This window comes from Aestuariibaculum sp. M13, from assembly GCF_024723255.1.
Taxonomy (GTDB): Bacteria; Bacteroidota; Bacteroidia; order Flavobacteriales; family Flavobacteriaceae; genus Aestuariibaculum; species Aestuariibaculum lutulentum.
Genome location: NZ_JANIAC010000001.1, coordinates 1 through 57,671, shown reverse-complemented (window position 1 = coordinate 57,671; position 57,671 = coordinate 1). Strand labels below are relative to the sequence as shown.

Here is a 57,671-nt window from a genome sequence, read left to right as displayed (position 1 = left end):
AGAAACGGTAATGGTTACAGTATTGTTTTCTGAGGCTTGTTTAATATCAATATTTTCAATAGTCGCTATATTTGAAGGTACGACTTCAATAGCATTGCTTTCTGAACAAGTATTGTTGAAAGTTACAGTAACAGTATAAGTTCCGGTTTCATTAATATTAATAGAAGAGGTGTTTTCAGGAATAAGAGTATTATTTAGATACCAAGTATAAGTTGGTGAATGGTTTACTAGATTGACAATTCCGGAATCGATAGTTATAGTTTCAGGGTAATTGTTCAGGCAATACCCGATATTTTCTGAAGGCAGAAATTGTGGGGATTCTAAAACGACAAGATCTACAGTAGAAACGGCGTAACAATCACTGCCGTTTTCTATTTTCACCCAAATGGTTTCCGAATAGGCGGTGGTGTTTTTATATAGATCTGGTAGTGAGTTGGTTTCGGAAAATAAATCGTCTGTGGACTTGTAAAACCTGATTGTAGAATTGGCAGGAACATTAGGTTTGATGTTAGTTCTTAAGTTATCAAGATTAAAGGTTGTGAATCCGTTAGGGGTGTTATCGTCACAGGTCTCAAAAGGAGCAATAATAATGTTGTTAGTTGAAATATCTAAAGTTATTTCTGCTATTGAAAAACATTGATTTTGATTTTCTACACGAGCATAAATAGTTTGTTGAGGTATCGTATTTTTAAATGTAGTAGGGTTTTGTATTTCGTTTTGTTGATTTTCGGCATCGGAAGAGGTTGTGAAGAAATTAGATATTTGTAATGTATTGTCGTTGTTGGTTATCATCTGTTCAGCATCAAACAGATTATAGGTTGTTAATTGATCTAAATCTTCGTCACAGGCAATTAATGTCGTATTTGCAACTATAGGGTTGTCTATGTATTCAATAATGATTTCTCCGTAGGATGTGCAATTATTACCTAAATCTATTTCAATATTGTAAGTTCCTGCTTCAGTTACGGTATAAGAGCTGTTGGTTTCATTATTTAGTTCAATGTTATCTTTAAACCATTTATAGGCAATGCCATTCGATGAACTGGCATCTAAAACTATTGTCTCATTTTCGCAAAGTGGATTACTAGTTGCAATCAACTGGTCTTCTCCTAAATCGGTATTGAGTATAAAACTACCAGCTTCAAGAAATACAGCTGAATCGTAGCGGTAATTTTGTTCGTCTGCAATAACGAGCTTAACATGATAGGTTTCATTAGGTATTGTATTTGCAGTAGCTGTTAATACTGTTGTTTGACCGTTAAAATTAATAGGTGCAGAGGTGTTATTCCAATTGCCAAAATATTCTTCATTCTGAGCAGCACATCCATTTGGAATTTCGGGATGGACTGTAGTCACTTTTACGGGAGTCTGTGTGTTGGGAATAAGTGCAATATTCGTGTATTGTGAGTCGTTCACATTCCGAATTAAAAAGCCAAATAAATCTGAATACTGACATGTGTTTGCATTGTTTTCCTGATATTCTTCGGAGGCAAACAAATAACGGAAACTTATTTGTGAAGCAATAGAGGTGAATTCAAATTCTATGATAGTGGCATTGATAGTGTTACTTTCATTTAAAATGTTTTCCAGATCGTTATCGCCATTCCAGTTATTGGCATTATCATCACTTAAAGAGGTGTTTGGTCCCGGAACATTGGAAAGTTTTCCTGTACTTAAAACAATACCACTTTGAAAAGGAAAGGAGGTTCCTGAAGCGTTAAAATACCCGTAGCTTTGGTCTGTATTATTAAAGTTGCCTCCGCTAACATTGGTCACCGTCACGTTAGTAATACAGTTGCTGCCAATTAAAATATCTTCAATAAGTTGTTGCGCCGTATAGGTCTGGCTGTCTACCTGTACATTTTGACTAAAACAGAGATTGCAAATTATAAGAAAGCTTAGAAAAATCAGGTATTTCATTATAAATGAACTATACCTGTAAATATAAAAACTTCATTATTAATCTATAAGGCTTTTAACGTTTTAGTGCAAAATGTCCTTTCACTTCAAAAGGATTCCCGTTTTGAACAATTTTAGCAACAAACCAATAATCGTTTGAAGGCATATTTTGTCCATTAAAAGTACCATCCCACCCAATTGAATTATGTGTAAGGGTTTTTAATAGTTTTCCGTAGCGATCATAGATGTAAACTAAGGTTCCCGGAAGTTGATCGATACCTATAATATGCCAGGTGTCGAAAGTACCATCATTATTTGGTGTGAAGAATTTAGGAATATCGAATACAAATACTTCGGTAATGACATCTTCACAACCGTTTAAATCGCGTATAGTAACTTGATGAAGTCCGAAGGTGACATTGTTAAATACGTTTGAGGTTTGAGGCTCACCGTTATCTAAAATATACACATAATTACCAATACCGCTTACATCAACGGTAATACTGTTTGGGTCGGCGAAATCGACTTTAGTCGTGAAGTTAATTTCTGCTTCTTCAGATTCAATAAGGCTGAAATCTTTTCTAAAAGAACATCCGTTAAGAGTGGTAACTTCTACCCAATGTGCTCCAATGTCGGCAATGTCTAATTCAATTTCAGGAGTAGTTTCCCCAGTATCCCAAAGGTAAGTGTCTCCTGCGATTCCTGTTTCGGCAATTACGGTTTGCGGTAAATCGTTAAGACAAAGTGGCTCTACATCTTCAACAGGAATAATAGGTAACGGATTGACAAAAATGTTAAACTGAGTAATATCGTAACAAGCTGTTAAATTATTTTCAATGCGAGCAAATACAATCTCTCCGTTAACGGCAGCGTGTAAATCTCCTAAAGGGTTTTCTTTAGCTATAGCATCGTTAATATCGTTATAATAGGTGATAGCAAATTCTGAAGCACTCTGGCTTCCTAAAATGTTTGCATTGTTATCTGTTAAATTGAATTCTAAAAAGCCATCAAAATCGTCGTCACAATCTTCAAAATCCTGTGGCGTATTGGCAACAGGATTCGGGTTAATTTGCAGTTCGAAGGCCTGTGTAACAAAACATCCTGTGCTGCTATTGGCTACTCTGGCATAAATAATAGGGTTGCTATTGGTATAAATGTAATTTGTACTCATAGGAGCAGTGCCATTATCAGCATCAGTTTGAGAATTATGATAGGTAATGGTAATATTATTTGTGTTGTTAACCAACATGCTATTTACCTGAGTTAAATCGTAACTGCTGGAGGCATTATCACAAAAAATAATAGGATCTATAATATTTACTTCAGGAGGAAGGTTTACTTGTAATTCCATAGAAATATAATCATAGCATCCAGTGTCTTCAATTTCAGCCTTTATATAAATGGTCTGACTAGTAGTTAGTGGGTAGTTTGTAATAATTGAACTAGGAATTTCGTTGGTTAACGTCATCGTTGTTTCATCAAAAGTTTCGTAATACGAAATTGAAACATCACTGAATCTGACATTCTCAATATTATAATTTGTAGTTGTTAAGTCTATGGTTGTACTGCCATCGTAATCAACATCACAAACAGGGGCGATAGTTGCTGAAATAATATGTGGTGTAGGGAAGGTAATGTATCTAACCACTTCGAGTAAAGCACAAGAGTTTCCTGTGTTTTCAATGCGTACATAAAACTGACCTTGTCTATTTTGTGCGTTGAAAGCATAGGTGAATTGGTCTGGAAGAGGTGTGCCTGTATTGTTTATGGCATCGTTTTCATCTAAGAAAAACTGAATATTTAAATTATCGGTACTGCCTTGCGCTATCTCCTGACGTTTTTCTTCAAAATTAAAAGTATAATCGTTGGCAGTACTTTGACATACAGGAGGGAAATCGCTAAAATCTGTATTATAGGTTGGGTAGTGTGACAATTCTAAAGTAAATGATGAGGTGGCATTACAACTCGGATCTGAGATGTTTTCGACACGTATGTAAATGGTTTGAGCACCATTACTTGGATACGGATTGTTCTTATTGATTAGGGTTGTATAGTTACTGTCTTCAAAATAATAGACTTCTTTGCCGGTTTGACCATTCAAAATCTCAGCATCTTTATTAGCGAAGATAAAATCGGCAGAAGTAACACTCTGGTCAACACATATCTGGTACGGAGAAATAGTTGGGATGACCGGAAGGGTGTTGATAATGATATTGAATGATTGAATTGAAGGACAAGTCGTGGTTGCTGAAGCATCGGTAACACGAACATATATTGTTTGAGAATTAGCATCGTAACTAGAAGAATTGGTTATGGGTGCTATGTTTGCTTCAGCATTGGCAAGCGATGTGTGAAAACTAATGGTTAAACCTGTTGGGTCTGTAACTAATTCGTTTATAGTTTGATCTAAATTCACTATGGAGAATCCATCTTGATCGTTATCACAAATAATGATATTTCCAGGTTGAGAGGTTGCTGGGGCAACAACCACGGCAATATCGAATGAATTTTCGGTATGACAGCCTGTGTTGGTATTGGTAATACGTGCCCACACTGTAGTTTGCTGGTCTACAAAATATGGATTAGGTAATTGGTTTGCAGCTAAATTTTGTATGGCATCATCTTCCGATGCGAAATAAGAAACTGTAAAATCTGTATTACCGTTTAGAATTTGAGCATCGAAATCATGAAGATATACATCTGCCATACCATCGTTATCATTATCACAATAAGGAACCGGAGCTGGTGGATTGAACAATAAAATAGGATTGACACGCAAAATAATATCTTCCTCTTCGTTGCAACCTGTATCTGTATTTACAATTCTAATTAATAGGGTTGAGGGTTGGGTAGCACTAACATCGTATAAAACATCTTTGTTTATAGCATTGTTGTTGTTTAAATCGTTTTGGGTTTCGAAAAATGAAACTTCAATAGGGAAATAAAGAGTTGGAATTTCTCCAATAATATAATTTTCTACCGCATATAAATCAAAACCAATAGTACCGTTACTTCCAGCTTCATCACATAATGCGAACTCATTGGTGTCTGTTCCGGTAAGAAGTAAATTGGTATGAATTTCTAAAAGAATAATGGCATAGCATCCTGTTGTACTGTCTTCCAAGCGAATAAAAATGGTTTGTTCGTTAGCAATCGTGTTCTGGAAGTTGGTTGGATCTAGAATTGGGTTCGTTCCCGATTCTGCATCTTCCTGAGAGGTATGGTATGTTGGATTATTGAATCCGTTTGCTCCATTTAAAATTCGGCTTATAACTTTAGTTAAATCAAAAGTGGCAAAGCCATCATGATCTGGATCGCAGGCATCAAGATACTGTCGGTCCCTCACAATTTGTGTATTTCCATTAGTAACATTTAGCGTTAGAGTTGCTGAGGTGTTTGTACATCCAGTTTGCGTATCTTCAACTCGAACATAAAGTGTTTCGTTTGGGTTAGTATTGGTATAAGGTGTAATAACAATATCATAGTCATTAATTGCTCCATCTAGTGAATAGTGATAGCTTACCGATAGGTTTGATGCACCACCTGTTATGGTAATATCTTGTTCTCTTAAATCTATTTCGGTACGACTGTCTGGCACGTTATCATTATCACAAATGTCCCAAACATCTGGTTGATTAACATTTGGTAGTGCATTAACAATTAAATCAAATGTTCCGAAGAACAAACAACCATTGTCAGTATCCTCTACGCGTACATAAATTGATGTCGAATTTGTAGTTATAGGAGTTGTAATGTTGTTGGAAGGATTGTTTCTCGAATCATCATCAGAATAATAATATGCAATAGTATAGTTTGTGGGAAGAGTTGATAGGGTATTCTCAACATCTGAATTTTTAGTCGTTAAATCAAAAGTTTCTTGTCCGTCACCATTAGCGTCACATAAAGTGTATGGAGATATTGGGTTCATTGTTAACTCATTGTCAATCGTTACATAAACTTCATCAGTAATAACACAACTTACGCCGCTTATGGTGATTTCAACTCTATATAATCCGGTTAAAGATGTAGTTAAAGTAGGATTAGTTTCTCCAGGTATAACGGCGTTATCCCTGTACCAGGCATAGGTAGCTAAGGGATTTTGTATTTCTCCATTAAGGGTAACACTGCTTGAACAGGTATTAATATCATCTCCAAGTTCCAAGTCGCTAAACGTGGTTGATTCGATAAATACAGCAGAATCGTAGCCAGGATCTCCAGCCTGATCGGCGACAATTAACTTTACATGATATTGCACGTTGGGAGTCACATTACTAGCGGCAGTTAAAACCGTTGTGCTTCCGTTAAAGTTTGTGTTCGCTAAATTGTATCCTGCGAAGTATTGTTCGTTAGCGGCATCACAAATCCCTAATATTTCACTATGGATATTGTTTACGGTTACAGGAGTGCTGGTTCCTGGAACAACAGCAATGTTTTCATATGGAGCTGTACTACCACTTTCACGTATTAAAAAAGCAAAACCATCTGATGAATTACAAGGATAATTGGCATAGTATTCTTCGGAAGCAAAAATGTAATTGAACTGAATCACATCAGAAAGGGCAATAAAGTCAAATTCGATAACCGTAGCATTCACTGTGTTACTTGTTCCTAAAGCAGTTTCAATATCCGGATCGGTGCCCCAGGTTAAATCACCTTCACTTAAATCGTCAGTAATAACCGTGTTTCCCGCAGAAGCCGCATTACCTGTTGATAAAATAATACCCTGGCTTAACGGAAAGTTGGTGTTATTACTTTGGAAACTACCAAAGCTAGGAAAGCCTGTGGCAATGCCATTAAGTGATGTGGTAACATTTGATATTTCAACACAATTACTGGCTAAATTATTTTCTATTAAATCCTGAACTGAAATAGAATTATTCACAGTTATTTGTTGTGAAAAAATAAGATTATATCCGAAAAATATCAGGAATAAGCTAAGGCAGGTATTAAGGCTTTTAGTCACTTGATTTCGTTTGGGTGTGGGTTTAATTAAAACTTGGTTTTAAACCTGTGAAAAGTAGCTAAAATTCAGATGAAACGCAAAGAAAATACGATGAAATGCGTTATTATTAGGTTAAATATTAGCGTTTTAAGGTGAAGTGATCTTTGAAAATCCTACCATCCTGAAGCGTTACAAAAAACCAGTAGTCATCGTTAGGAAGTTGTTTGCCATTAAAACTGCCATCCCAGCCACCATTTAAAGGCGTTAATTCTTTTAATAATTTTCCATAGCGATCAAAAATCTGAATTTTTGAATTAGGCTGAAACATGTCTGATGTCCCGTAAACCTGCCAGGTGTCATTAAATCCGTCGTTGTTGGGTGTAAATACTTTAGGGAAACTAATAACAGAAACACTTTGATAAACCATGCCACAATCATTTTTTACATCCTTGATATAAACTTTATAAATACCTGCTCTAATGTTTGTAAATACATTGCTTTCCTGATAGTCGGTTACAAGTATGTTATTGTCATCATATAAAGCAAATTCATAAAGTCCTTCTCCCGAAACAACAGTTGTTATTGTGTTATTCTCTGAAGCGTCTTTAACTAAAATATTGTCTATTGTTGCGATATTAGATGCTTCTACAGTCACAGTTCTTTCCTTGCTACAATCAGCAGCATTGCTAATAACAACCGTATAAATGCCAGGTTGATTAATAGCAATGTCATGAGTGGTTTCCCCTGTCGACCATACATATGTGTAATTATCGGAATTGTCGTTAACCATACCTGCATCAATTATTATGGTTTGCGGGTAACTATTTAAACAATACAGTCTGTAGTCTTCAGCTTCAACTTCCGGAATTTTATTGACTGAAAGGAAGATTTTATTAATACCGAAGCAACTGTTGTCGTTTTCTATTCTGGAGTAAATAGTTTGATTATATGGTGTTGTATTGTTATAAGTTGAATTTAAACGGTTTTGTTCCAATAGGGCATCCTCGTAAGTTTCGTAATAGGTTATACTCGAGGATAAAATATTATTTGTTGTTTGTAATTCAGTTGTGATATCATTTAGATAAAAAGTATTCAAACCGTCCTCCGAATTGAGTTCATCACATTGAGGTGTTGCCGTAAAGTCAGGAATTTGAGTTAAACTTACCTCTAGTGTTAGCGTTGAAATATCGAAACATTCTGTGTTTTTATTATAGACTTTGGCATATACAGGTTGTGGGGTGTCAGCATCAAAATTGAAGTCTTCAGGTGTTGCAACTGGGAGAGTAAGAGATGCATCCAGATAGAATTTAACCGCTAGATTTTCATTGTTTCCGGTAAGGTAAGAAGTGGCTTCGTTTAAATTAAATCTGGTAAAACCACCCTGAATACCGTCTTCATCGCACTGGGTTAGTTTATAATCGTAAGCAACGGGATTTTCATTATAAATAACGTTAGCAACACCCTCCAAAGTTTTGTCACATTCGCCTGTATTTGGATCAATAAACACATTATAAACGCCTCCTTCATTTACATCTAAAAAATAATCGGTATTTGAAATTTCTTGACCGTTAAACGACCAGATATAGGTGGCTCCAGGAATTTCGGGCGCTTTTAAAGTATATGTGTCATTTTCACATAGTTCAAGTTCAATAGAGAATGTATCTGAATAGCCAATAATATCAATCTTTTGAGAAAAGAACGAGGTGATGAAAGGTGGTAAGCCTTGGCGCCCATTTCGGCTGAGCTGCAGAGCACTATGCGTATAATTGCAGGCTGTGCCTTTATTGTTAGGAGTGTTAATTACAGAAAGATACGGAAGACCGATATTGTAACTTCTATTCATAGTTCTGTAAATTTTACCGTTCGGCCCCAACTGTAAGGCGCCTCTATAGGTTTGCCTGTGGTCTAAAACCACTTCTGAAGCACTAATGTTTGGAGCCGTTAAATCGTATTGCAATAAAGCACCATATTGGTATATAGGGTTGAAGCCTTCTTCTTCGGTAGTTTCGTAATACGAGGTAATATAAAGTAATTCACTACTCGGAGAAAACTCTGCACCGTACGACACTTGAGGCTTTTGACTGTTTAAAGAAAAATTAATGTTAATTGGAATTTCGTTACTAACGATTCCTGTTGTTTTATCAAAATCATATAAAAAAAGGCCGTATTGTCCATTGGCGCAAACTAGTTTTGTTCCTTCAGGCGATAATTTCAAATACCCTCTTTTATCTTGAATATCTGTTGCGAAAGCGGACTTAACGGGGGTTGTATTTAATCCCGTAGTACTCACTTCATAAGCATAAAAGGTGTCAATAAATTCTGTTCTGTCTGGGGCAAAAGTAATAACCCAAATGGATTGGCTTACACAATCTTTTACCACCGCTGTGACTTTTTCAGAACAGTTAGATAGTAATCTGGAATTTTTAATGGTAACGTTTCCTAGGCCAGAATCTAAAGTCATATCAACAATAGAATAGTTAAATCCGTAGTCGGGATCATTTCTGCCAACAGAGGTGTCTACTGTGAAAATATAATAAATGTCCGGGTTCTCTGGTTGAGGTACTACAATAGCCGATTGTGTACTCGATGAATCTCCATAAAGTCCAAAACCATTTGGCATTGCAGCGTGGTTTTTATTCCAAACGGTAACACCATCTGTATAGAATAGCAGGTTTCCGTTAGCATCAGAAATGGTTGCACAACCTTCCGTGGTGCTAAGACGTCCGTTAGTTAGTTCTGAGATTGTTCCGTCAGGGTTAAACCGAATACCTGCATTATCACCAAAAAACCAGTTCGAGGCTTCACTTTGACTAAAACTAAAACAGGTATTAAAAAATATTAATAGAGTTGCTATTTTCTTCATCATATCCTAACAAATCTATTAAAAGAATGTTATAAATCTCTCTTTTTTAACAGTCTGTACGATAAAAAGATGAAAAGTGCTGTCCAACCCAAAACTATAGCTATTTCATACCAATGCACAGCGTAATCATACATAAGTTCACCTTTATCAGGAAACTTAGTTATGGCAATGCGTTGGAACGGTTGGTCTATTAATTTGTACATCGATTTTAAAGGGAAAAAGTTCTGAATGCTTTCGGCAATGTCCATATTGAATTGCCAAGTTAATAAACCAAATCCTAACCATTCTAAAATAAAAAGTATAAATAGAAAGGCTAATGCAAATGCCGAACGTTTGGCTAACATGCCGAAGAATAAACATAAACTGAAGAAACCGATAAGTTTTACTAAATACGCTAGCAGAAAACTGGTTTCTCTAATGATGATATTAAATTCGTTATAGCTGGAATAATATAGACCAATACATATTGAAATTAATGCGATTAAAATTGTTGAAACCGCTGAAAAGAAAACAATGGCGTAAAATTTAGAAAGTATAAATTCCTTTTTACTAAGTCCGTCTATCAGGTTTTGCTTTATGGTTTTATTACTGTATTCGTTGCCAATCATACTTACTACTACAATAGCAAAGAAGAATTTAAATTGCGAGGCGAAAAATGTGGTTAAGTGCCAGATTATTGGAAAATTAAAAATTCCTAATTCACCTAGTTCTAATGTGAAAAATCCGAAAACATTAATTTTTAAAGAGGACAACAGGATAACAAAAAATGGTAGAATGAAGGATATAAATATTAAAACTTTGCTGGTGCGATTCAGTAATAGTTTTTGTAATTCTAAATTTAATAAACGAAGCATAATACAGGTTTTGGCGGTTAGTTTTTATCGGTTAATTGTAAAAATTGCTCTTCCAGGCTTTCTTTACGTTGTACTAAATGGGTAAGCACAATACCGTTATTAAAAAGGTATTGGTTAAACGTACCGCTATCCATAGGTTCATTTAAAAATGCTGTAACTAAATTATCTTTAATCTTGATGTTTGAAAAGGATTTATGATTCTCCAAAAGAGAAACTAAAGCCTCCTGATTGTCACATTTCAACTCAAAAAAGCCATGACTGGAAATCATTTCATCTACACGGCCAGAATATAATTTTACACCTTTTCTTAAAACCACCACATGAGAACATACTTTTTCTACTTCATCTAATAGATGAGATGCCAGAAGAATAGTAGTTCCTTTTTCTGCAATTTGCTTAATGATTTCGCGAATTTGATGAATGCCTTGAGGATCTAACCCGTTTGTTGGTTCGTCAAGAATTAAAATTTCCGGGTCGTTAAGCAGGGCAGAGGCAATGGCTAAGCGCTGTTTCATACCCAAAGAATAGGTACTGAATTTACTGTGTTTACGCTCTAAAAGCCCTACAATTTCCAGTTTTTCATCAATTTTATCAAAGTTGACTCCTTTAATTTTGCATACCAGACTCAGATTTTGAGTTGCTGTCATATAAGGGTAGAAGTTTGGGCGTTCTATAATAGCGCCAACTTTCTTCAAGGCGTCATGCGTTGAGGTGTTACCATCAAACCATTTAAAATCGCCACTGGTTTTATTTACCACATTTAAAACAATACCCAAAGTAGTAGATTTGCCACTTCCGTTTGGGCCTAAAATGCCATAAACATTGCCTTTATTTATGGTGAATGAGAGGTCTTTTACTGCTGTTAAATGACCAAAATTTTTGGTGAGATTATTAATGGTAAGTATTGGTTCCAAATGTTTTAGTTTTATGCCGCAGCATGGGTTAGTTTAAAAGTATGACGATACAGCCTATATTTTGTTACAGTTTTAAAATAAAATAAGTAAATTAATACCGTGATTTGACAGGAACGAAATGCATATGAACGATTTAATTATTTCAAAAAAGAAACCTTCTTACCCTATTACCGAAAAGCTTGATGCGTATTTAGCAGAATATAACCGAAACATAAAGTTACCTATATTTTATGACGATTTGTTACGTTTTCAAGGTTCTATTGTGGTATATGACAAAGATGATAATGATACCCTTTGGATTCGGGTTTATTACAATGATTATGAACGCGAGGAGATTGAAAATGCTTTGAAAAAAGTTTACACCATTTTGCATTCTGATGGTAATGAAAACACCTTTCCGTTTTTAAGTGTTGATGCGATTGACTACTGTACTTTTGGAAATTCAAAGCCTTTTAGAATTAAGGTTAGAAATATCCTGAATGATAATTTTACGTATTTCTATATTAAAAAGGCTGATGCCTCTCGTATTTATGGCTTGGAGTTAGAGCATATGTTATCGCCATATAATTTAAATTTTCTGGTGTACAAGGACACGTTGATTGAAGAGCATATAGCCGGAATTCCTGGTGATGAATTCATTAAAAACTTTTTACCCAAATGTGATAAATCTGAAAAGTCGCAGATAGCTAAGGAATTTGTTAAATTTAACGAGCGCTGTATGATTAGACTTTTAGGTGATATGCGTTCGTATAACTATGTTATTGTGCCAACGCACGATTTTGATCATGTTGTGTATAAGATTAGAGCGATAGATTTCGATCAGCAATCTTACGAAGGCAAGTTTAATATTTACCGTCCGCAGTTTTTTAAAGAGAATTTAAAAATGGTTGAGCTGGTTTCTGAGACGTTTCAGAAATTATCAATCGATCAATACAAGATTGAAGAGCGCTCTATATTGGTAAAACGATTAAAAAGTTATCATAATCGCATAGGTTCACTTTTGGAGTGTATGGAAGATGATGTTATTTCTAAAGAAGAAAATATAAAGTTGCTAAAGTCTAAAATATACGATTATACTTTAGATGTGGGCTTTAAAAAGTGTAAATCTATGGGGAATATTCTAAAGAAGTCTCTAGAATATTTAACCCATAATTATGAAAATGTAAATCCGTTAAAATTTAAATAATTTTAACGGATTATTATGTTAGTTCCAGTTTTCGTCGAAGTCTAAACCGTCGTAATCGTCGAAGTCAAATCCGTCCTCGAACTCGTCGTTAAAATCGTCGAAATCGTCATCGGCTTCAAAGCTTTTTTCCGGAGCTGTATCTGGAATTTGTCCGTGAACAAACATTAGGTTCGGGTAGTCTACACCTTCAGATTCTTCAACAATTTCGGCTAATTCCACGAAGAATGTCCACATACTTAAAAAGTCGTACACATAAATAAGTTTAGTACGAGATTGATCTACAGCATCATTAATAGAAGTTTCATTCATTAGGCGAGCCGAATTGTCGTCGCTTAAATCGAATAACGAAATTTCTTCACCTTGGTTCCATTCGTCATCACTTAAATAAAATGAAGCCATTTCATTGCCATCAAACCCGAAAGATTGTGTAATGGTATTGTGTAAATCTTCAAGTGTGTCGTCTTCACGAATTTCTAAATCGCGGAATACATCCTCTTCAAGATCGTTATCAAGTATAACTCTAAATCTGTAAATCATTGTAAAAAATTAAAGTGCAAAGGTATGTTTTTTTTCAATTATTTAGTGAACCTATGCAAGGTAAATGTCATCGCGCTTAGCAGGAAAAATGCACCAATTTGATGCGCAATTCCTAACCATAAAGGTACTTGTAAAAGTATAGTAAACACACCTAAGGCAAATTGCACGAGAACTAAAAGAATTAAACTGTTTATACCTTTTTGTTGTAATGCTGTTAAATTGAACTTTTTAGATTTCCACCAAATAAGACCAATAGCAAATACAACCAGGTAAGCGATTGTTCTGTGCACAAATTGAATACCACTCGGGTTTTCAATAAGGTTTTTATAAAACGGCTCTAAAACGTAAGCACTAAAGTGAATAAATTGCCCCTCATTCATTAAAGGCCAGTGATTGTGTAACAATCCCGCTTTTAATCCAGCAACAAAGGCTCCGTAAATTATTTGAAGAACCAATACCAAATACCCAATACCGATTATATTTCGCATAGGTTTATTCGTAGGTTTTCTATCTGGATAAATTAAATCTAAGGCCACCCAAAGCGTTGCCGCAAACGTGATGAAAGCTGTAATTAAATGAGCTGCTAATCTAAAGTGACTCACGTCAGGCATATCCACTAGTCCGCTTTTAACCATATACCAGCCTAAAAAACCTTGAAAGCCACCTAGACCAAGAAGGACAATGCACTTTTTAATGGTCGCTTTTGTTAGCTGTTTTCTGATTAGAAAATAGATGAATGGAAAAATGAAAACCAAACCTATAATTCGACCAATAAGACGGTGAAACCACTCCCAGAAGTAAATGGATTTAAAATCGTCTATAGTGAAATGGCTATTTAATTTCTGGTACTCTGGGTATTGTTTGTATAATTCAAAAGCTTCATGCCATTCCTGATCTCCAATAGGAGGAATGGTTCCTGTAATTAACTTATAGTTAGAGATTGACAATCCGGAATCGGTTAATCGGGTAATACCTCCTACAATAACCATAATGAAAATAAGTAAACACCCGGAAAGTAACCAGTAAATTACACTTTTATTGTCTTTTGTTTTCATAGCTTTTTTATGCTGAAAGGCCTATTTGTTTATAGCAATAAGACCTAATTTTTCTCCTTTTTGAAGCATCAAATTGTAAGCTGCTTCGTATTCGTTAGGAATTTCTCCCTCTAAAATGGCCTCTTTAATAGTCTCTTTAATGATTCCTATTTCTTTTGAAGGTTTTAAGTTGAAAGTTTCCATAATTTCTTCACCTGAAATTGGTGGTTGGAAATTTCGAACATGGTCGCGCTCTTCAACTTCAACAATTTTCTGACGAACAATTTTGAAGTTGTTGTGATACTTCTGAAATTTTTTCGGGTTTTTAGTTGTAATGTCGGCTTCACAAAGCGTCATTAAATCTTCAACAAAATCGCCGGCATCAAAGATTAAACGACGCACAGCAGAATCGGTAACAATATCCTGAGCCAGTACGATAGGACGTGAACTCATAAACACCATTTTCTGAACGAATTTCATTTTATCATTCAAAGGCATTTTAAGTCTTTTAAATAAACGGTAAACCATTTTAGACCCTTCGAATTCATGACCATGGAACGTCCAGCCTACTTTTTTACTGAATTTTTTTGTTGGTGCTTTCCCGATATCGTGTAATAAGGCTGCCCAACGTAACCAAAGATTATCTGTGTTTTCAGCAATATTATCAACCACTTCTAAAGTATGATAGAAATTATCTTTATGACGTTGTCCTTCAACTTCATCAATGCCTTTTAAAGCCATAAGTTCCGGAAGGATGTAAGGTAGTAATCCTGTTTTTTCAAGAAGGAGAAAACCTATTGAAGGTTTATCACTTTCAAGAATTTTATTCAGTTCTACTATTATACGCTCTTTGGTGATTATTTCAATACGATGGCTATTTCTGGTAATCGCGTTTAAAGATTCATCTTCAATTCTAAACCCTAATTGTGTTGCAAACCGGATGGCACGCATCATACGTAACGGATCGTCGCTGTACGTAATATCAGGATCTAAAGGTGTGCGAATGATTTTGTTTTCTAAATCTTGAATGCCACCAAACGGATCTAAAAGGTTTCCGAATTCGTCTTCATTTAAATTTAGAGCTAAAGCATTGATTGTGAAATCACGACGATTCTGATCGTCTTCAAGAGTGCCGTTTTCTACGGCCGGATTTCTACTGTTTTCGTCGTAAGATTCTTTTCGAGCACCAACAAACTCAATTTCAATATCGTCGTAGCGCAACATAGCGGTGCCGTAGGTTTTAAAAACCTGTACTTTAGGTTTGTTAGGTAAATTTTTTGCAACTTGCTTAGCTAATTTAATACCATCGCCAACAGTAACGACATCTATGTCTTTTGCGCTCCCCCTTTGTAAAATAAAATCACGGACAAAACCACCTATTACGTAGCTGTCGAGATTTAATTCTTTGGCAGATTGAGAAATTACTTTAAATATGTTGTGCTCTAAAGCTTGCTTATGATTCATAATCATCAAATTTCAAAATGCTAATTCTCAAGTATTCCACTTGAAATCTAGAATATGAAAATAGGTGTTTTAAGGTCTAATAATTTTTACGACACCATTGTTACTCAATTTAATAATTGATGAAGGCTTGTCGCATTTTTTTTCGTGGTGCAAATTTACAACATAGTCTACACCTTTTAAAACCTCTTGGCTTATTTCTTTAAATGATTTTGGTGTAGGTTCCCCGCTAATATTTGCCGAGGTAGATACGATAGCACCGTTTAATCTTCTGGTTAATTGATAACAGAATTCATCATCAGGGATGCGAATGGCAATCGTTCCGTCTTCAGCGACAAGGTTGTCGGCCAAATTACGAGCATCATCGTATATAATAGTTGTAGGTTTATCGGTAACCTCAATAATGTTTAAAGCAACAGGAGGAACCTGAGTTACGTATTTTTTTAGCATACGGTCGTCGGCAACCAGGCAAATTAATGCTTTGCTGTCTTCTCGTTTTTTAAGTTCGTAAACTTTTTTAACGGCATCAGGGTTTGTGGCATCGCAACCAATACCCCAAACGGTATCGGTTGGATATAGGATTAACCCTCCGTTTCTTAGAACTTCCAGTGCTTTATTTATTTCGGCTTGCATCGTTTTGTTTTTGGTGCAAATTTAATATTACTTTTTCACATTCTTTAAATGTTTAGTAATATTGCGCCGTATTAAAAAGGAGGTGTTAAACCCGATTTTAATATTTAGAAGTAATTATGATAAGAGAGAGTTCTGTTTTTATTAGAAGAAAGTTTAGGGAGAAGTTTAAAAATGTTATTAATAAAAGGGATATTGATTTATTAAAGGATAAAAACTTTGTAATTGTTTCTAATAACTGTTGGGGAGGTACGGCTTATCAATGGTATGAAAGACCTTATAATTCGCCGTTCGTGGGGCTGTTTTTATATGGCCCTTGTTACTTGAAATTATTGAATAATTTTGAGTATTACATGAATCAGAAGCTGGAGTTTGTGGCTTCGCCGGCTTACCCAGACAGAGAATTAACTTATCCTTTAGCTAAACTTGGTGATATAGAGATTCATTTTACACACTATGAATCCGAAGATGAGGCAAGAGAAAAGTGGGAGCGTCGAACAGAACGTATGTTACAGGAAACTAATTTAGATAATTACTATTTTAAAATTTGTGACAGAGAGCGAACAACAATTGATCATTTAGTCGAATTTCATCAATTACCATTTAAAAATAAAGTGTCATTTAGTATTAATGATCACGAGGAGTTAAAAGGAAAAAAGCATATTAAAGTTTTAGAATCGCATAAAAAGAATAAAAAACACGTGCCAAACGGAAAGAAAATGTTTAAACTTACTTTTTTATATTTTAATTTAAACAATTGGTTATTAAACTAATTTACAAATGAAGAAAGTATTTGTAGAAGCCTATAAAGCTAAAGAAAAGGAAGTTTTAGATATTCTTGAAAATTTTGATTCTCATGGAAGTGAAATTGGGAATCAGGATAGAAACACCATTAAAACATTTCCGTTTCACGATGAAGTCTTAAATGTTAAGGCATTTAAAATTCCGAATATATTCAACCAAATAGCTTATAAGTTTCTTCGAAAAAGTAAGGCGCAGCGATCGTTTGAGTATGCAAATAAACTTATTAGTTTAGGTGTTGGTACGCCAAAACCAATAGCGTTTTTAGAGCAAACAACTCCCTTTTTATTCAAACGAAGCTTTTATATTAGTGAGCATTTGGATTGTGATTTAACCTATCGGGAATTAACTAAACAATTCGATTACCCTGATTATGATACCATTTTAAGGGCTTTTACCAGATTTACCTATACTCTACATGAAAAAGGGATTCATTTTTTAGATCATTCTCCAGGAAATACATTGATAAAAAAGGAAGGGGATGAATACGGATTTTATTTAGTGGATTTAAACAGGATGAATTTCGGTACTTTAGATTTTGAAACTCGTATTAAAAACTTTTCACGTTTAACCATTCATAAATCGATGGTGGAAGTTATGAGTGACGAATATGCCAAAGTTTCTGGTTACAATTATGAAAAGATATTTAACCTTATGTGGAAGGAAACTAGTGACTTTCAAGACCGCTTTCAGCGCAAAAAACGATTAAAGAAAAAGCTTAAGTTCTGGAAGAAAAATTAACGCTTTTGCTTTTCTAATTCTCTAAGCTTGGTGTACTTTAAGAATGTAATGTTGGCCGTTTGTACACAAATTACAAAACCATTTAAACCATCTAGAAATCCTAATCTTAAAAAATAAGCTTTAAAAAAGGCCCAGGTAGGATTGAATAGTATTTTCAAAATTGACGACTTTTCACCTAAATCGAGATAAGCTTTCGCGGATATACTTGAGAAATGTTCGGTTTTTAAATTGAATTCTGAATAGGTCTGGTACGTCCAGTGCAAAATATCACCTTTTAAATAGCCAATTTTTTCGTTTGCATTATGCATCACAACATTGTCATGCGGATTAATACCTTTCCATTCTGCTTTTCGTCTATCGAAAACGCGTAGCTTTTTATTAGGATACCAGTCGGAATGCTTTATCCATTGTCCACAGAAATTATTAAAGCGGTTACTGTAATATCCGTTAAGTGTCCAGTTATTTTTTAATTCCAGAATAGATTTTTGAAGTGTTTCCGATAAAGCTTCATCACCATCTAAAGAAACAATATAATCGTTACTGGCTTGGGTAAGTGCAAAGTTTTTCTGCTCTATATAACCTAAGAATTTTTGTTCAACAAACTTCACATTATATTTCAAGCAAATGGCCTTAGTGTTATCGTTTGAGAAGGAATCTACAACAACTATTTCATCAACCACATTAATTAACGATTGTAAGCATTTTTCAATGTTTCGCTCTTCGTTAAATGTAATAATAACACCAGATAGTTTAATCATATTCTTTATTTAAGGTTCGTCAAAAATAGTTATTTTTGCGGCAATGAGCATACTAAAAGCATCAGTAATCATAAGTACTTATAACCAGCCCGATTGGTTAGAAAAAGTGCTTTGGGGTTATGAAATTCAGACTGAAAAGAATTTTGAAATCGTAATAGCCGATGATGGTTCAGGGGAATTTACAAAGAATCTTATCCAGCGTTTTATTCAGGATTCAAATCTTAAAATAACACATGTTTGGCAGGAAGATGATGGTTTTCAGAAGACTAAAATTCTGAATAAAGCCATTTTAAAAACGTCTTCAGATTATCTTATTTTCACTGATGGTGATTGTATTCCGCGAAATGATTTTGTAGAAACACATTTAAAATTACGTAAGCCTAATACGTTTTTATCGGGTGGTTATTTTAAACTTCCGCAACAGATTTCAAATGCAATTTCAAAAGAAGATATTGAAAAACAGAATTGTTTTCATTTAAATTGGCTTTTGGAACACGGATTGAAAAAAACATTTAAAACGAACAAGTTAACAGCTTCTGGACGAAAAGCCTGGTTTCTAAATACGTTTACACCGACGAAAGCGACCTTCGATGGAATGAATGTTTCAGGTTGGAAACAGGATGTACTCAATGTCAATGGTTTTGACGAACGTATGCAGTATGGAGGCGAAGACAGGGAGATTGGTGAGCGTTTAATGAATTGTGGAATCAAATTCAGGCAAATAAGATATAGCGCTATTTGTGTACATTTGCATCATGATAGACCTTATAAAAATGAGGAGGCGATAAACAGAAATAAAGCTATTCGAAAAGAGACAAAAACTAAAAAATATAAGACAACAAAGTTTGGAATCACAAAGCATGAATAAAACACCGGAAATATCAATAATCATTAGTACTTATAATTCTGAAGCATGGCTTGAAAAAGTGCTATGGAGTTATGAAGCACAGACTTTTAAAGATTTTGAAATTGTAATTGCTGATGATGGTTCAAAACAACCGACGTTCGATTTAATTGAGCGTATGCAAAAACAAGTGCATTATCCTATTATTCATGTGTGGCATGAGGATAACGGATTTCAAAAATCACAAATATTAAACAAAGCCATTGTAAAATGTAATGCCGATTATATTTTAATGAGTGATGGCGATTGCCTTGCCAGAGAAGATTACGTTCAGGTGCATATTAAAAACAAAGAAAAGGGTTACTTCCTGTCAGGCGGGTATTTTATGTTGCCAATGTCTATTTCAGAAAGTATAACTAAAAAAGATATTTTATCACAGGATTGTTTTAAATTATCTTGGTTAAAATCCAACGGGTTAAAATCTTCATTTAAGAATAATAAGTTAACCGCTTCAGGGTTAAAAGAAATGTTACTAAACAAATTAACACCAACCAATGCAAGTTGGAATGGTCATAACGCCTCAGGTTGGAAATCGGATATCTTAGCTGTTAATGGTTTTGATGAACGTATGCAGTACGGAGGACAAGATCGTGAGTTGGGTGAACGTTTGTTTAATTTAGGTATAAAATCGAAGCAAATTCGATATAGTGCTATTTGTTTGCATTTAGATCATCCACGAGGATACAAAAATCAGGAATCCATTAATAAAAATTTAGCCATTCGAGCTACCACAAAGGAGCAAAAACTTAGCTGGACTAATTACGGAATTAAGAAAGACTAACTTGTCTTTTTTAACGTACATAATAATATGTTCGATAAAGCAAAGTAGTGCTAACTAAAAGCTATGCCGTAAATATTGAGATATGGCTTTAGTTTTAGCTCTGTATTAAGCTTCAAAAGGGAAGTATTATCGAACTTCAATGGAGGTTCATAATAATTAAAACAAATTGAGGAATGGTATTATTAAAATTTACAGTTATTCGTTTTTCCTGGGTAAAAGTAAAAGCGCTTTTTTTGCATTTTGAATTTTTTATCAGGAGGAAAATTAACAAACAGTTTAAAAATAAAGATGTTTCTTTATTGAAAAATACAGATTTTGTAATAATTGCCAATAATTGTTTTGGAGGTCAGGTTTATAAGAGTTTTGGACTCCCTTATAACACACCTTTTGTAGGGATGTTTTTATATGGTCCCTGTTATTTAAAACTGCTTCAGGATTTTAAAAGGTATATGAATGAAGAATTGGTTTTTGTAGAAGAGTCGGTTTACAAGGATAGAGAAAAAACGTATCCTGTTGCAAAATTGGGAGATATTGAATTACATTTTTCACATTATACCTCAGAAGATGAAGCTTCAGAAAAATGGTGCCGTAGGAAAAACAGAATGATGAAAAATTTCGATTTAGATAATTTTTATTTTATTATTAGTGATAGGGAACGTGTTGATGACGAAATAATTAAAGATTTTCATAAATTGCCGTTCAAGAATAAACTTTCCTTTGGAGCAAAAGCTATTGATAGTCTTGGGGTTTTAGAGCATGTAGCTCTTTTTGAGACTTTTAAAAAGAAACAAACTCAGGCTCTTGGAGGAACTAAATTATTTAAAATTTCAGATTTGTACTTTGATTTTGAAAACTGGATTAATGAAAAGCAAATCAAGAGGACTAGATTTCAGTATTAATTAACTTAGTTTATAAGGTAAGTTTGAAACATCCGATAAGATTTTCCAATTAGTTACATATAGATTATTTTCAGAGGGATAATAATTAGGAATTGATTAATAAAAAATAGACAATTGGAGCTAAACCGAAATTCCGGAAACTAGCTTGGGCAATTTAAAGAATTAAAAAATAGGGTTAATGAAATTAAAAGAAATTCCAGTGTCTTTAATAGAGACCTGTAAACTAAGTTTACTTTCTGCTGAAAAGATAAAATCGAAACAAGGAAATGAATTTCCTGTTGTAGTATCATTAACAACTATTCCGTATCGATTACCTAAAGTGCATTTGGTTATAAGAAGTGTTTTATCGCAAAGTGTTCGTCCCCGCCATATTGTTTTATGGATTAATGAAGACATGCAGTCTCAAATACCACAATCCTTAAAAAAACTTGAAGGAGACATTTTTCAAATTAGATTAACGAAACTTCATTGCTCACATAAAAAACTTATTCATTCGTTAGAGTTATTTGAAAATTTACCTGTTGCTACTTGTGATGATGATGTTATTTATGATAATAACTGGTTAAAATCACTTGTAGAAACTCATCAAAAATATCCTGATTGTGTCGTTGCACATCGTGTACGTTGTATAAAATATGATGATGAAGGTATGCTTTTACCTTACAAACAATGGGTGTGTGGTGATACTAAAGATGAAAAATCCTATTTGCCAATCGGATCGGAAGGGATATTATATCCAGCTGGACAATTTTCAGACTTAATTAGAAATGACAAATTATTTTTGGAGTTGGCACCAAAGGCTGATGATTTATGGTTTAAGGCTGTAGCTTTAGTAGAGGGGGTAGGCTGTAAAAAAGTTGAGTCCCCAGTAAAGGATACAATACCTATTATGGGGACTCAAAAAGTTTCTTTAAAGAAAGAAAATGTATCTGAAGATAAAAATACTTCTCAATGGCAAGCCTTAGAGAAGCATTTTAACTTAAAATAGTTTTATACTGCTACATCATTATCACGAAGTGCATCGTTTAAAGATGTTTTCTTGTCTGTACTTTCTTTACGTTTTCCAATGATTAAAGCACATGGTACTTGGTACTCGCCAGCAGCGAATTTTTTCGTGTAGCTTCCAGGAATAACCACAGAACGAGCAGGAACGCGACCTTTCATTTCAACAGGTTCGTCACCAGTAACGTCAATAATTTTAGTACTCATAGTTAATACCACATTAGCACCTAATACAGCTTCTTTCTCAACGCGTACACCTTCAACAACAATACAACGAGAACCAACGAATACGTTATCTTCGATAATTACCGGGGCAGCTTGTAAAGGTTCTAATACACCACCAATACCAACACCACCAGACAGGTGAACGTTTTTACCAATTTGCGCACAGCTACCAACAGTTGCCCATGTATCAACCATAGTACCTTCGTCTACATAAGCACCAATATTAACGTAACTTGGCATTAAAATAGTACCCGGAGAAATGTATGCACCGTGTCTTGCAACAGCGTGAGGTACTACACGAATACCTTTTTCTGCATAACCAGTTTTTAAAGGAATTTTATCGTGGAATTCTAATGGACCACATTCAATAGTTTCCATTTTTTGAATAGGGAAGTATAACACTACGGCTTTCTTTACCCATTCGTTTACTTGCCAACCGTTTTCAATAGGTTCTGCTACTCTTAATTCTCCTTTATCTACTAAGTCAACAACTTTTCTAATTGCAGATGTTGTGTTTTCATCTTTTAATAGGTCTCTGTTGTCCCAAGCTTGTTCAATAATTTCTCTTAATTCTGTCATCAGTAATAAAATTTTGCACAAATATAATATGTAATGCTTAAAAAAGAGGGGTGAATGATAATTAAAATCGATTCATGACAAGAGAAAATTGATGCCGTTTATCTGAGGTTTTTCATTCGGATTTTAGCTGCTTTGTCTGTTGAATAAAAAATAATTACCGATTAAATGCATTTTGCGTGTTTTTAGTCTGATAAATCAGCCTTTTTATCTGTTTGTCGATGAAAATATGTGGCTCTTCTAATAATCGAAAATACGACGTTATACAACTATTTTTTTGTGTAAAGCCTTTAGTGTCAATATATCTTTGAAGTGTAATTCAACCCAAATCAAGATGAAAACAAATATCTACATACTAATCGTTTTTTTATTTTCAGTTTCTTTTGTTGGTGCTCAAAACACTAATGAAACTTCAAATGTTTCGAATGGTAATAAAGAAGTTGTTACTCCTTCAGTTGATAATACCAACGAGAGTGAAGTGTTATTTATTGATGCTTCAGAGATTAGAGAGGCGGTTGCTAAATCGACAAGTGATATTAGAAAGTATTTCAATAAAACGAGAAATGTAGATAATTTAAGTTTATTATTTCCTAAAATGAATAAAGCTGAAAAAGCATAAAGATAGGGCTCAGTTTTTTGAGTGTTGATATTTTAAGATTAAGTTAAAAAGAGCCGCTTTATACAAGTGGCTCTTTTTTTTATTGAAATAACACATATTTCTTACAGTATGTATTTATAAAATACTATTTTTGTTTAAACCCTGAATTATGGCCCGAATTTTAGCAATCGATTATGGAATGAAACGCACCGGAATTGCAGTTACCGATGAGTTACAAATCATTGCTTCAGGATTAACTACCGTTAATACCAGCGAACTGCTTTCTTTTTTAAAAGATTATACCAATAAAGAAAATGTAGAGTTATTTGTTGTTGGAGAACCCAAACAAATGGATAACACGGCCTCAGAAAGTGAAGTACTAATTGCTCCCTTTTTAGAAAAATTAAATAAACAATTCCCAAATATACCAGTTTATAGAGTTGATGAACGTTTCACATCCAAAATGGCTTTTCAAACCATGATAGATAGTGGACTTAAAAAGAATCAGCGAAAAAATAAAGCACTTATAGATGAGATAAGCGCGACACTAATCCTACAAAGTTATTTGTATTCTAAATGATAATGAGGTTATGGTTTAATGAAAAATGTTGAAATTTAATATACTAACACTAAACCATTTATTTATGAAACAAATTTACTTTTTATTCTTAATCGCCTTATTTGGCGCTAATCAAATGTATGCTCAACCCTGTCCTGAAGCAGGAGGGGCCATTCAGGACGGAAATACAATTGTATTTTATTATCCTAATAACCCAATTGATTGTGCTTCTATGCCAGCTACACTTACTGTTAGAGACAATATTACTTCTAATACCTCTACATTTTCAAAGGAGGACGGAGCTTGTTCAAACACTGTTGCAACGTATACTTTAAGATCTGGAGGTGCACTTTCAGGTCAGGGTTTTGTTGTCGAGTCAGGTTTTACTAACACTTGTTCTTATTCAGGAGGAACGTTGCCTGTAGAAGCCTTTGAAGTTATTGGTAAAGGGGTTAAAATATACCCAAGTCCTGTAGTAGATAGAGACGAAATAAAATTCAATTTCGGATTAGAAACTTCAGCGAAAATAGAAGTTTTCAATATTACTGGTAAATTAGTGTTAACTGATAGAATTGAAGGCAAAACTTCTAAAATTATTAATATTTCAGGGTTGTCTAACGGATTGTATTTAGTGAAAATTGGAACAGATTATACTTCAATTAGTCGAAAAATTGTGATTTCAAAATAAATATAAATCCCCATATAATTTAAACTCCCTATTATTTAGGGAGTTTTTTTATGATTTTCTTTAACAGGTTTTATTTTTTAGAATCGTATTTTTGCACAAAATATAACAGATAACAACAAATGATATTACCTATTGTAGCTTATGGCGATCCTGTTTTGAAGAAAGTAGGAGAAGATATAGATCAAAATTACCCGGATTTAAATGTATTAATCGACAATATGTTTGAAACCATGTATAATGCCTATGGTGTAGGTTTAGCAGCGCCACAAATAGGCTTACCAATTCGTTTATTTGTTATCGATGCTACACCTTTTTCTGAAGATGAAGATTTAACAGCTGAAGAACAAGATGTTTTAAAAGGCTTTAAGCGCGTATTTATTAATGCCACAATTATAAAGGAAGAAGGTGAAGAGTGGGCATTTAACGAAGGATGTTTAAGTATTCCAGATGTTCGTGAAGATGTTTATAGAAAACCAAAAGTAACCATCGAATATTTAGATGAAAATTTTCAGGAAAAAACTGAAGTTTTTGATGGATTGATAGCGCGTGTTATTCAGCACGAATACGATCATATTGAAGGCGTATTGTTTACCGATAAATTATCGGTTTTAAAAAAGCGTTTAATAAAAGGCCGTTTGGCAAACATCTCTAAGGGGAAAATAAATGTGGATTACAGAATGCGTTTTCCAGCCCAAAAAAAGAAACGATAATATTTGCAAGACATCAATAAACAATTGATATTTGCGACTTTCAAAAAATAAGTTATGAGTTTAGATAAAGTACTTTCAATAGCAGGAAAACCGGGTTTATACAATTTAGTAGCTCAAACGCGTGCTGGTTTTGTTGCAGAATCATTAGTAGATAACAAGCGTATATCTGTAGGTATTCAGCAAAACGTTAGTGTATTAAGCGAAATCGCTATTTATACATTAGAGGAAGAAGTGCCTTTAAGACAGGTTTTTGAAAATATTAAAGCTAAAGAAAACGGAGGACAAACATCGGTTTCTCCAAAGGATAGTAAAGATAAATTAGAAGAGTATTTCTTTGAAGTTTTACCAAATTATGATGAAGATCGCGTGTATGCAAGCGATATTAAAAAAGTAATTCAGTGGTATAACTTATTACAAAAGCACGGTCTTTTAGAAAATTTAACAGCTGAAGCTGAGGAAGAAGCAGTTTCTACGGAAGAAAAATAGAAATCGAATTTACGATATTTAAAACCTCCATTTTTGGAGGTTTTTTTATGATTAAAATTTAATATTGAAACGTTAAATTTTAAGTAAAAGTAAATGGCTTCCATTTCTTATTTTTTAGCTTTACAGTTCTAAATTATTTAAGCATTCATGGCTATTTCTAAATCAAAACTTAAGAATATAGGATTTTTTATAGTAATCGGGCTATTAATTATTCCGCAAACGCGTAAACCTATTCAGGTTTTTCTACAAAAAGGTATTGCTATGTTCGGTCCGTCGTTAGAATCGACCGATGATTTAAAAACTATTTCAGATTATAATTGGTTGTTAAAAGATGAAAATCAGGAAACTTATCATTTTCAATCTGCAAAAGGAAAAGTTGTTCTGATTAATTTTTGGGCAACTTGGTGTCCGCCATGTATTGCCGAAATGCCAAGCATGCAAAAATTGTATGATGATTATAAAGATAAAGTGGAATTTTTATTTGTTACCAGCGACGATTTCACTGAAATCAATACGTTTTTAAATGATAACAACTATACGTTTAAAGTATATCAACCCGCAAGTAAATACCCTGAATATTTTAATGTAACAACTATTCCTCGAACTTTTTTAATTGATCAGTCGGGACAAATTATTATTGATGAAAGTCGAAGTGCCAACTGGAATAGTGATAAGGTTAGAGGAACAATAGATAATTTATTAAATGCATCAGAAAATGAATAAAAAGATAGTTGTTTTAGATGGATATACTTTAAATCCGGGAGATTTAAGCTGGGAAGGAATTTCTAAATTCGGAGATTTAAAGGTATATGACCGAACAGCATCTGATTTAAACACCATAATTGAAGCTATTGGCGATGCTGAAATTGTTTTTACCAATAAAACACCTTTGCCGGCGGAGGTGTTAATTGAAGTGCCAAATGTAAAATATATCGGGGTTTTGGCAACAGGGTATAATGTTGTAGACGTGATTAAAGCCAATGAATTAGGGATTACAGTAACCAATATTCCATCTTACGGAACAACAGCTGTGGCGCAGTTTACTATGGCGTTACTTTTAGAGTTATGTCATCATGTGGGTGATCATAATCAAGCGGTTCAGTCTGGAGCATGGACAAAATCGGTTGATTTTTGTTTTTGGAATTCACCCTTAATTGAATTGGAAGGTAAAACCATGGGAATTATTGGTTTTGGTAGAATAGGGCAGGCGACAGCTAAAATGGCGCAAGCCTTTGGTTTAAATATTCTGGCTTACAGTAGAACGCCAAAACCCGAATTGGAATCGGAAACCTGCAAGTTTGTTGAGTTAGATGAGTTACTAGGACAGTCTGATATTATAAGTTTGCATTGTCCGTTATTTGAAGACACTGAAGGCATCATTAATAAATCTAACATCGCAAAAATGAAAGATGGCGTGATGCTTATTAATACATCAAGGGGTGGTTTGGTAGTTGAAGCAGATTTAGCTGAAGGTCTAAATTCAGGTAAAATCGCTGGTGCAGCTGTCGATGTGGTTTCAAAGGAGCCTATTGCTGCTTATAACCCCTTGCTAAAAGCTAAAAACTGTATTATAACACCTCATATTGCCTGGGCAACCCAAGCGGCAAGAACCCGATTAATGACAACTGCCATTCATAATTTGGAGTCTTTTCTAAACGGAAATCCCGTTAATGTGGTTAATTAACTTTTCGGTTTTCAAAAAGTTTAATGATGCATAAATTCAGTAGAATTAAAGAAAATGCATAAACGCTATCTTCAACAGGAATAGTAAACATTCTTATGCCCAAATTCTCATGGTCATTATACCAAACCACTTCATTAGGGATAAAGCTTCCTGTTAAAATACCATTTACAATAAAAAATGGGATGAGCATCACCAAAAAAGTAAGCAAATAGCTTTGCATAATTTCAGGAGATTTGTTTATGGCAATACTTGTTAAAATGGTAGCGACACCAAAATTAACAAGCGTGTACCATTTGTCGACATTATAAATGGTAATGAGTAGAAACAGAAAAATCAGCAGGTAACTAATGAGTTTGGTTGTTCTATTCCTCAGTTTTAAATTAGGAAAATAGTATAATAAAGCGTAGTGCGTAAACACGCAGGCGTATGGAATACATATAAAAAACAGCCATTCTTCAATTGGAAGTCCGAAAATGGTTTTCCCTAAATAATACGTTGGGTTAAATCCCCAGTATTGGTTAATGGTAAAAAAAACATCCCACGGAATGAACAAAAGCATACCGGCAAGAATACCTAAAAGCAAGCCTTTCCAGTGCTTGTAGAATTTTAATTTGGGATGAAAACTAAACAAAAACGGAACCGAGAGTGAGCCTAAGTTTAGCAGTAAATAGAGGTAGGTCATTCGGTTTATTGTTTGAAATATTTAAACGGAACAAACAGCATTCCGAAGCATTCTCCGTCTTCTTTTTCAATGTGTTTATGATGCATTTTATGAGCTCTTCGAATTCCTTTAGCGTACCAGTTATTCGCATTTCTAAAGATTTTAAAACGCTGATGAATAAAAATATCATGAACCATAAAATAGCAGAATCCGTAAGCAAAAATACCTAAACCAATGGGTAAACCAGGCCAGAAGCTGGTGTATTTCCAAAGTAAAAAGAAGCCAATACTAATAACTGCATAGAAAATGAAAAAGGCATCGTTACGCTCAAACCAGCTATCGTGATCTTTTTTGTGGTGGTCTTGATGTAAACGCCATAAAAAGCCATGCATAATGTATTTATGGGTAAACCACGCCATAAATTCCATGAAGCAAAACGTTGCCAAAAAAATAAGTATCCAATATAATATTTGCATGACTTAAAGTTACATTAAATTTAGTTGATATTTAACATAGCTACGCATGAGCAATTCTATTTTCTTAGGGTTGGAAACGCGTATCCTTGAGTTTTTAATGTGTAAAGCTGGTGTGTTTTGTAGTTTTTTAAGTAATTGTCTGTAATAACGATACGCCATAAACACTCCTAATTTAGCTTCATTAGGTAGTTTTTTTATCCCTTGTAAACCACGTTCAAAATCGTATTCAATGTCTTCAATGATGTGTTGCTTAGAAGTTTCGTCGAGTTCGTCTAAATTTATATTTGGGAAATAACTGCGGTTTAAGCCTTCCATATCGGCTTTTAAATCTCTTAGGAAGTTTACTTTCTGGAAAGCCGAACCTAATGCCATAGCCGATAATTTTAGCTCGTTGAATTTTTCCTGGTCACCTTTAACAAATACTTTTAAGCACATTAAACCAACAACATCGGCAGAACCATAAATGTAATTCTGGTATTCTTCAACCGTATTATAATTGCTTTTGTTTAAATCTAAACGCATACTTTTCATAAAAGCATCAACCATATCTTTTTCAAGATTGTATTTGTGATAGGTATGCTGAAATGCATTTAAAATTGGGTTAAGACTGATTTTATTTTCAATAGCTTCATTTAAATCGTCGTAAAACTTGTTGAACAGGTCTTCTTTGTCATAATCGTGAAACGAATCGACAATTTCATCAGCAAATCTTACAAAACCGTAAATATTGTAAATATCTGCGCGAATTGATTTATATAACATCTTGGTTGCAAGCGAAAATGAGGTGCTGTAAGTTCTTGTAACTATTTTGCTGCAACTGTAAGATACTGTATCAAATAGTGCTTTCATGGGTTAATGATGTTTAATTACTAAATCGGCTACTAATTTTCCAGAAATTAATGATGGTGGTACGCCGGGACCGGGTACCGTTAATTGTCCGGTGAAATACAAATTGTTTACTTTTTTACTTTTTAGTTTAGGTCTTAAAAAGGCGGTTTGTAATAGGGTATTTGCCATACCGTAAGCATTGCCTTTAAATGAGTTATAATCATTTATAAAATCGTTTATACAGAAGCTTTCTTTAAAAATAATGTGGTCTTTTACGCTTTGAGAGGTTAAGTCTTCTAGTCGGTTTATGATTTTATTGAAATAGGTTTCTCTCAATTCCGGAGTATCATGCAAACCGGGCGCCAATGGAATTAAAAATATACCGGCTTCCTTATCTTCAGGAGCTGTGCTTGTGTCTGTTTTACTTGGAAAACTGGCATAAAATAAAGGGTGTTCCGGCCATTTTGGATTGTCGTAAATGGCTTTAGCATGAACATCAAAATCGACATCAAAAAACAACGTGTGGTGATCTACATTTTCAATTTTTTTATTAAAACCGACATAAAATAACAGTGAAGACGGTGCAAAGGTTTTTTTGTTCCAGTAATTTTCAGAATATTGCCTGTAAGGTTCGTCCAATAACGTTTCTGTGTGATGGTAATCAGCGCCACTCACAATAATATCGGCCGAATATGTTTTTCCTTTTGAAATAATACCTGAAGCTTTTCCATTACTTACGATGATTTCATCAACAGGGTTTTCTGTTTTAATTGTTACGCCTAGTTCTTCGGCTAAACTTTTTAAGGCTAGAATAACCTGATACATACCTTTTTGAGGGTGAAAGGTCCCAAGTCCGAAATCGGCGTAATTCATGAAATTGTAGAAAGATGGTGTGTCGCTTGGTTTGGCACCAAGGAATAACACTGGAAATTCTAGAATTTGAGCTAGTCGTTTGTTTTTAAAAGCTTTGTTTACGTCTTTTTTAATATTGCTAAAAAACTGATTAAGTTTCTTAATTGTTTCGGGCGTAACCAATTCTAAAGGAGAAACTCCTGGGTTGTAAACCAAATCTTTTATAGCAATGTCGTAATTACTTTTAGCGTTCGTTATAAAAGATTTGAGTTTAACTGAACTTCCAGGTTCTTCTTTTTCAAAAGCCTTACATATTTTTTCTAAGGTGTCTTCGATGGTTATAAAATCGTTTTTCCCAAAGTAAACACTGTAGGCAGGGTTAAGTTTTTCTAAGGTGTAATAGTCTGATGGTTTTTTACCGAAATCACTAAAAAATCGTTCAAAAACATCTGGCATCCAATACCAGGTGGGGCCAATATCGAATGTAAACCCATCTTTTTTTAATTGTCTTGCACGACCTCCAATAGTAGCGTTTTTTTCAAATATTGTAACGCTATATCCGGCTTTAGCTAGATAACATGATGCAGCTAAAGAGGAGAATCCGGAACCTAAAATTATAATTGTTTTCTTCATTTTTGTTTAACAAATATAATAAAAAGTTAAACAAAATGAATTTATATTACATTTCTTTAACTAAATTTTTTATGCTTTTAAAAACTTTAACCTTTTCGGGTAATTGAGAAGGGTTAAGGTTAATGGTTTTATTTCCAAGTAAATAAAGATAAGATTTGTTTTCATTTAATAATAATTCATAGAAATCTTTAATATAAGTTTCAATTGCATCTTCTTCCGGGAAAATAGTGAAATACGATATAAATGTAATATTATCGAAAAATTCATAAAGTTCGTAAAGGTTAGCAGTTGGTACGCTTGGCCCTAGAAAAATGGTATGATAACCTTTACTTTTTAGTAAGTAATTAACAAAAAGCAGTCCAATATCATGAATTTCATTATCGGGAAGGAAGAGAACAAATGTTCTGGAGTCGGAAGTGTTTTCAAGGTTTACCAACTTCTCTGTACTAAGTAATAACTTCTGCTTAATAAGAACCGAAATAAAATGTTCGTGTACCGGGGTTATGGTATTGGTTTGCCATAATAACCCAATTTCATTAAGTAGAGGAAGAAATACAGAGTAAAATATGTCTTCAAAAGTAAGTTCTTTTAATAGGTCGTTATACGTTTTGTCAAATAAAGACTGATCGAAGTTAATCATAGCCATCTTAAACGCATTTATGGCAAAACTATCTTTGTTGCTTTCGGCTATTATTTCTTTAACTTTTAACGAGATCTCATCTTCAGCCAGGTCTGCTATTTTTGAAACTTTAAAACCATTATTGTTTAAGTAAGCTATGTTTAATAGTTTTTGAAGGCTGGTCGTATTATACGTTCTTATGTTGGTATCGGTACGGTTGGGTTCCAATAAATTATAGCGTTTTTCCCAAACTCTAATGGTATGAGCTTTAATCCCTGAGAGGTTTTCAAGATCTTTAATACTGAAATTGACGCGAATTTTGTTCATTTTTTATTGAATTTAGCTAAACAAAAATAAGCAATAACTATTAAAAATCGATAACTATTAAGGTTTTAATTAGTCGTAACATCGAAAAAAGTGAAATTGTGAAACGACTAGGTATTCAGATAAAAGGTAATGAATTACATTTTATTTGATGTGGTTACACCTACGACGAAGAACCGTTGTCCGTAGTCGAAATTTTGGTTTTACCGTGTAGCTAATTTTTAATTTTGGATACAGAAATGAGATTAAAAGTAATTGGAGGCTATAGTTTATTTGGGATAATTGTTAATACCTAAGAAGTAAGCGATTGATTAAAATTTAAAAATTAGAGTATGATTTAGAAATGGCTGTTTACTCGTTTAGCGAAGTAAATATTTGTTATAAAGGTAACACCTATGTTATTTGAGAATATTTTTTGATTAGCATAATGTTTAGTTTGGTTAATATGAAAAATGGTCTATTACAAATAGACCATTTTTTTCTTTAATTGTTTTGGATACCAGATTCTAAAATTTTGTGTTTTACATTGTCTATATAAGAGCGCCCAAAGGCATAACGCATACCTTCAATTTCAACGCTGTTACCTTCAACGGAATCAATTTTATTGATTGCAATTGTGAAAGACCTATGGATGCGAATAAACTCTTTTGGAGGTAACAGGTTTGTGAAATCTGTCAATGTGCTGTGTATAATATATCGTCCGGTTTCTGTGTTAATTTTTAAATAATCTTTTAAACTTTCAATGACTAAGATTTCGTCTAAAAAGATTTTTTTCATTTTCTTTTTATCAATCTTAACAAAAATAAATGGACGTTCATTTGTAACTTCTAAAGGCTCTTTATTAATGGTCTTTAATTTGTTTTCAATCTTATTTACTGCCTTCATAAATCTTGGAAAGTTGACAGGTTTTATTAAGTAGTCCAATACATCCAGTTCATGCTCAAAGGTTTCAATAGCAAATTCCCCATAAGCACTTGTGATTATTATCAAAGGTGGATTTTGTAGACTTTTAATAAAATTTATTCCATCTAATAATGGCATTTTTATATCTAAAAAAATAACATCAATATGATTGTTTTTTAGATAGTTAAGTCCTGATATGGCATTATTGAAAGTGTTTTCAATATGAAACCCTTCAACTTGATCAATGTAGCTTTTAATTATGTTTATTGCCAGCGGTTCATCATCAATAATTAAACATTTTAGATTTTTTGTCATCAATATTTTTCTTTTTTTAGCTTTTAATAGAGAAGATATTCAAACTCAGAGTTACTTGGGCGCAATTGGACGTAACAGTTTATGCTATATGTTAAATATAACTTACAGTTTAATCACTCGAAAGGATGAGATGTTCTCTTTTTTTATTCTATTATATACTAGATTTCTTTAATTAGTATTGATAGAGTAGCAGTTTTTTGGGTATTGACTTTACGGCTAAGTTAAGTGAAAATTATGTTGAAGTTTAGTGAAATAGATGATTTTAACTTTTTTTTTGATTTTCAGAAAAGTCTGAAACCATAGTGTTTAGGTTAAAAAAGCATGGTAAGGAGAACTATAATTAAGATTTTTTTTTAACTAAAATTTATAGATGTAAAGTATACTAATTTTTTGCCTGTTTTTATTATTAAAAAATAAACCTATAATTTTTATCTATATGAAAAAAATAAACCTAAAAAATGAAAATTTCATTTTTTAATTAAGGTTTTTGATGTGCGTAAATTCTTGGTGTTTAAGGTGTTGCTTTTATAGGACTGAATAAAGAATTTGCATTTTTTAAACATTCATATTTGTTTACATGTCATCCGTCTAAATTACTTTCTAGAACTAAGAAATTTACAAAAATTTAACATTTAGTAATTTATAGAGTCTAAATAATGTACTTTTTATGGTAGATTAATTTTAGTAATTACAATTTTGGGGTATAGATAGTAATAAGAAATAAAATTATTTAAATAAATGAAAAAGATAAAAATAGCATTTGTCGTTGTTTTTAGTATATCCTTTATGGGATTTGCTCAAAATTATCCGTATCAAAAATCAGGTTTACCTGTAGAAGATCGCCTTAAGGATTTATTGGGCCGTATGAGTCTAGAGGAAAAGGTGCGCCAAATGGATATGTATAAAGGAGAGTTTTTTAAGGATGGTGAAGATTTTTCTAAATCGAAAACAAATGACAAAATAGGTGATTTGGGTGTTGGAGCTATTCATGATATTTATCCTCGCTCGGCTAAGATGATAAATGACCTTCAAAAAAATGTTATCAAAAATAACCGTTGGGGTATTCCGGCCTTAATTATGTGTGAAATGCTTCATGGTTATTTAGATGAAGGCAGTACAGCATTCCCTATGAATATTGGGCTTGGGGCTACTTGGGATACCAAACTTATGAAAAAAGTAGGCGGAGTTATAGGTAGTGAAGCTCGTGCGCATGGCGTACATTTTGGATTGGGCCCTGTATTAGGTATAGGTCGAGAACCACGATGGGGGCGTGTAGCAGAAACGTTTGGTGAAGATACCTATTTGGCAGGAGAACTTGGTTTGGCGATGGTAAATGGGATTCAGGGCGATACACTGGCTTCAGATCGTTCAATTATTGCAGAGCCAAAACATTTTGCAGTACATAGTTATCCGCAGGCTGGTGGTAATTCGTCTCCCGTTATTGTGGGCGAACGCACTGCGAGAGAAGATTTTTTACCGGCATTTGAAAAAGTGTATAAGTTAGGAGGGGCATTGGGAGCTATGTGTGCGTATTCCGAGTTGGATGGCATTCCTTGTGCGGCTAATCATTGGTTGTTGACAGATGTGTTAAGAAAGGAATGGAATTTTAAGGGTATAGTGGTTTCTGATTTAGGAGCAATAAAATATATTCAAACCACCCATTACGTTGCAGATTCTCCAAAAGAAAGTATTCGTCAGGCCGTTTCAGCAGGAGTAGATATGCAGTTCTATGATTTTTCAAATCAATTTTGGCAAGAAACTATTATTGAATTAGTAAATGAAGGTAAACTGTCTATGCAGGACATTGACCGAGCAGCAGGTGGTGTGTTAAGGCTTAAATTTCTATTAGGGTTGTTTGAAAATCCTTATACCGAAAAAGGCTTAATTGAAGCACGCTTCCATTCAAAGGAACATCAAGAAATTGCTTTGGAAGCAGGTAGAAAATCTATTAGTTTATTAAAAAATCAAGGCAACTTATTGCCATTAAGTAAGGATTTAAAAACGATTGCGGTTATTGGGCCTAATGCTGATGCATCGAGATTGGGAGGATATTCAGTGAAAAATAAGGTTGCAACTACGGTACTTGAAGGCATCACTTCGGTGACAGGTAAAAATACCAAAGTGCTTTATGAGGAAGGCGTACCGTTAATTGTTAAGGGACAAATAGTTCCATCGAAATATTTATTCACTCCCGATGGAAAGCAAAACGGCTTGAAGGGCGAGTATTTTAATAATAGAAAAGTTGAAGGAGAGCCTGCTTTAATCCGTATTGATAGAGAGTTGCAATTCGATTGGCCATGGAATCCGGGAGAAGGTGTTAATGATGATGATTTTTCAATTCGTTGGACAGGGTACATTCAATCCGATACTTCTTTTGATGGATGGATTGGATTAAGTTCTGATGATGGTATTAGAATGTGGATTGATGACCAGTTAGTTATTGATAATTGGACTAAAGGCGCGACAAGTATTGTAACAACTCCAAAGAATATTGAAGCAGGTAAAAAGTACAAAGTTCGCATAGAAATGTGGGAAGGCGGCTGGGGAGCCAGAGCTCACTTGCGTTGGAATTTAGAAAAGATAGACTTACAACCAGCTATCGATATCGCAAAACAAGCGGATGTGGCTGTTGTAGTTTTAGGTGAATCACGAGAATTGGTAGAAGAAAATCGCGATGTAGCTACTTTAGATTTGCATGGTATGCAACAAGAGTTGATTGAAGCTATTCAAAAAACAGGAACACCAGTGGTTTGTGTACTATTAAATGGTCGTCCGCTTTCTGTTAATTGGATAAATGAACATGTGCCAGCTATTTTAGAAGCCTGGTTTCCTGGTGAAGCCGGGGGTCGTGCAGTAGCCGACGTTTTATTTGGAGATTATAATCCGGGAGGGCGGCTACCAATTACATTTCCCAAATCTGTGGGACAGTTACCTATTTATTATAATCAAAAGCCATCAGCCATTCACAGATATGTAAGTGAAAGTGAAAATCCCTTGTATACCTTTGGTTATGGCTTAAGTTATACAACTTTCGAATATTCAAATTTGAAATTGAGTTCTGAAGAAATAAAAACAGATGGTAAGGTTACAGTATCTGTTGATGTTAAAAATACAGGTGATTATGACGGTGATGAAGTAGTGCAGCTTTATATTAATGATGTGTATAGTAGTGTAACTACACCGCGTAAAACGCTAAAAGGTTTTGAGCGTGTATTCATTAAAAAAGGAGAAACAAAACACATTGAATTTGAATTAACACCTGATGAACTTGCCATATGGAATCGTGAGATGAAGCGTGTTGTTGAACCTGGTGATTTTGAAGTTATGGTCGGGGGGAATTCTAAAGATGTTTTAAAAACAAAGTTAAGTGTTGCGGAATAACTAGGTATAAAAGAGTTAAAAAAGAAGGGCTAACCTAATTAGGTTAGCCCTTCTTTTTTTGTTTTCAAACCATTTTGAAAAGGAAGGCCTAGTTAAATGGAAGGAAAAGGATTATTTATTTGATTGGCTCATGAATATGTTTGTTTAAAATGTTGAATGGTAGTGTCTTGTAATGCTACCAACGTCTTTTGAGCGTTGTCCGTGGTCGAAATAATGCATTTTTGAATGTTTTGTAGTTATAGATTTAACGAATTAATAACCTAATAATAAACGAGAAATTATTAACGCAAAAATTTTATTTATGATTCAAAATGTTTTAAAACTACTGTTAGTATTTTGCATTTTCGGTATTCAAAATGCTTATGCACAAACTACGGTTACGGGAACGGTAACAGATGCTAAAAGTAGTGTCCCATTACCTGGGGCGAGTATTGTGGTGAAAGGAACATCCAATGGGGTTTCAACCGATTTTGATGGGAATTTCAGTATTTCTATTTCAGAAGACGGAGTTACAATAGTTATATCTTATGTAGGATATGCCACAAAAGAAATAGTGTATAACGGAGAATCTGTATTAGATATACAGTTATCGGAAGATGCTCAGGCCTTAAATGAAGTTGTTGTGACGGCATTAGGTATTAAGAGAGAAAAAAAGGCAATTACCTATTCTGCTCAAAATGTAAGTATGGATGAGGTATCGGAAGCTCGGTCTTTAAACGTTGCTAACTCGCTTTCTGGAAAGGTGGCAGGTTTAAACTTTTCAACCACCTCAAATGGTGTTGGTAGTGCCTCCAGAATTACCTTAAGAGGTAATAGATCGTTAACTGGAAACAATCAACCTTTATATGTTGTTGATGGGGTGCCAATTAGTAATGGTAGTACTAATGGTAATCCAGACATCGATACTGGTGGAACAACACAGCCAGACGGTATTTCCAATCTTAATCCTGAAGATATTGAATCGATGACAGTTCTTAAAGGACCATCGGCGGCAGCACTTTATGGAACACGTGCTAGTAATGGAGTAATAGTAATTACTACTAAATCAGGAGCTGGTTCAATAGGGACAAAAGTTTCTTTGTCTTCCAACTTTATGGCTTCGTCAGCCTATAATTTATTGAATTTACAAAATGAATATGGCCAGGGAACCAATGGAGTTTATAATCCGGCTTCTCAGTACAGTTGGGGAGGTAAACTAGATGATAGTCAGGTGTCTTCATGGCAATTGGTAAGAAATCCAGATTACGAAGGTCCGGCAACTTATAGTTATTCTGCGCAACCAGATAATGTTATAGATTTCTTTCAAACAGGATATAATTTAGCAAATACAGTATCGGTAACAACAGGAAATGAGAAAACTCAAGGATATTTTTCTTATACAAATACTATCGCAGAGGGCATTGTTGGCGGTAATAAGTTAAACAGACATAACTTAAACTTAAGATTAACAAGTAAATTATCTGACAAGTTATCGTTAGATGTAAAAACAAATTACATTGTACAGAATATTGATAATATTTTAAGAACAGGAGAGGAGTCTGTCGGAACTGCAGCTTATTTAATGCCTCGTAGTATAGCTTACAATCAATATAAAGATTTTGAATATTTTGATGCTCAAGGTCAGCGTTACGTAAATTACTTTATAGATGAGGTTGGGGCCGCAGGAGGAAACCCCTATTGGGCCGCATTGCGTGATGATGATCGTGATGATGATAGAAACAGATTTATAGGTTTCGCCTCTCTTAAATATGATTTTACTGATGCTTTGAGTTTTCAGGTCAGAACAGGTTTAGATCAAATGACAAATACAACCTTCAGAAATCGTTATGCAACTAATGCTTTTAATAACGATTTAGGGTCGTATAGTGAGTCTTATGAAAAAGTAAGAGAGCTAAATACAGATGCCTTATTGTCTTATAATAATACATTTGGCGATTTTTCTGTTGGTGTTAATGTTGGTGCAAACATGTTAAAGCAAACGAACAGTTCTTTAGGTTCTGGAGGTGTTTTAAGCCGAAGAAACTTTTTTGCTCTGGCAAACGTAGAGACTATTTCTTCAACATCAACCATTTACGAGAAGCAAATCAATTCTTTATATGGTTTCTCTCAAATTGGCTATAAAAACTATTTATTTTTAGATGTAACGGCAAGAAACGACTGGTCGTCAACTTTGCCAGAGGCTAATAGATCTTTCTTTTATCCATCATTTGGTCTTTCGGGTGTAGTCTCAGATATGGTAGAATTACCAGAAGCTATTACTTATGCGAAATTGAGAGCATCTTATGCTGAGGTTGGTAATGATACCGATCCGTATCAATTAAGTCCTCAGTTATCTTATATAGGAGGTAATGGAGGTATGTTATATGCTCAAACCACAGCTGCTAATCCTAATTTAAAACCTGAGATTTCTAGCTCTGTTGAGTTTGGAGCAGATTTAAGATTCTTTAGTAATAAGTTAGGTTTAGATTTTACTTACTTTAAAACGAATACAAAAAACCAAATTTTTAGTATTAACACCCCTGAAGCTTCTGGATATTCTAGATCGGTTATCAATGGAGGTGAAATTCAAAATAAAGGTATAGAACTAGTTTTAACTGCAACGCCAATTGAGACAGAGAATTTTTCTTGGGATGTCATGGCTAACTATGCGTCATATGACTCCGAAGTAATATCCATCTCTGAAGGTAGAGAAGAGTTGGTTTTAGGAGAAGGACGTTTGGTAAGAAGTAAAGTGGTTAAAGGTGGAGAATATGGCGATTTATATATAAAAGGTTTTCAAAGAAATGATGATGGAGAGATAATTGTTAATTCAGCCGGCTTACCAATAGCAACAAATGATTTTGATGTGCTTGCCGGAAACTTTAATCCAGACTGGACTGCAGGTTTAAAAAATAGTTTTAGATACAAGGATTTCTCCTTAAGCGTTTTATTTGATTTTAGAATCGGAGGCGAGGTTATCTCTTATACACAGGCAAGACAGGCTGGTATGGGTGTTAGTACTTTAACATTAGCTGGTAGAGAGAATGGTTTTGTTGTAGATGGTGTTGTAGATAATGGAGACGGAACATACTCCCAAAATACAACTAGTGTAACAGCAGAACAATACTGGACAGAAATAGGGCAGAGAACTCCTGTTGCGGAGGATTTTATTTATGATGCCACCAATATTAGGTTAAGAGAAGCTGTTCTAGGGTATTCAATGCCTAAGAAAATGTTACAAAAGTCGCTGTTTTCTAGTATCGATATTTCATTGGTTGGAAGAAACTTATTCTTTGTGCTAAACGAAGCTAAATATTTTGACCCGGAGCAAGGAGCTGGAACAGGAAACTTGCAAGGAATAGAATCATTTAATATTCCTTCAACAAGAGACTATGGAGTTAATGTGAAATTTGGATTTTAATAAAAATATTATGAAGTTGATCAATAAAATATATACAATAGCCACATCTTTGGCATTGATATTTACAAGTTGTACAGACGATTTCGACAACTTAAATACAAATAGTAATACGCTTACCGCAGATCAGTTAGATGCTACTTTAGCAGGGCCTTCTTTTGCATCTGCACTATACGCAGGAATACATAACGGCTCGTATTCTTCTCCTGGAGTTGACGATCAGGGAACCTGGGGTATTGCCACAGGTATTATCTCTTCTCAATTTGTTCATTACATGAATACAGGATACGGAACCGATAGAAATGCCTTTAGCGGTTTCGAAGCTCGTGGATGGTTGCGTTTTTATACTGTAGCAGTTCCTGCATTAAACAATGCAATTATAGCTTCAGAAGGTGATGAAAACGCCCTGGCTGTACTTAAAATTTGGAAGGTGTTTATGTATAACCAAATGACCGATCATTACGGGCCTATACCTTATACAGAGGCGGGAAATGGTGAAGAAAATGTAATTTATGATAGTCAGGAAGATATCTATGAAGACTTTTTTAATTTATTAGAAGAAGCCGAAACTACTTTAAGTGCAGCTTCAGAAAGTACAGTAGGTTTATTTCAAATATCCGATCGCGTTTTTTATGGAGATATTGATAAATGGAAACGTTTTGGAAATAGCCTTAGATTGCGTTTAGCTTTAAGAATTTCAGATGTTCAACCATCAAAAGCGCAAACCGAAGCGGAAACAGCAGTAGCAAACGGAGTTATGGAATCTAACGATCAAAGTGCCTATTTTGCTGTTAGTAATATTACACCAAATAATTTAAATATGATTGTTAATAGCTGGGGGTATTACATGTCGGCTTCAATGGAAAGTATTCTAAAAGGGTATAACGATCCTAGAATGTCTATTTGGTTTTCAGAGACAGAAGATGAGGTGTTTCGTGGCCAACCAGCCGGGGGTTTGCAAGATCAATTTGGAACAACTGAATTTTCATCTTTTAACAATGATGTTTTGGGGAACGACTATCAGGAAACCAAAAACATTGAAATTATGATGGCTTCTGAGTCATATTTTAACAGAGCCGAAGGTGTGTTAAATGGATGGAATATGAATGGAGATGCACAAACTTTGTATGAAACAGGAGTTCAATTATCACTAAACCAATGGAATATTACTGATAGCTCAGTCATTACAGATTATCTAGCAGGAACATCAACAGGAGCACAACCGGAAATTCTTAATACTTATCCCGATTTGGATTTAGCAACACCACCTGTAGATGTGCCAGTTGCCTGGAGTTCTAATGTAGCAGAGCAACGTAAACAAATAGCCGTGCAAAAATACCTTGGGTTGTTTCCTGAATCTTGGGAAACCTGGGCAGATTTAAGACGCTCAGATGCCAGTATTATATATCCGTTACTATATACTGATAATAATGATGAAGGTGTTGGAACGAGTTTAATGAAGCGTGTAATATATGTATCCAATGAATACTCTTCGAATGGGGTGGCTGTTGAAGATGCTATCGTTAAATTAGGAGGACCGGATACTGGAGGAACAAAACTTTGGTGGGATATAAATTAGTGGTTTTTCATCGAATTTACATTTAAGAGAGGTAGTTTTACCTCTCTTTTTTTATCAAAACATATTTAACCTGTTGGTTAAAACGTTAAAAAATAAAGTAGAAAAGAAAATAGGATAAATAAGTGCGCACGAGAAGACTCGAACTTCCACATTCTAAGCGAATACCAGCCCCTCAAGCTGGCGCGTCTACCAATTCCGCCACGTGCGCTAAATGTATAAACAATATCGAATATAGAACCCGATGTGTCTGTGAGAAAAACTAAGATGAGTATTAGTTTTTTCTGTTTATTTTTACTCACAAAATGACTAAAAATAAAAAAAAGTTAAGCATATGCTTAACTTTTTTTGTGACCAGACTGGGGCTCGAACCCAGGACCCTAACATTAAAAGTGTTATGCTCTACCAACTGAGCTATCTAGTCTTGCTTAAACACTGAAAGTTAGTGTTTGCGGGTGCAAATATAAAACCTATTTTTAAAAAAACAAGGAGATTTTAGAAGAAATTTTTGTTTTTTTGCACATCGAAAACTTAAGTTTTTAATAATCAATTTATAACCTAATCAATGATTTTAATTTTAGTTGGATACATGGCTTCTGGAAAGTCCACTATAGGTAGGATTTTAGCCGAAAAATTAAACTATGACTTTTTAGATTTAGACGATTACATTGAAGAGCAGGAACAAACTTCAATAAAAACTATATTTCAAACTAAGGGAGAAATCTATTTTAGAAAGGCTGAAACTAAATATTTAAGGGAACTTTTAGATAGTAAATCGAATTTAATTTTATCCCTTGGGGGTGGTACTCCGTGTTATAGTAATAATATGGATCTTATTTTAAAAGCCGATAATGTGAAAAGTGTTTATTTAAAAGCTTCCATTCCAACCTTGGTAAACCGTTTAAAAGGAGAAAAGGGAAAACGTCCTTTAGTGGCTCATATAGAAACTGATGAGGAGTTAACTGAATTTATTGGAAAACATTTGTTCGAGCGTTCACCATTTTACAGTCAGGCGAATATTGTGTTGCCAACAGATAACAAAACGACTTCTGAAATAATAGAAGAACTAAATTTGAAGCTACTCTAAAGTAGCTTCAAATTGATTGCCTTCTAATACCACATTAACATGCTCGTGTAATGAAGTAGACAAAGAAATACCTTTAAAATCTGCTTTTACAGGATATTTTTTATGGTTTCTATTTATTAAAACAGCGGTTTTAAAACGCTTAAGCGGAACATCTAAAAAGTGTTTTACACCATAAATTAAAGTGGTGCCTGAGTTTAAAACATCATCAACAAGTACTAAAGATTTGTTTTCATATTCTTCAGTACTTAAAGATGTTTTTATATTATTTTGAGGTTGTTTTTTATCAATACTGACTTTGCATAAAATCACATTAATATCTGAAATATCCTCTAAGATGGCTTTTAACTTTTCTGCAAAAATATACCCATTACGATCGATTCCGGCTAAAATAACTTCGGTTTCATAAACGTTGCTTTCATAAATTTGAAATGCAATACGTCTTATTTTATGATTGATTTCGTCGTGGTTTAATATCACGTTGTTTGTAACGTCCATAATCAATTGGGATTAAATGAGAGGGTAAAATTACTCATTTTCGTTTGTAAAATCATCAATATCGCGTCTATCTTTTTTTGTAGGTCGTCCAACACCTTTTTTTCTGTAATAGTCTTTGGCGAATTTTAATAATTCCTGAGCTTCAAATTGCTCTTTAGGTGTAATATCTGTTCTGTAAATGTCCACCAGTTTTGCACCAACTCGACTTTCAGGAATGTCGTTGACTTTTAATTTATAGTTTATCTGGTCTTTTCTTAATTCAATAACATCTGTTGCATAAACCTCCCTGCTGGGTTTTACAACATCGCCATTTACCTTAACCTGGCCTTTTTTACAAGCCGTTGTGGCAATGCTTCGTGTTTTGTAATACCTCACACACCATAAGTACTTATCAATTCGCATATATTAATTCTAAAAACTACGTTAACCATGTACACAAGATTATATTAAAATTGTATCTTGCGTGCTCAAAAATAAAGAATATTAAGACATTGGTATAATAAAAAGCAATGCTTTTAATTTATAATAAGCCGATGCTTAAGATACCCAAAGAAATAAAAAATATCGTTGCATGAAATTTAAAAATTTAAGTTTGCTGGCCTTGTGTTTGGCTATTGGTTTTGTGTCTTGTAAAAAAGATGATGAATCTGAAGTTACCGTAGTACCTCCTAGAGATCGCACAGAACAACAGGCAGCAGACATGGATTCTTTACAGAAGTATTTACAAAGTCATTATTATAACAAAGCCGAAATTGAGGCTGCTTTACCAAATGTAGGTATTAATGATATTAAAATTTTAGAGCTAACAGGAGATGAAACGGTGCCTGATGGTTACGAGTTATTAGAAACTGCTGTTGGAGCTCCAATAGATACTACTTACGCCGATACAGAATACCAGTATTACGTACTTAAAATAAATCAAGGCGGAGGGTATAATTCTCCAACTGTGGCTGATGATATTCAAATTTTATATGAAGGGTTTACTTTAGGAGATGTTGTTTTTGATAGTAAATATTACCCGGATAGTAATCCATTAGACTTAACAAGTTTAATTCCGGGATGGCGTTTTGTGATTCCTAAGTACAACATTTCAGAAAGTTTTGCCGATAATGGTGACGGTACTGTGAGTTTTAGTAATTCTGGAGTAGGTGTTATGTTTTTACCATCAGGATTAGCCTATTTCTCAAGTGCTACTGGTAGTATAGCAGCTTATTCACCTTTAGTATTTAAATTTGAGTTGTTACAAATGGGACAAAATGACCACGATGGAGATGGTGTACCAACATATTTAGAAGGTCTTACTGTGAATACAGATGAAGACACCTATGCCGATGCCTATGGGTATTTATATCCGCGTTATGATTATATAGATACTGATGATGATGGAGACGGTGTGCTAACGAAAAACGAAATTACAGTAAGAACAGTTAAAGGAGCTTCTGTTGAAGTCGTTAAATCTGAACCATTAGATGCTGATGAATTGTTACTAAATTACATAGCAAAAAATAGTGAAGGTGAATTTGTAGGAACCATAATTAAACTTTACGATACAAACGCTAATGATATTCCTGATTATTTAGAATCGGATATTAAAATAAATTATAGCCTATAATTGTAGTAGATAAAATAAAAAAAAGCCTCGCATTTGCGGGGCTTTTTTGTTGCTGTAAAACAGATTATATTAATAAAGATAAACTTAAAATTAACTGGTCTGGTCTGGTGTCAATTCTATTGGTGCTAATGCCATTATTGTCTAAGAAAGTGGCTTCGTTTTCGCTAAATCCTCTTTCATAACGTAAGTCAAGCCCAACTTTTTTGAAGTTAACTCCAATACCAAAGTTCAACCCAACCGTTAAATCGTTATCTACATCGTTAATGGTAATGTTTTCAAATTCAGTGTCTAAAATATACTGAAATGCTGGTCCGGCAAATACGTTTAACGGGCCAATAACTTTTACACCAACCAATAAAGGCACATCTAGTTTCTGCATTTTAAAACTATCGTCATTATAATCACTTTTAGTGCTGGTATAAACAACTTCAGGTTTAAAGAAAATTTGATTTCCAACTTTACCAAATAAACCAATATGGAATCCTACATTTCTGTCAGGATGTTCATAGTTGTTGCTAATCGATTCAAAATAATCACCGTTAGCGTTGTAGTTTAATCCACCTTTAATACCAAATCCGGGAATAGATTGCGCAAAGGCAGTAATGGACATAGAAGTTAACAGTAATAAAAAAAACAGGTTCTTTTTCATAAATAGTTTTTTTAGGGATTCGTAATTTAATTAAAAACGATATTATATGTTTTATAGTATCATTCTCTATCAATATACGAGCCAAAAGTGCTTAAAAGTTCAAAATCTTTAAAACTAACAGAGAACAGAAAATCATAAAAGCAAGTGAAAAGTACAATGTAAAACTAAAAAAATATGTAGGTTTGCCGTTGGAAGAATAATTAGGTATATGCAATTTGAATTAAAAGCAAAAGATCCGCAAAGTCAGGCAAGAGCGGGAAAAATAACAACCGATCACGGGGTAATTGAAACTCCTATTTTTATGCCTGTAGGTACGGTAGCATCAGTAAAAGGGGTGCATCAGCGAGAGTTAAAAAATGATATCAACCCGGATATTATTTTGGGGAATACGTATCATTTATATTTGCGTCCGCAAACGCCTATTTTAGAAAAAGCAGGCGGATTGCATAAGTTCATGAACTGGGATCGTAATATTTTAACCGATTCTGGTGGGTACCAGGTGTACTCATTATCTTCCAACCGAAAAATTAAGGAAGAAGGAGTTAAGTTTAAATCGCATATAGACGGTAGTTATCATACGTTCACTCCAGAAAATGTTATGGAAATTCAACGTACCATTGGTGCCGATATTATCATGGCTTTCGATGAATGTACGCCGTATCCTTGTGATTATAACTATGCAAAACGCTCTATGCATATGACACACCGTTGGCTGGATCGTTGCATTAACCACTTGGAAAAGACACCATTAAAATACGGTTATGATCAAGCATTTTTTCCAATTGTTCAAGGAAGTACTTATAAAGATTTAAGACGCCAGTCGGCTGAATACATTGCCAATGCAGGAGCTGTAGGTAATGCTATTGGAGGACTATCGGTAGGAGAGCCAGCAGAGGAAATGTATGCCATGACCGAAGTGGTTACCGAAATTCTTCCGGAAGACAAACCACGTTATTTAATGGGAGTTGGTACGCCAATCAATATTTTGGAAAATATTGCGTTAGGTATAGATATGTTCGACTGCGTGATGCCAACACGTAATGCAAGAAATGGTATGTTATTTACGGCACATGGAACCATAAATATTAAAAATAAAAAGTGGGAAGCCGATTTTTCACCAATCGATGAGATGGGCATCACTTTTGTTGATACTGAGTATTCTAAAGCGTATTTACGTCATTTGTTTTCGGTTAACGAATATTTGGGAAAACAAATTGCAACAATCCATAATTTAGGATTTTATTTATGGTTGGTTCGCGAGGCAAGAAAACATATATTAGCAGGAGATTTTAGAACCTGGAAAGACCAAATGGTAAAACAAATGGATAAACGTTTGTAATTAAAAAGGAATTCTAAACATACTAAAGCTCCAAATAAAGACTTAATAAGTTAAGCGTGTGAAAATATTAGATTGGTACATTTTAAAACGTTATTTGTTTACATTTTTTATGATGCTTTTGCTGTTTATACCTATTGGTATAACGGTACATTTAGCTGAAAAAATTGGAAAAATTTTAGAAAATGAAGTGCCTATCGGAGAAGTGCTTTTATACTTTTTAGATTTCACCATCTATTTTGCCCACTTACTTTTTCCTTTGTTTTTATTCTTGTCTGTAATTTGGTTTACTTCCAAATTGGCGAATAACACCGAGGTGATTGCTTTTTTAAGTTCCGGAGTGTCTTTTTACAGGTTTTTACGCCCGTATATGATTGGGGCAACTATAGTTGGTATTCTATCTATAGTATTAGGTCTGTATTTAGCACCTAAGGCCAGTCAGGGATTTAATGACTTTTCATATAAATACTTTAAGAAGGGTAAGAGTGCCTATGAAGGAGCTAATGTAGATTTGTTCAGACAAATCAACGATAACGAAATTATCTACGTTAGTAGTTTCGATGTTAAAAACAAAAATGGAAGCAATTTCACCTTAGAGCATTTTGAAAACAATAAGTTGACCTATAAAATCAGTGCTAATAGTATTCGATATATTGAAGAGGATACCACTTACAGATTAGTGAATTACGTTAAACGTACTATTGGTGAAAATAACGATATTCTTGAAGAAATAGAAAGGAAAAAGGATACGTTATTTCCATTTAAAGTAGATGATTTAACACCTGAAATTTATGCTGCCGAGGTAAAGCCCTATGGCGAATTAAAACGATTTATAGCAAAAGAAGAGGCCAGAGGGTCTTCTAATGTCGGGCGTTTTAAACTTGTATTGTATAAAAAATGGAGTTTGCCAGTATCTGTGTTTATATTAACTATTATAGCAGTGGCTGTGTCTTCAATGAAACGCCGAGGAGGAATGGGAGTTAATCTGGCAATTGGTATTTGTATTGCCATGGTTTTTGTCTTTTTCGATAAGATTTTCGGAGTTATGGCAGAGCAGTCGGATTTCTCACCTATAGTCGCAGCGTGGTTTCCTAATGTGGTGTTTGGCGTGTTGTCTATTTTCCTTTTGCAAAAGGCAAAACGTTAAAGACTTTTAATTATTTGAACATAATAATTCATGCTTAACTACTAAAACTTTCGTAGTTTCTTAGATAATCATTAATTTTGCAGTGTAATTAACAAGAACCAATAATTCATGTTTTTTCTTAGTTTAAAATGAAAAAATATGTAGGTTTGTAGGCTAAAATAAATAAACAGCCATAATAAAAAATTCTTATGGAATATTTAGAATTTGAACTCCCTATAAAAGAATTAGAAGAGCAACTTCAAAAATGTAGAATCATTGGAGAAGAAAGCGAAGTAGATGTTACAGAAACCTGTAAGAACATCGAAAGTAAATTAAAGGAAACTCAAAAAGACATCTATAAAAACTTAACACCATGGCAGCGTGTTCAGTTATCACGTCACCCAAACAGACCATATACTTTAGATTATATTAGAGCTATTTGTGGAGATACATTTTTAGAACTTCATGGAGACAGAAGCTTTAAAGATGATAAAGCGATGATTGGTGGTTTAGGTAAAATTGGTGATCAAAGTTTTATGTTCATTGGTCAGCAAAAAGGTTATAATACCAAAACCCGTCAATATAGAAATTTCGGTATGGCTAATCCTGAGGGTTACCGTAAAGCACTTCGTTTAATGAAGTCTGCTGAAAAATTCGGAATTCCTGTTGTTACGTTATTAGATACACCTGGTGCTTATCCTGGTTTAGAAGCAGAAGAGCGTGGGCAAGGAGAAGCGATTGCCAGAAACATTTTAGAAATGACTCGCTTAAAAGTTCCAGTAATTACTATTGTAATTGGTGAAGGTGCTTCAGGTGGAGCATTAGGTATTGGTGTTGGAGACGTTGTTTTAATGTTAGAGAACACTTGGTATTCTGTAATTTCTCCTGAGTCTTGTTCATCAATCTTATGGCATAGCTGGGAATATAAAGAACAAGCAGCTGAAGCTTTAAAATTAACAGCTAGCGATATGAAAAAATTAAAGCTGGTTGACGAAATTATCAAGGAACCTCTAGGAGGTGCTCACAGAGATAGAGAAAAGACTTTTACAACTGTTAGTAATACTATCGTTAAGTTTTATGAAGAGCTTAAAAACTTATCACCAGATGAATTAGTTTCTAAGCGTATGGATAAATATTCTAACATGGGTGTATTCAAAGATTAGACCTTGTAGAGCCTACATAAATAAAAATCTGAAGTGTTAAACTTCAGATTTTTTTTGTGGTTATTGACAATTTTTGTAAGTTATTAACAGTTAGATTGTTAACTATTGGTTAATAATCAGAATCGATTTTCTGTCCGATAAAAGATTCATTTTAGTTACATTCGTAGACATGAAACAACCCGACCAAATTAAAGGATATAGAGTAGACAAGAGTACCCTAATCAACCTTGAAAAAGGAAAGATACCTCCTCAAGCTATTGATTTAGAGGAAGTTGTATTGGGTGCAATGATGATTGATAAAAAAGGGGTTGATGAAGTAATTGATATTTTGAGTTCTGAAGCTTTCTACAAAGAATCGCATCAGCATATCTTTTCGGCTATCTTTCAGCTATTTGAAAATAGTGAACCTATCGACTTATTAACCGTTTCGACGCAGTTAAAGAAGAATGGAAAGTTAGAACAGGCCGGTGGAGATTTCTATTTAATTTCTTTAACTCAAAAAGTGTCTTCTTCGGCGCATATTGAGTTTCACGCACGTATTATTTTACAGAAATTTATTCAGCGTAGTCTAATTAAAATTTCAAACGAAATTATTGAAGACTCTTACGATGAAACGAAGGACGTTTTCGATTTGTTAGATAATGCTGAGGCTAAATTATACGAGGTTACTCAAGGAAATATTAAAAAATCGAGTGAATCTGCTCAGGATTTAGTAATTCAGGCGAAGAAGAAAATCGAAGAGATTTCTAATAAAGAAGGTTTGAGTGGTATTCCTACAGGATTTACCAAACTTGATAAATTAACTTCAGGTTGGCAACCATCCGATTTAATTATCGTTGCGGCACGTCCGGGTATGGGTAAAACGGCGCTAACCCTTTCGATGGCTCGAAATATTGCTGTAGACCAGAATATCCCCGTAGCCTTTTTCTCATTAGAGATGGCATCTGTACAGTTAATCACCCGTCTTATTTCTAGTGAAACAGGATTATCTTCTGAAAAATTAAGAACCGGTAAGTTAGAAAAACACGAGTGGGAGCAATTAAACGTAAAAGTAAAAGACCTAGAAAAAGCACCGCTTTATATTGATGATACACCATCCTTATCGATTTTCGATTTAAGAGCCAAAGCACGTCGTTTATCATCACAACATGGTATTAAGTTGATTATGATTGATTACTTGCAGTTAATGACGGGGGGTAGTGCCCATGCAGGTAATCGTGAGCAGGAGATTTCCATGATTTCCCGAAACTTAAAAGCTTTGGCAAAGGAATTAATGGTACCGGTAATTGCACTGTCGCAGTTATCGCGTGCGGTTGAAACACGTGGAGGAAGCAAACGACCGTTACTTTCAGATTTACGTGAATCTGGTGCGATTGAGCAGGATGCCGATATTGTAAGTTTCATTTATCGTCCGGAATATTATAAAATTGATGAGTGGGATGATGAAGAGCGCTCTCCAACCGAAGGTCAGGCTGAGTTTATTATCGCAAAACACCGTAATGGTGGGTTGGAAAACATCCGATTGAAATTCTTAGGACACTTAGGTAAGTTCGACAACTTAGATGATTTCGATTCTCCGTTCGAGTTCCATTCAAAAATGAATGATGGAGGAGGAGAAGATCCTTTTAGCTCTAATAACTTTACAGCAAGTCCAGATCAGGCTTTTGGTAGTTCATTTAACGATGATAACGACGACGAAGTACCGTTTTAACATCTAATCTTTTAGTTAAAACAGGTGTTCCAATAATATTTTAAGTATCTTTAAGTTTAAATAAATCGAAGATAAATGCGCAAGATTAACGGTGTGTATTTATCTTCGAATTTAAATTTTAACAGACTTTTGAAGAAGATACTAATTGCACTCCTTTTTATTTGTATAGGTTTAAAAACCTATGCATCCTATATTCTTATTCCAATGGATTCTGAAGGCCAGAAAAATCATTTAAAGGCTTACGGATTAACCTATTGGATTCTTTCTAAAGAACAAAAAGTAAAATGGTTACTTAATTATCGTGGTGGTTCTTTTTTATTGCCCGATACAGAAGCTATTCAACGTGAATGCCAGATTCGAGGGATTTCTTTTGAAATTTTATCCGACGCTAAAACTGAAAGTATTCTGGAGGAAATTAGTAGCCCTAGTCAGAATATGGAAGCGGTGGTTTTAGAAAAAGCTCCCAAAGTAGCGGTTTACACACCAAAGGGTAAATTACCTTGGGATGATGCGGTAACCATGGTATTGCAATATGCCGAGATTCCTTATGAAACCATTTATGATGAAGAAGTATTGAATGATGGACTTTTAATGTTTGATTGGCTACACTTGCATCATGAAGATTTTACGGGTCAATATGGAAAATTCTATGGCGCTTATAAAGCGGCCTCCTGGTATATTGAAGAAAAAAAGGAAGCAGAAGCTTTAGCTGAAAAATTGGGATTTAATAAAGTTTCAGATGAAAAACTTGCCGTAGCTTTAAAGATTAGAGATTATGTTATTGGCGGAGGATTTATGTTTGCCATGTGCAGCGCAACAGATAGTTTTGATATTGCTTTAGCGGCTGAAGGCATTGATATTTGTGAGCCAATGTTCGATGGCGATGCCAGCGATCCGGCTTATCAGAATAAAATAGATTATGCTAGAACCTTTGCCTTTACAGATTTCTCTTTAGAACGTAATCCGAATGTGTATGAGTTTTCGTCAATTGATATGACTAGAAAACGTGTGATTCATAAATCAACAGATTACTTTTCTTTAATGGAATTTTCAGCAAAATGGGACCCCATTCCAACCATGTTGTGTCAAAATCATACGGCATTGGTTAAAGGTTTTATGGGACAAACCACTTCATTTACTCGAGATGAAATAAAATCTAATGTTTTGGTTATGGGTGAAACGAAGAGCAATGGAGAAGCCAAATACATTCACGGAATAAAAGGAAAAGGTTTTTTTACCTTCTATGGAGGGCACGATCCCGAAGATTATCAGCACCGGGTAGGTGATGCAAAGACTGAACTGGATTTACATCCTAATTCGCCAGGCTACAGATTAATTTTAAATAATATTTTATTTCCTGCAGCCCGTAAGAAAAAGCAAAAAACCTAATTATATGGATTTCTGGTTGGTTATTTTGGTTAGCCTAGTTGGACTTTGCTTTCTAATATTTAATACTTTGACATTTTTTATTAATAGAAATAATATACCCGATATATCTATGCTGTTTGTTTGGTATTTGGTTGTGCTTTCTTTAGTTGAAATTAGTTGTAATTTAATTGGTGTTATAAAACCAAATGCTAATTTTTTTGTGTCACATTTTTATTTTGGATTTCAATTCATCTTTTTGTCGTTGTTGTATTATAAATTACTTCAACATAGATTTATCAAGATACTAATCCTATTAATAGGTATAATTCAAATGCTTTATATTACGAGTATATATATGGGAGATATTAAGCTTTTTTGGAATTTCAACACTTATGAAATTGTTTCTACTTCCGTTATTTTAATGGTATATGCCTTATATTTTATTTTCAGTAATTTTGAAATAGAGCATCATTATTTTAATTTCTCCATAGGATTAATACTTTATTTAAGTTGCAGTATTACAATATTTTTGTCAGACAATTTAGATTTGGTTTTATTAGAAAAGCCATTTATAGATATCTGGATTTTTAATTCCTTATTCTATATCATTTTTCAATATTTTATTTTTAGGGAATTCAGGTTTTTTAAGCGAAACCCTATTCTTCATAAATAATGACACGCTCAAAAGTGTAGATGTAACCATCGGCAGCTTCGCCATTCATTGTTATATTCTGATCGATAACCATTTCGTTTTCGCTATTGTCAATAATGAGGTTTCCAAATTCGGTGTCATTTATAAAAAGAAATTGATTTAAATCCTGATTAGTAACACTAAAACTGTAAATACCACTATCAAAACCATCTTCAATTGTATCGTTCTCGTTCGTATTGGTAATGGTTAGTGAGCCATATTCTTCGTCGAATTCCCAAACAATCTCATTTAATTCAAAATTATTATCTACTCCAGAAATTCCGCCAAATACGTTTGTTAAATGCCATTCGACTGCTATAATTTCAGGCAAATTTGAGTCTGAATTAGAGTCACTGTTTAAACTACAACTAGATAGTGTTAAGATTGCTAATAGGAAGGTGTAAATGTAATGTTTCATGTTTCTTTTTCATTTTATATACTAGATGTTGTTTAACGTATTTGGTTGCGTCTTTATGATTAAAAAGTGCCGTTTTTTTGAAATTAAACTTTAATTTAGAGCTTTATTTAATGATTAGCAGATGAAAGTTTTTCAAAAGGAAATACGTTTAAAATCTTATCCTCGTGGATTTCATTTAATAACAGATACTGTTTTAGATGCAATTCCAGAAATAAATGAGATTAAGGGAGGGCAGCTTCAGGTTTTTATAAAACATACCTCTGCCAGTTTAACGATTAATGAAAATGCCGATTATACGGTAAGAGGTGATTTTGAAAGACATTTTAATGTCATGATTCCGGAAAATGCACCTTACTATAGACATACCTACGAAGGGGCTGATGATATGCCTGCACATATTAAAGCATCGCTGTTAGGAGCGTCTGTTCAAATACCGATAACTAATGGGAAATTAAATTTAGGTATATGGCAGGGAATTTATTTATGTGAACACAGAGATTATGGTGGTGAGCGCCGATTGGTAATTACAGCCTTTGGGATATAAAAAAATCCGATTCGTAAGAATCGGATTTTTATTAAGCGAATTAATATGTTTTACAATAGGCGGAACGCCTTATTTTACTTTCTCTATTACAGCTTTAAAAGCCTCTGGGTTATTCATAGCTAAATCTGCTAAAACCTTACGGTTTAATTCGATTTCATTAGCTTTTAATTTCCCCATAAATTGAGAATAAGATAAACCATGTAAACGGGCTCCAGCGTTAATACGCGTAATCCATAAAGCACGGAATGTTCTCTTTTTATTTCTACGGTCTCTGTACGAGTATTGCATCGCTTTATCAACCGCGTTTTTAGCTACTGTCCAAACGTTTTTACGACGTCCGAAGTAACCTTTAGCTTGTTTTAGAACCTTTTTTCTTCTGGCTCTTTTTGCTACAGAATTTACTGATCTTGGCATAATTTTAAATGTTTTTTGTAGTAGGCGGCAGAAATATTCTACTCTTTTAATTTTTGCCTAACTCCAGGGTTTATAATTTATTTAATAACCGGTTAAAACCGTATTACTTTAAACGTAACATTGTTTTAACATTGTTCTCATCCGCTTTATCTACTAAAGTGTCATGAGTTAAAGCTAACTTACGCTTTTTAGACTTCTTAGTTAAGATGTGACTTTTAAAAGCGTGTTTTCTTTTAATCTTACCAGTACCAGTTAACTTGAAACGTTTTTTGGCACTAGATTTAGTTTTCATTTTAGGCATCTTCTTTTCCTAGGTTTTAATTATTTCGCTTAATTATTTTAGAACTAAAATTGCTTTTAGTGTCTTTTTATTTCAATGTTATTGTCCTAATTATTTTTTAGGAGCAATAAACATGGTCATACGTTTACCTTCTAATTTAGGCATTTGTTCTACCTTACCAAATTCTTCAAGGTCTTGCGCTAAACGAAGCAATAAAATTTGACCTTGCTCTTTGAAGATGATAGAACGTCCTTTAAAGAATACAAAAGCTTTTAACTTAGCGCCTTCTTTTAAGAACTTTTCCGCATGCTTTCTTTTAAACTCGTAATCATGATCGTCTGTTTGCGGACCAAAACGAATTTCTTTGATAACTACCTTAGTAGCCTTAGCTTTAATAGCTTTATCACGTTTTTTTTGCTCGTAAAGGAACTTTTTATAGTCCATGACTTTACAAACAGGAGGGTCTGCATTTGGAGAAATCTCTACTAAATCGAACTCTTGTTCTTCCGCTATTTTTAAAGCGTCTCTGGTAGAGTAAATTCCAACTTCAACGTTTTCACCAACAAGGCGAACGTTAGGCACGGTAATTCTAGAGTTAATTCTGTGTTTTTCCTCTTGAGCAACCCTTGGCTTGGGCTGTGATTTTTTTCTAATTGCTATGGCTCTTAAATTTTTAGTTAAACTTTGTTTTAAAATGGTTTTAGCGTTTTGCTAATCTCATCATTTATTATTTTAGAGAAGTCTTCTACTGAAATCATCCCTAAATCTGATCCACCATGCTGACGCACAGTGATTTTGTTTTCTTTCTCTTCTTGCTCCCCAATAATAATCATATACGGGTGTTTTTGCATTTCGGCTTCCCGAATCTTTTTCCCGATAGTTTCATTCCTGTGGTCTACAAGGGCGCGAATTTCGTTATTTTCTAGCAAATTTAAAACTTTTTCGGCGTATTTTTCATATTTCTCGCTAATTGACAGGATAATAGCCTGAGTTGGCATTAACCATAGCGGGAAATTTCCAGCCGTATGTTCTAGTAAAATAGCGATAAAACGCTCCATACTTCCAAAAGGAGCACGGTGAATCATAACCGGACGGTGTAATTCGTTATCACTTCCTTTATAAGTTAAATTGAAACGTTCTGGTAAATTGTAATCAACCTGAATAGTTCCCAACTGCCATTGGCGACCAAGGGCATCTTTCACCATAAAGTCAAGCTTAGGTCCGTAGAAAGCAGCTTCGCCGGTTTCGATAACGTAGTTAAGACCTTTGTCTTGGGCAGCGTTAATAATAGCTTGTTCTGCTTTTTCCCAGTTTGCAACACTACCTATGTATTTGTCGGGATTTTCAGGATCCCTTACAGATACTTGTGCAGTAAAGTTTTCAAAACCTAACGATCCGAATACATAAAGTACTAAGTCGATAACATTTTTAAACTCGGCATCTAACTGGTCTGGCGTACAGAATAAGTGAGCATCATCCTGAGTAAATCCACGAACCCGTGTTAAACCATGTAATTCTCCACTTTGTTCGTAACGATAAACCGTACCGAATTCTGCATAACGTTTTGGTAAATCTTTATAAGACCACTGGCTGTTGTTGTAAATCTCACAGTGGTGAGGACAGTTCATTGGTTTTAATAAAAATTCTTCACCTTCTTTAGGTGTATGTATAGGTTGAAAACTGTCGGCACCATATTTGGCATAGTGACCAGACGTTTCGTATAATTCTTTTTGACCGATATGTGGTGTTACAACCATTTCATATCCGGCTTTCTTTTGTGCTGTTTTAAGGAAGTTCTCTAAACGCTCACGCAAAGCAGCTCCTTTAGGTAACCATAAAGGTAATCCTTGACCAACACGAGGAGAGAATGTGAATAACTCTAATTCTTTACCTAATTTACGGTGGTCTCGTTTTTTAGCTTCCTCTAATAATTCTAAGTATTCAGTAAGTTCTTTCTGTTTAGGGAACGAAATACCATAAACACGCGTTAACTGTGGTTTGTTTTCGTCACCTCTCCAATAGGCGCCAGCAACACTTAATATTTTTACAGCTTTAATGATACCTGTATTCGGGATGTGTCCTCCACGACATAAATCAGTAAATGTCGAATGGTCGCAGAAGGTAATCGTACCGTCTTCCAGGTTTTCAATTAATTCTGTTTTAAACGGATTGTTTTCATATAAAGCCAAGGCTTCAGCTTTTGTTGCCGAACGCATTTTAAAATCGTGCTTTCCTCTGGCAATATCCAGCATTTTAGTTTCAATAGATTTAAAATCTTTTTCAGAAACGCTATGCTCTCCAAAATCTACATCGTAATAGAAGCCGTTATCAATAGCAGGACCAATAGTTAATTTCGATCCCGGGTATAATTCTTCAATAGCCTGAGCTAATACGTGAGCAGATGAATGCCAGAAAGCTGTTTTACCAGCCTTATCATTCCATGTATATAACACTAGCGAGCCATCGGTGGTTAAAGGGGTTACCGTTTCAATTGTTGTACCATTAAAACTAGCCGAAATCACATTTCGGGCAAATCCTTCACTAATGCTTTTAGCGACATCCATAGGTGTAACGTTCGCTTCAAACGATCTTACACTTCCGTCGGGCAATGTTATATGTATCATAAAATAATTTAAATTCGAGTGCAAAGATAATAGGATAAAAAAAGACATACAATATATATATAGGTATAATTTTAATTAATATGATAGAGTAGGACGTTATTCTTCGATATCTCCCTGGTTCGGGCTAGGAACCTTTCTTGATTCAAGTCGAAAGACTATATCTTTTAATGCTACTGTATATATAGTATAAGAAGAGGTTTTCGATAATACCTATGTAATAGTATATAATAAAGGAATGTGGAGTTAGCATAAAAAAGATGTCGCTTCATCCCTAACGCAAAATCATCTTCATTTAATATATATAGTATAGACACTATTATATATATCGTTACTATAAAACCGAAGGATTTTGTTGTAATCCAGGTATAACATTAAGTTGAATCAAAAATAATTTGGATGTAACTTATTGTAAATAAGCATTGGACAAAAAACTTTCAAAAAAAGGCGATAAAAAGT

The 57,671-nt window shown here is 34.2% G+C and carries 50 protein-coding genes and 2 tRNA genes (1 of these 52 running past the window's edge); 25 read left to right on the top strand and 27 right to left on the bottom strand.

Annotated features, from left to right (window positions below):
- The 5 genes from NO995_RS00260 to NO995_RS00240 form a co-directional block, all read right to left on the bottom strand.
- On the bottom strand, nucleotides 1–1,920 hold the 5' portion of the coding sequence (locus NO995_RS00260) for a T9SS type B sorting domain-containing protein (protein ID WP_258225798.1). It extends 405 nt beyond the left edge of the window; only the first 1,920 of its 2,325 coding nucleotides appear in the window; it begins with the start codon at nucleotides 1,918–1,920; its stop codon lies beyond the left edge, outside the window.
- Nucleotides 1,921–1,975: 55 nt separating this feature from the next.
- Nucleotides 1,976–6,781: a T9SS type B sorting domain-containing protein gene (locus tag NO995_RS00255; RefSeq protein WP_258225797.1), complete on the bottom strand. Its 4,806-nt coding sequence runs from the start codon at nucleotides 6,779–6,781 to the stop codon at nucleotides 1,976–1,978.
- Nucleotides 6,782–6,980: 199 nt separating this feature from the next.
- Nucleotides 6,981–9,707 carry a T9SS type B sorting domain-containing protein gene (locus NO995_RS00250; RefSeq protein ID WP_258225796.1) on the bottom strand — a complete coding sequence of 909 codons (2,727 nt, stop codon included), beginning with the start codon at nucleotides 9,705–9,707 and terminating at the stop codon, nucleotides 6,981–6,983.
- A gap of 26 nt (nucleotides 9,708–9,733) precedes the next feature.
- Nucleotides 9,734–10,558, bottom strand: coding sequence for an ABC transporter permease (locus NO995_RS00245; protein WP_258225795.1), 825 nt, complete (start codon nucleotides 10,556–10,558; stop codon nucleotides 9,734–9,736).
- A 17-nt stretch (nucleotides 10,559–10,575) separates the two neighbouring features.
- Entirely contained in the window at nucleotides 10,576–11,472 is an 897-nt protein-coding gene (locus NO995_RS00240) for an ABC transporter ATP-binding protein (RefSeq protein ID WP_258225794.1), read from the bottom strand.
- 124 nt (nucleotides 11,473–11,596) lie between these two features.
- On the opposite strand from NO995_RS00240, the gene NO995_RS00235 reads away from it, so the two are divergent.
- Entirely contained in the window at nucleotides 11,597–12,658 is a 1,062-nt protein-coding gene (locus NO995_RS00235) for a hypothetical protein (RefSeq protein ID WP_240571027.1), read from the top strand.
- Between the two features lie 18 nt (nucleotides 12,659–12,676).
- Here the strand turns inward: NO995_RS00235 and NO995_RS00230 are convergent, their stop codons facing one another.
- From NO995_RS00230 to NO995_RS00215, 4 genes are all read right to left on the bottom strand, one after another.
- Entirely contained in the window at nucleotides 12,677–13,195 is a 519-nt protein-coding gene (locus tag NO995_RS00230) for a plasmid pRiA4b ORF-3 family protein (protein ID WP_258225793.1), read from the bottom strand.
- 38 nt (nucleotides 13,196–13,233) lie between these two features.
- Entirely contained in the window at nucleotides 13,234–14,250 is a 1,017-nt protein-coding gene (locus tag NO995_RS00225; protein ID WP_258225792.1) for a COX15/CtaA family protein, read from the bottom strand.
- A 21-nt stretch (nucleotides 14,251–14,271) separates the two neighbouring features.
- Nucleotides 14,272–15,693, bottom strand: coding sequence for a CCA tRNA nucleotidyltransferase (locus NO995_RS00220; protein WP_258225791.1), 1,422 nt, complete (start codon nucleotides 15,691–15,693; stop codon nucleotides 14,272–14,274).
- Nucleotides 15,694–15,762: 69 nt separating this feature from the next.
- Nucleotides 15,763–16,323, bottom strand: coding sequence for an L-threonylcarbamoyladenylate synthase (locus tag NO995_RS00215; RefSeq protein WP_258225790.1), 561 nt, complete (start codon nucleotides 16,321–16,323; stop codon nucleotides 15,763–15,765).
- A 116-nt stretch (nucleotides 16,324–16,439) separates the two neighbouring features.
- On the opposite strand from NO995_RS00215, the gene NO995_RS00210 reads away from it, so the two are divergent.
- Together NO995_RS00210 and NO995_RS00205 are read left to right on the top strand one after the other, a co-directional pair.
- The gene (locus tag NO995_RS00210; RefSeq protein ID WP_258225789.1) at nucleotides 16,440–17,093 is read left to right on the top strand and encodes a DUF1919 domain-containing protein; all 654 of its coding nucleotides are present in this window, start codon (nucleotides 16,440–16,442) and stop codon (nucleotides 17,091–17,093) included.
- 7 nt (nucleotides 17,094–17,100) lie between these two features.
- Complete coding sequence (locus tag NO995_RS00205) at nucleotides 17,101–17,862, top strand: lipopolysaccharide kinase InaA family protein (RefSeq protein WP_258225788.1); 762 nt, start codon at nucleotides 17,101–17,103, stop codon at nucleotides 17,860–17,862.
- On the opposite strand, the gene NO995_RS00200 is transcribed toward NO995_RS00205, so the two are convergent.
- Nucleotides 17,859–18,620, bottom strand: coding sequence for a glycosyltransferase family 2 protein (locus tag NO995_RS00200; protein ID WP_258225787.1), 762 nt, complete (start codon nucleotides 18,618–18,620; stop codon nucleotides 17,859–17,861). The genes NO995_RS00205 and NO995_RS00200 overlap by 4 nt on opposite strands.
- 43 nt (nucleotides 18,621–18,663) lie before the next feature.
- Here NO995_RS00200 and NO995_RS00195 point away from each other — a divergent pair, with 43 nt between their 5' ends.
- From NO995_RS00195 to NO995_RS00180, 4 genes are all read left to right on the top strand, one after another.
- Nucleotides 18,664–19,488, top strand: a complete 825-nt coding sequence (locus NO995_RS00195) for a glycosyltransferase family 2 protein (protein ID WP_258225786.1) — start codon at nucleotides 18,664–18,666, stop codon at nucleotides 19,486–19,488.
- A complete protein-coding gene (locus NO995_RS00190; RefSeq protein WP_258225785.1) occupies nucleotides 19,481–20,305 on the top strand; it encodes a glycosyltransferase family 2 protein in 825 nt (274 codons plus the stop codon). The genes NO995_RS00195 and NO995_RS00190 overlap by 8 nt, the downstream gene beginning before the upstream one ends.
- 173 nt (nucleotides 20,306–20,478) lie before the next feature.
- On the top strand, nucleotides 20,479–21,204 hold the full coding sequence (locus NO995_RS00185; RefSeq protein WP_258225784.1) for a DUF1919 domain-containing protein: 726 nt from the start codon (nucleotides 20,479–20,481) through the stop codon (nucleotides 21,202–21,204).
- Nucleotides 21,205–21,382: 178 nt separating this feature from the next.
- The gene (locus tag NO995_RS00180) at nucleotides 21,383–22,192 is read left to right on the top strand and encodes a glycosyl transferase (protein WP_258225783.1); all 810 of its coding nucleotides are present in this window, start codon (nucleotides 21,383–21,385) and stop codon (nucleotides 22,190–22,192) included.
- Nucleotides 22,193–22,194: 2 nt separating this feature from the next.
- Here NO995_RS00180 and NO995_RS00175 read toward each other — a convergent pair whose 3' ends face one another.
- Complete coding sequence (locus tag NO995_RS00175) at nucleotides 22,195–23,010, bottom strand: 2,3,4,5-tetrahydropyridine-2,6-dicarboxylate N-succinyltransferase (protein ID WP_240570999.1); 816 nt, start codon at nucleotides 23,008–23,010, stop codon at nucleotides 22,195–22,197.
- Between the two features lie 331 nt (nucleotides 23,011–23,341).
- Between NO995_RS00175 and NO995_RS00170 the strand changes: the two genes are divergently transcribed.
- The 7 genes from NO995_RS00170 to NO995_RS00140 all read left to right on the top strand — a co-directional run bounded on the left by NO995_RS00170 (nucleotide 23,342) and on the right by NO995_RS00140 (nucleotide 27,732).
- Complete coding sequence (locus NO995_RS00170) at nucleotides 23,342–23,626, top strand: hypothetical protein (RefSeq protein WP_240570997.1); 285 nt, start codon at nucleotides 23,342–23,344, stop codon at nucleotides 23,624–23,626.
- Nucleotides 23,627–23,774: 148 nt separating this feature from the next.
- Nucleotides 23,775–24,185: a Holliday junction resolvase RuvX gene (gene ruvX / locus NO995_RS00165; protein WP_258225782.1), complete on the top strand. Its 411-nt coding sequence runs from the start codon at nucleotides 23,775–23,777 to the stop codon at nucleotides 24,183–24,185.
- 64 nt (nucleotides 24,186–24,249) lie between these two features.
- On the top strand, nucleotides 24,250–24,852 hold the full coding sequence (locus NO995_RS00160; RefSeq protein ID WP_258225781.1) for a T9SS type A sorting domain-containing protein: 603 nt from the start codon (nucleotides 24,250–24,252) through the stop codon (nucleotides 24,850–24,852).
- Nucleotides 24,853–24,971: 119 nt separating this feature from the next.
- On the top strand, nucleotides 24,972–25,562 hold the full coding sequence (gene def, locus NO995_RS00155) for a peptide deformylase (protein ID WP_258225780.1): 591 nt from the start codon (nucleotides 24,972–24,974) through the stop codon (nucleotides 25,560–25,562).
- A 54-nt stretch (nucleotides 25,563–25,616) separates the two neighbouring features.
- Nucleotides 25,617–26,048: a DUF5606 domain-containing protein gene (locus tag NO995_RS00150; protein WP_258225779.1), complete on the top strand. Its 432-nt coding sequence runs from the start codon at nucleotides 25,617–25,619 to the stop codon at nucleotides 26,046–26,048.
- 147 nt (nucleotides 26,049–26,195) lie between these two features.
- Nucleotides 26,196–26,771: a TlpA family protein disulfide reductase gene (locus NO995_RS00145; protein ID WP_258225778.1), complete on the top strand. Its 576-nt coding sequence runs from the start codon at nucleotides 26,196–26,198 to the stop codon at nucleotides 26,769–26,771.
- Nucleotides 26,764–27,732 carry a D-2-hydroxyacid dehydrogenase gene (locus tag NO995_RS00140; RefSeq protein ID WP_258225777.1) on the top strand — a complete coding sequence of 323 codons (969 nt, stop codon included), beginning with the start codon at nucleotides 26,764–26,766 and terminating at the stop codon, nucleotides 27,730–27,732. The genes NO995_RS00145 and NO995_RS00140 overlap by 8 nt, the downstream gene beginning before the upstream one ends.
- Here NO995_RS00140 and NO995_RS00135 read toward each other — a convergent pair.
- The 6 genes from NO995_RS00135 to NO995_RS00110 form a co-directional block, all read right to left on the bottom strand.
- A complete protein-coding gene (locus NO995_RS00135; RefSeq protein ID WP_258225776.1) occupies nucleotides 27,725–28,414 on the bottom strand; it encodes a lycopene cyclase domain-containing protein in 690 nt (229 codons plus the stop codon). The two genes, NO995_RS00140 and NO995_RS00135, sit on opposite strands and share 8 nt — an antisense overlap.
- 5 nt (nucleotides 28,415–28,419) lie before the next feature.
- Nucleotides 28,420–28,869, bottom strand: a complete 450-nt coding sequence (locus tag NO995_RS00130) for a sterol desaturase family protein (protein WP_258225775.1) — start codon at nucleotides 28,867–28,869, stop codon at nucleotides 28,420–28,422.
- Nucleotides 28,870–28,878: 9 nt separating this feature from the next.
- Nucleotides 28,879–29,718, bottom strand: a complete 840-nt coding sequence (locus NO995_RS00125; RefSeq protein ID WP_258225774.1) for a phytoene/squalene synthase family protein — start codon at nucleotides 29,716–29,718, stop codon at nucleotides 28,879–28,881.
- Nucleotides 29,719–29,721: 3 nt separating this feature from the next.
- A complete protein-coding gene (locus NO995_RS00120) occupies nucleotides 29,722–31,182 on the bottom strand; it encodes an NAD(P)/FAD-dependent oxidoreductase (protein ID WP_258225773.1) in 1,461 nt (486 codons plus the stop codon).
- Nucleotides 31,183–31,228: 46 nt separating this feature from the next.
- The gene (locus NO995_RS00115) at nucleotides 31,229–32,128 is read right to left on the bottom strand and encodes a MerR family transcriptional regulator (RefSeq protein WP_258225772.1); all 900 of its coding nucleotides are present in this window, start codon (nucleotides 32,126–32,128) and stop codon (nucleotides 31,229–31,231) included.
- A gap of 480 nt (nucleotides 32,129–32,608) precedes the next feature.
- Complete coding sequence (locus NO995_RS00110) at nucleotides 32,609–33,343, bottom strand: LytTR family DNA-binding domain-containing protein (protein WP_258225771.1); 735 nt, start codon at nucleotides 33,341–33,343, stop codon at nucleotides 32,609–32,611.
- Nucleotides 33,344–34,081: 738 nt separating this feature from the next.
- Here NO995_RS00110 and NO995_RS00105 point away from each other — a divergent pair.
- From NO995_RS00105 to NO995_RS00095, 3 genes are all read left to right on the top strand, one after another.
- Entirely contained in the window at nucleotides 34,082–36,724 is a 2,643-nt protein-coding gene (locus NO995_RS00105) for a glycoside hydrolase family 3 N-terminal domain-containing protein (protein ID WP_258225770.1), read from the top strand.
- Between the two features lie 301 nt (nucleotides 36,725–37,025).
- Nucleotides 37,026–40,124: a SusC/RagA family TonB-linked outer membrane protein gene (locus NO995_RS00100; protein ID WP_258225769.1), complete on the top strand. Its 3,099-nt coding sequence runs from the start codon at nucleotides 37,026–37,028 to the stop codon at nucleotides 40,122–40,124.
- 10 nt (nucleotides 40,125–40,134) lie between these two features.
- Complete coding sequence (locus tag NO995_RS00095; protein ID WP_258225768.1) at nucleotides 40,135–41,700, top strand: SusD/RagB family nutrient-binding outer membrane lipoprotein; 1,566 nt, start codon at nucleotides 40,135–40,137, stop codon at nucleotides 41,698–41,700.
- 123 nt (nucleotides 41,701–41,823) lie between these two features.
- Here the strand turns inward: NO995_RS00095 and NO995_RS00090 are convergent.
- Nucleotides 41,824–41,908, bottom strand: a tRNA-Leu gene (locus tag NO995_RS00090).
- A 140-nt stretch (nucleotides 41,909–42,048) separates the two neighbouring features.
- Nucleotides 42,049–42,121 (bottom strand) — tRNA-Lys (locus NO995_RS00085).
- Between the two features lie 141 nt (nucleotides 42,122–42,262).
- Between NO995_RS00085 and NO995_RS00080 the strand changes: the two genes are divergently transcribed.
- Entirely contained in the window at nucleotides 42,263–42,784 is a 522-nt protein-coding gene (locus NO995_RS00080; RefSeq protein WP_258225767.1) for a shikimate kinase, read from the top strand.
- On the opposite strand, the gene NO995_RS00075 is transcribed toward NO995_RS00080, so the two are convergent.
- A complete protein-coding gene (locus tag NO995_RS00075; RefSeq protein ID WP_240570964.1) occupies nucleotides 42,776–43,279 on the bottom strand; it encodes a phosphoribosyltransferase family protein in 504 nt (167 codons plus the stop codon). The two genes, NO995_RS00080 and NO995_RS00075, sit on opposite strands and share 9 nt — an antisense overlap.
- A 30-nt stretch (nucleotides 43,280–43,309) precedes the next feature.
- On the bottom strand, nucleotides 43,310–43,681 hold the full coding sequence (locus NO995_RS00070; protein ID WP_240570962.1) for an RNA-binding S4 domain-containing protein: 372 nt from the start codon (nucleotides 43,679–43,681) through the stop codon (nucleotides 43,310–43,312).
- A gap of 169 nt (nucleotides 43,682–43,850) precedes the next feature.
- Here NO995_RS00070 and NO995_RS00065 point away from each other — a divergent pair, with 169 nt between their 5' ends.
- Nucleotides 43,851–44,891: an FKBP-type peptidyl-prolyl cis-trans isomerase gene (locus NO995_RS00065; protein ID WP_258225766.1), complete on the top strand. Its 1,041-nt coding sequence runs from the start codon at nucleotides 43,851–43,853 to the stop codon at nucleotides 44,889–44,891.
- Nucleotides 44,892–44,955: 64 nt separating this feature from the next.
- Here the strand turns inward: NO995_RS00065 and NO995_RS00060 are convergent, their stop codons facing one another.
- Nucleotides 44,956–45,540 carry a PorT family protein gene (locus tag NO995_RS00060; RefSeq protein WP_258225765.1) on the bottom strand — a complete coding sequence of 195 codons (585 nt, stop codon included), beginning with the start codon at nucleotides 45,538–45,540 and terminating at the stop codon, nucleotides 44,956–44,958.
- 208 nt (nucleotides 45,541–45,748) lie between these two features.
- On the opposite strand from NO995_RS00060, the gene tgt reads away from it, so the two are divergent.
- The 5 genes from tgt (at nucleotide 45,749) to NO995_RS00035 (ending at nucleotide 52,265) form a co-directional block, all read left to right on the top strand.
- A complete protein-coding gene (gene tgt / locus NO995_RS00055) occupies nucleotides 45,749–46,879 on the top strand; it encodes a tRNA guanosine(34) transglycosylase Tgt (protein WP_240570959.1) in 1,131 nt (376 codons plus the stop codon).
- A 58-nt stretch (nucleotides 46,880–46,937) separates the two neighbouring features.
- Nucleotides 46,938–48,023 (top strand): LptF/LptG family permease, encoded by a 1,086-nt coding sequence (locus NO995_RS00050; RefSeq protein WP_258225764.1) that lies wholly within the window; start codon nucleotides 46,938–46,940, stop codon nucleotides 48,021–48,023.
- A gap of 188 nt (nucleotides 48,024–48,211) precedes the next feature.
- Complete coding sequence (locus tag NO995_RS00045; protein ID WP_240570958.1) at nucleotides 48,212–49,165, top strand: acetyl-CoA carboxylase carboxyltransferase subunit alpha; 954 nt, start codon at nucleotides 48,212–48,214, stop codon at nucleotides 49,163–49,165.
- A 169-nt stretch (nucleotides 49,166–49,334) separates the two neighbouring features.
- Nucleotides 49,335–50,876, top strand: coding sequence for a replicative DNA helicase (gene dnaB, locus NO995_RS00040; RefSeq protein ID WP_240570956.1), 1,542 nt, complete (start codon nucleotides 49,335–49,337; stop codon nucleotides 50,874–50,876).
- 204 nt (nucleotides 50,877–51,080) lie between these two features.
- Entirely contained in the window at nucleotides 51,081–52,265 is a 1,185-nt protein-coding gene (locus NO995_RS00035) for an asparagine synthetase B (RefSeq protein ID WP_258226880.1), read from the top strand.
- Nucleotides 52,266–52,900: 635 nt separating this feature from the next.
- On the opposite strand, the gene NO995_RS00030 is transcribed toward NO995_RS00035, so the two are convergent.
- A complete protein-coding gene (locus tag NO995_RS00030; RefSeq protein WP_258225763.1) occupies nucleotides 52,901–53,353 on the bottom strand; it encodes a hypothetical protein in 453 nt (150 codons plus the stop codon).
- A gap of 121 nt (nucleotides 53,354–53,474) precedes the next feature.
- Between NO995_RS00030 and NO995_RS00025 the strand changes: the two genes are divergently transcribed.
- Entirely contained in the window at nucleotides 53,475–53,897 is a 423-nt protein-coding gene (locus NO995_RS00025) for a secondary thiamine-phosphate synthase enzyme YjbQ (RefSeq protein ID WP_258225762.1), read from the top strand.
- A gap of 69 nt (nucleotides 53,898–53,966) precedes the next feature.
- Here NO995_RS00025 and rplT read toward each other — a convergent pair whose 3' ends face one another.
- The 4 genes from rplT to thrS form a co-directional block, all read right to left on the bottom strand.
- Nucleotides 53,967–54,311 carry a 50S ribosomal protein L20 gene (gene rplT / locus NO995_RS00020; RefSeq protein ID WP_240570949.1) on the bottom strand — a complete coding sequence of 115 codons (345 nt, stop codon included), beginning with the start codon at nucleotides 54,309–54,311 and terminating at the stop codon, nucleotides 53,967–53,969.
- A 103-nt stretch (nucleotides 54,312–54,414) separates the two neighbouring features.
- Nucleotides 54,415–54,612, bottom strand: a complete 198-nt coding sequence (gene rpmI, locus NO995_RS00015) for a 50S ribosomal protein L35 (protein ID WP_027138918.1) — start codon at nucleotides 54,610–54,612, stop codon at nucleotides 54,415–54,417.
- 90 nt (nucleotides 54,613–54,702) lie between these two features.
- Nucleotides 54,703–55,251 (bottom strand): translation initiation factor IF-3, encoded by a 549-nt coding sequence (gene infC, locus NO995_RS00010; protein ID WP_375141543.1) that lies wholly within the window; start codon nucleotides 55,249–55,251, stop codon nucleotides 54,703–54,705.
- Nucleotides 55,252–55,280: 29 nt separating this feature from the next.
- Complete coding sequence (gene thrS / locus NO995_RS00005) at nucleotides 55,281–57,215, bottom strand: threonine--tRNA ligase (protein ID WP_258225761.1); 1,935 nt, start codon at nucleotides 57,213–57,215, stop codon at nucleotides 55,281–55,283.
- Between the last annotated feature and the right edge of the window lie 456 nt (nucleotides 57,216–57,671).

Coding starts and splice junctions, on each gene's coding strand:
- NO995_RS00250 (WP_258225796.1), bottom strand. CDS start 9,707: ATGATGAAGAAAATAGCAACTCTATTAATATTTTTTAATACCTGTTTT.
- NO995_RS00245 (WP_258225795.1), bottom strand. CDS start 10,558: ATGCTTCGTTTATTAAATTTAGAATTACAAAAACTATTACTGAATCGC.
- NO995_RS00235 (WP_240571027.1), top strand. CDS start 11,597: ATGAACGATTTAATTATTTCAAAAAAGAAACCTTCTTACCCTATTACC.
- NO995_RS00230 (WP_258225793.1), bottom strand. CDS start 13,195: ATGATTTACAGATTTAGAGTTATACTTGATAACGATCTTGAAGAGGAT.
- NO995_RS00225 (WP_258225792.1), bottom strand. CDS start 14,250: ATGAAAACAAAAGACAATAAAAGTGTAATTTACTGGTTACTTTCCGGG.
- NO995_RS00220 (WP_258225791.1), bottom strand. CDS start 15,693: ATGAATCATAAGCAAGCTTTAGAGCACAACATATTTAAAGTAATTTCT.
- NO995_RS00215 (WP_258225790.1), bottom strand. CDS start 16,323: ATGCAAGCCGAAATAAATAAAGCACTGGAAGTTCTAAGAAACGGAGGG.
- NO995_RS00210 (WP_258225789.1), top strand. CDS start 16,440: ATGATAAGAGAGAGTTCTGTTTTTATTAGAAGAAAGTTTAGGGAGAAG.
- NO995_RS00205 (WP_258225788.1), top strand. CDS start 17,101: ATGAAGAAAGTATTTGTAGAAGCCTATAAAGCTAAAGAAAAGGAAGTT.
- NO995_RS00200 (WP_258225787.1), bottom strand. CDS start 18,620: ATGATTAAACTATCTGGTGTTATTATTACATTTAACGAAGAGCGAAAC.
- NO995_RS00195 (WP_258225786.1), top strand. CDS start 18,664: ATGAGCATACTAAAAGCATCAGTAATCATAAGTACTTATAACCAGCCC.
- NO995_RS00190 (WP_258225785.1), top strand. CDS start 19,481: ATGAATAAAACACCGGAAATATCAATAATCATTAGTACTTATAATTCT.
- NO995_RS00185 (WP_258225784.1), top strand. CDS start 20,479: ATGGTATTATTAAAATTTACAGTTATTCGTTTTTCCTGGGTAAAAGTA.
- NO995_RS00180 (WP_258225783.1), top strand. CDS start 21,383: ATGAAATTAAAAGAAATTCCAGTGTCTTTAATAGAGACCTGTAAACTA.
- NO995_RS00175 (WP_240570999.1), bottom strand. CDS start 23,010: ATGACAGAATTAAGAGAAATTATTGAACAAGCTTGGGACAACAGAGAC.
- NO995_RS00170 (WP_240570997.1), top strand. CDS start 23,342: ATGAAAACAAATATCTACATACTAATCGTTTTTTTATTTTCAGTTTCT.
- ruvX (WP_258225782.1), top strand. CDS start 23,775: ATGGCCCGAATTTTAGCAATCGATTATGGAATGAAACGCACCGGAATT.
- NO995_RS00160 (WP_258225781.1), top strand. CDS start 24,250: ATGAAACAAATTTACTTTTTATTCTTAATCGCCTTATTTGGCGCTAAT.
- def (WP_258225780.1), top strand. CDS start 24,972: ATGATATTACCTATTGTAGCTTATGGCGATCCTGTTTTGAAGAAAGTA.
- NO995_RS00150 (WP_258225779.1), top strand. CDS start 25,617: ATGAGTTTAGATAAAGTACTTTCAATAGCAGGAAAACCGGGTTTATAC.
- NO995_RS00145 (WP_258225778.1), top strand. CDS start 26,196: ATGGCTATTTCTAAATCAAAACTTAAGAATATAGGATTTTTTATAGTA.
- NO995_RS00140 (WP_258225777.1), top strand. CDS start 26,764: ATGAATAAAAAGATAGTTGTTTTAGATGGATATACTTTAAATCCGGGA.
- NO995_RS00135 (WP_258225776.1), bottom strand. CDS start 28,414: ATGACCTACCTCTATTTACTGCTAAACTTAGGCTCACTCTCGGTTCCG.
- NO995_RS00130 (WP_258225775.1), bottom strand. CDS start 28,869: ATGCAAATATTATATTGGATACTTATTTTTTTGGCAACGTTTTGCTTC.
- NO995_RS00125 (WP_258225774.1), bottom strand. CDS start 29,718: ATGAAAGCACTATTTGATACAGTATCTTACAGTTGCAGCAAAATAGTT.
- NO995_RS00120 (WP_258225773.1), bottom strand. CDS start 31,182: ATGAAGAAAACAATTATAATTTTAGGTTCCGGATTCTCCTCTTTAGCT.
- NO995_RS00115 (WP_258225772.1), bottom strand. CDS start 32,128: ATGAACAAAATTCGCGTCAATTTCAGTATTAAAGATCTTGAAAACCTC.
- NO995_RS00110 (WP_258225771.1), bottom strand. CDS start 33,343: ATGACAAAAAATCTAAAATGTTTAATTATTGATGATGAACCGCTGGCA.
- NO995_RS00105 (WP_258225770.1), top strand. CDS start 34,082: ATGAAAAAGATAAAAATAGCATTTGTCGTTGTTTTTAGTATATCCTTT.
- NO995_RS00100 (WP_258225769.1), top strand. CDS start 37,026: ATGATTCAAAATGTTTTAAAACTACTGTTAGTATTTTGCATTTTCGGT.
- NO995_RS00095 (WP_258225768.1), top strand. CDS start 40,135: ATGAAGTTGATCAATAAAATATATACAATAGCCACATCTTTGGCATTG.
- NO995_RS00080 (WP_258225767.1), top strand. CDS start 42,263: ATGATTTTAATTTTAGTTGGATACATGGCTTCTGGAAAGTCCACTATA.
- NO995_RS00075 (WP_240570964.1), bottom strand. CDS start 43,279: ATGGACGTTACAAACAACGTGATATTAAACCACGACGAAATCAATCAT.
- NO995_RS00070 (WP_240570962.1), bottom strand. CDS start 43,681: ATGCGAATTGATAAGTACTTATGGTGTGTGAGGTATTACAAAACACGA.
- NO995_RS00065 (WP_258225766.1), top strand. CDS start 43,851: ATGAAATTTAAAAATTTAAGTTTGCTGGCCTTGTGTTTGGCTATTGGT.
- NO995_RS00060 (WP_258225765.1), bottom strand. CDS start 45,540: ATGAAAAAGAACCTGTTTTTTTTATTACTGTTAACTTCTATGTCCATT.
- tgt (WP_240570959.1), top strand. CDS start 45,749: ATGCAATTTGAATTAAAAGCAAAAGATCCGCAAAGTCAGGCAAGAGCG.
- NO995_RS00045 (WP_240570958.1), top strand. CDS start 48,212: ATGGAATATTTAGAATTTGAACTCCCTATAAAAGAATTAGAAGAGCAA.
- dnaB (WP_240570956.1), top strand. CDS start 49,335: ATGAAACAACCCGACCAAATTAAAGGATATAGAGTAGACAAGAGTACC.
- NO995_RS00035 (WP_258226880.1), top strand. CDS start 51,081: ATGGATTCTGAAGGCCAGAAAAATCATTTAAAGGCTTACGGATTAACC.
- NO995_RS00030 (WP_258225763.1), bottom strand. CDS start 53,353: ATGAAACATTACATTTACACCTTCCTATTAGCAATCTTAACACTATCT.
- NO995_RS00025 (WP_258225762.1), top strand. CDS start 53,475: ATGAAAGTTTTTCAAAAGGAAATACGTTTAAAATCTTATCCTCGTGGA.
- rplT (WP_240570949.1), bottom strand. CDS start 54,311: ATGCCAAGATCAGTAAATTCTGTAGCAAAAAGAGCCAGAAGAAAAAAG.
- rpmI (WP_027138918.1), bottom strand. CDS start 54,612: ATGCCTAAAATGAAAACTAAATCTAGTGCCAAAAAACGTTTCAAGTTA.
- thrS (WP_258225761.1), bottom strand. CDS start 57,215: ATGATACATATAACATTGCCCGACGGAAGTGTAAGATCGTTTGAAGCG.